This window comes from Stenotrophomonas sp. YJH_SMC_6, assembly GCF_059371335.1.
The window spans coordinates 171,076-228,746 of record NZ_JCAFUM010000008.1 but is presented as its reverse complement, the minus strand read 5'-3'; the positions used below and the strand labels follow the sequence as shown (position 1 = coordinate 228,746).

Sequence of the window (57,671 nt, the reverse complement as noted above, 5' to 3'; positions counted from 1 at the left end):
AGCAGGCCGGTGGCCTGGAATGCCGCCCGGTGCTGGGCGAGATCACCTACGGTCTCGAGCGCCTGTGCATGTACCTGCAGAACTGCGACAACGTCTACGACCTGATCTGGACCTACGGCCCGGACGGCCAGCCGGTGACCTACGGTGACGTCTACCACCAGAACGAGGTGGAGCAGAGCACCTACAACTTCGAATACGCCGACGTGGAAGAAATGTTCCACCGTTTCGACGCCTGCGAGCGTGAGGCGCAGAAGCTGGTGGAAGTGAACCTGCCGCTGCCGGCCTACGAGCAGGTGATGAAGGCCAGCCACACCTTCAACCTGCTGGATGCGCGCCGTGCGATCAGCGTGACCGAGCGCCAGCGCTACATCCTGCGCGTGCGCGCGCTGGCCCAGGCGGTGGCCAGGGCGTACTACGAGCAGCGCGAGAAGCTGGGCTTCCCGGGCGCGAAGAAAGCCTGACGGCCCTCCCGCACCGACCCGCTTTTCATCAACTACCCGGGGCGCCGGACGCGTTGCGCGCTGCGCCCCCACCACAGGATCGAACCGATGAGCCAACTGTCCCCCCTGCTGATCGAACTGGGCACCGAGGAACTGCCGGTCAAGGCGCTGCCGGGCTTGGCCCAGGCGTTCTTCGACGGTGTCGTCGAAGGCCTGCGCAAGCGCGGCGTCGCGCTGGAACTGGGCGATGCGCGCCCGCTGTCGACCCCGCGCCGACTGGCCGTGCTGCTGCCGGGCGTCGGCCTGGAACAGCCGGAGCAGCACAGCGAAGTGCTGGGCCCGTACCTGAACATTGCGCTGGACGCCGAAGGCCAGCCGACCAAGGCGTTGCAGGGCTTCGCCGCCAAGGCCGGGATCGACTGGACCGCGCTGGAGAAGACCACCGACAACAAGGGCGAGCGCTTCGTGCACCGCGCGGTGACCCCGGGCGCGAGCACCGCCAGCCTGCTGCCGGAGATCCTGCGCGAGGCGATCGCGGCGATGCCGATTCCCAAGCCGATGCGCTGGGGCGACCACGTCTGGGGCTTCGCGCGCCCGGCGCACTGGCTGGTGCTGCTGCACGGCGCCAATGTGGTCGAGGCCGAACTGTTCGGCCTGCAGGCCGGCCGCGTCAGCCGTGGCCATCGCTTCCACCATGATCAGGCGGTGTCGCTGGCGCAGCCGCAGGACTACGTTGAAGCGCTGCGCGCCGCGTTCGTGCTGGTCGACCCGAGCGAGCGCCGCGCGCGCATCGTCGCCGAGGTCGAGGCCGCTGCGGCCAAGGCCGGTGGCAGCGCCCGCATCACCGACGACAACCTGGAGCAGGTGGTGAACCTGGTCGAATGGCCGTCGGCGGTGCTGTGCAGCTTCGAGCCCGCGTTCCTGGCGGTGCCGCAGGAAGCGCTGATCGAGACGATGGAGATCAACCAGAAGTTCTTCCCGGTGCTGGATGCCGCAGGCACGCTGACCGAGAAGTTCATCGGCATCGCCAACATCGAATCGAAGAACGTGGCCGAAGTGGCCAAGGGCTACGAGCGGGTGATCCGTCCGCGTTTCGCCGATGCCAAGTTCTTCTTCGACGAGGACCTGAAGCAGGGCCTGGTGTCGATGGGTGAGGGGCTGAAGACGGTGACCTACCAGGCCAAGCTGGGCAGCGTGGCCGACAAGGTGGCGCGCGTGGCTGCATTGGCCGAAGTGATCGCACCCCAGGTTGGCGCCGATGCCGCGCAGGCCAGGCGGGCTGCCGAACTGGCCAAGAACGACCTGCAGTCGCGCATGGTCAACGAGTTCCCGGAGCTGCAGGGCATCGCCGGCCGCCACTACGCCGTGGCCGGTGGCGAATCGGCCGAGGTGGCGCTGGCCATCGACGAGGCCTACCAGCCGCGCTTCGGTGGTGATGACATCGCGCTGTCGCCGCTGGGCAAGGTGCTGGCGATTGCCGAGCGCGTCGACACGCTGGCCGGTGGCTTCGCCGCAGGCCTGAAGCCGACCGGCAACAAGGACCCGTTCGCGCTGCGCCGCAACGCGCTGGGCCTGGCCCGCACGATCATCGAAAGCGGCTTCGAGCTGGACCTGCGCGCGCTGCTGGCCAGCGCCAACGCCGGCCTGGCCGCACGCAACGTGCAGGCCGACGTTGGCGAGCTGTACGACTTCATCCTGGACCGCCTGAAGGGCTACTACAGCGACAAGGGCGTGCCGGTCACGCACTTCAACGCAGTGGCCGAGCTGAAGCCGGTTTCGCTGTACGACTTCGACCGCCGCCTGGATGCGATCGGCACCTTCGCCGCGCTGCCGGAAGCCGAGGCACTGGCAGCGGCCAACAAGCGCATCCGCAATATCCTGCGCAAGGCCGAGGGCGACATTCCGGCCCAGATCGACCCGGCACTGCTGCAGGAAGACGCCGAGCGCGCGCTGGCTGAAGCGGTCACCGCGGCCATCGACGACACCGGCGCCAGCCTGCATCAGAAGGATTACGTGGCGGTGCTGGCGCGCCTGGCCCGCCTGCGCCCGCAGGTCGACGCGTTCTTCGATGGCGTGATGGTCAATGCGGAAGATCCGGCGCTGCGTGGCAACCGCCTGGCGCTGCTGACGATGCTGGGCGAGCGCCTGGGCAAGGTGGCAGCGATCGAGCATCTGTCGAGCTGATGCCCGTATCGGTAGTGCCGGCCGCTGGCCGGCATTGCCACCGCGCATCGCATCGACCTGTGGATTGCCGGCCAGCGGCCGGCACTACCGGAACACCGTCGGCGGATGTCCATCGGGGTCATCGCCGGCATCGCGCACGATGCCGGCATCCTCGGCTGCGATCACGAGGATCGCCACAAAGGCGCGTATTTTGACCGCCACTTAACAACCGATCCCGAATGACGTGATGCATTTCGCATCGTCACCTTCGGTCGGTATGCTGTGCCGCATGCAGCCAAAGAAATACGCCCTGCCGCTGATGGTCCTGTCGCTGGCCGCCACCTCCGTGGCCAACGCGCGCGGCACCATCGACAAGGTGGACATCAAGGGATTGGACAAGGGCGACGACGCCGCGATCATCGAGAACATCCAGGAATCGCTGTCGCTGTACGACACGATCGGCAAGGAACAGGGCGAATCGCGCCTGGAGTACCTGCTGTCACAGGCCGAGCGGCAGACCCGCCAGGCACTGGAGCCCTTCGGGTACTACAACCCGGTGATCAAGGTCGAGGCGCCGCGCGAGGACGAGCATGTGCGGGTGCTGATCCATGTCGACAAGGGCACCCCGGTGACCGTGCGCCGTGAGCACATCGACATCACCGGGCCGGCGATGTATGACCAGTACCTGCAGGACGACCTGGCCGCATTCAAGCCCCGCAAGGGCCAGCGCTTCGAGCACACGCAGTACGAAGCCAGCAAGATCACCATCACCCGTCGCCTGGCCGAGCGTGGCTACTTCGATGCCGACTACACCCAGCGCCAGGTGCAGATCACCCGCGCCGACAACGCGGCCGACATCGACCTGACCTGGGACAGCGGCCGCCGCTACAACATGGGGCCGGTGCGTTTCGAGCAGGATTACTTCGTCGACAAGCTGTTCGACCCGCTGGTGTACTGGGAACAGGGCAGCTACTTCCACGAGGGCAAGCTGGATCGGCTGCGCGAGTCGCTGACCAAGCTGGACTACTTCAGCGTGATCGACATCCAGCCACGGCCCGACCAGGCCGATGCCAACGGCGAAGTGCCGGTGGATGTGAAGCTGACCCGCGCCAAGCGCACCATCTATACCGCGGGTCTGAGCTACGGCAGCGAGAGTGGCCCGGGTGTGCGCGGCGGCATCGAGCGGCGGTTCCTGAACAACCGCGGGCACAAGATGAACACGCAGCTGGACTATGCGCAGAAGCGCAAGAGCCTGGTGACCAGCTACCGCATCCCCGCCTTCAACTGGCTTGACGGCTGGTACACCTTCGCCGCCAGTGCGTATGACGAGCAGACCGATTACATCGACCTGCGCAACTTCAAGCTGATCGCCAGCCGCAGCGGCGAGATCAACGAGCACTGGACCGCGATCGCCTCGATCAACGCACTGCGCGAGCGTTGGCGCTATGCCTCCGGCACTGAATTCACCGATGCCGTCTACAACACCTCGACGCTGGTGTACCCGCAGATGGTTGCCGACTATGTCAACGTCGACGACGAGATGTTCCCGCGCAAGGGCATCAGCGGTACTGCGACGATGCGCGCCGGCGTTGAAGGTGCCGGCTCGGACACCAGCTTCGTGCAGGCCAACGCCGTGCTGCGCTGGTACATCCCGGTGGGTGAAAGCAACCGCCTGATCCTGCGCGGCGAGGGGGGTACCACCTGGACCAGCGATCTGGTGGCGATGCCGCCGAGCCTGCGCTACTTCGCGGGCGGTGACCGCAGCATCCGCGGTTACGCCTACCGCGAAGTCGGCCCGCGCACACCCAAACCCGACAAATACGCGCTGGGCGCCAAGAACCTGGTGATCGGCTCGGCCGAGTACGAGCACTACTTCAATGGCGGCCCGTGGGGCGCGGCGGTGTTCGTCGATACCGGCAGCGCATTCGACAACACCATTGATCTGCACACCGGCGTCGGCTTCGGCGTGCGCTGGAAATCGCCGGTGGGCCCGGTGCGCGTGGATATCGCGCATGGCCTGAACAACCCGGATTCGCAGTTCCAGCTTTACCTCAACATCGGAGCGGACCTGTGAGCACGCCCGCACCCACCCCGAACGCGCCGCCGCCGCGCGTGCGTTTCTACCGCCGCCGCCGCTTCTGGGCGTGGTCCGGCGTGGGCGTGATCGGCCTGGTGCTGCTGGCGTTGCTGGCGGTGTACTGGCTGCTGCAGACCGTGGCCGGCCGCGATGTGCTGCTGGCACAGGTGGTGGCGCGGCTGCCGGTGGGCGCCAGCTTCACCTGGGACAAGGTGGACGGCCCGGTGGCCGGTCCGCTGACCCTGTACAACGTCGACTTCCGCTACGACGACATCCATTTCCACGCCGAGCGCGCGCACCTGGAGCCGGACCTGCGTCCGCTGCTGGGCCGCAAGCTGCTGCTGGACAAGCTGGAGCTGACCAACGCCACGCTGAACCTGGCCAAGAGTGACGAGCCGTTCAAGCTGCCGTCGTGGCCCGATTCGCTGCCGCAGATCGAAATGCCGCTGGCGATCCAGGCCGATGCCATTGCCATCGACGGCTTCCGCATCAGCCAGGCCAACGAGCCGGTGATCGACATCAGCCGTGTGCGTGGTGGCATCGAGATCGCCAACGGCGAGTTCCAGGCGCACAAACTGGTCGTGGACAGCGACATGGGCAATTTCACCGCCCAGGGCCGCTACATCCCGGCCAAGGACTACGACACCGACGTGACCGTCACCGCAGTGTTGCCGGCCCCGCGTGGCCGTACCGCAGCGACGGTGGGGCTGGTGGCACGCGGTGACCTGTCGCACATGGAAGTGGCCGTAGCCGGGCGCGCGCCGAAGCCGCTGCATGCGATGCTGGTGTTCGATGGCCGCACCGATCCGAGCTGGAGCGCCAGCATCCGCAGCGACGAACTGGATCTGGCGCTGCTGTCGCCGGCACTGGCCAGCTCGGCGATCGCACCACTCGCACTGGACTTCACCGCGGCTGGCAAGGGCGGCAACGCCAACCTGCGTGGCAAGGTGAAGCAGGGTGATCAGGAGCTGGAGCTGGCACCGTCGGTGGTGTCGCTGCAGGACCAGGTGCTGAAGGTGTCGCCCCTGCTGGTGAAAGGGCTTGGCGGTGAGGCACGGCTGGAAGGCACCGCCGACTTCAGCCAGGAAGACCAGCAGAAACTCAATTTCTCGGTGGTCGCCCATGACCTGACCTACGTGCCGGCGCCCGATCCGAACACGGCCGGCAGCGCACCGGTGCCGGTCACCCTGAAGGAAGCGCGCTTCGGCCTGGCCGGTACCTTGAAGGCGTGGGCCGCGATCGGCCGTGCCGATGTCGAACGCGAAAAGCAGAAGGCACAGCTGCAGTTCGACGTACGCGGCAATGACCAGGCCGCGTCGATCCACCAGCTGCAGGCGCAGACGCCGGGTGGGCAGCTGCAGGTGGAAGGCCAGGTGGCGTGGGCACCGCAGCTGGACTGGGATGCCAAGGCCACGCTGAAGGACTTCGACCCCGGCTATTTCGTGCCGGGCTGGAACGGCCGCCTGTCCGGCAACCTGGCCTCCAAGGGCCGCCAGCTGCCGCCGCCGGCAAACGCGCCGCCGGGCACGGCCGGCACGCTGGAAGCCACCGTCGACCTGCCGTCGCTGAAGGGCATCCTGCGCCAGCGCAATCTCGACGCACAGGGCAAGTTCGCGTTGCAGGGCGCGCAGGGCCAGGGCGACCTGAAGCTGTCGCTGGGCAGCAGCCGGGTGACCGCGTCGGGCAAGGTGGGTGATCGCCTCGACATCGACGCGCGTTTCGAACCGCTGCAGCTGAGCGATCTGCTGCCCGGCGCCGATGGCGGCCTGCGTGGACAGGTACAGGTGAAGGGCCCGCGCGATGCGCCGGACATCACTGCCGACCTGGTCGGCAACAACCTCAACTGGGACGGCTACGGCGCCGAGAGCGTGAGCATCAAGGGCCACCTGCCATGGCGCGGCGACAGCGGCACGCTGGCGGTGCAGGGCCAGCAGGTCAACGCCGGCATGCTGCTGGAACGCTTGAACGTGGATGCGCAGGGCAGTGTCTCCAACCTGCGCCTGGCGGCGCAGACCCGCAACGAGATGGGCGCGATCGAGCTGCAGGGCAGCGTCCGCCAGCAGGGCGCGCAGTGGCGCGGCGAACTGGCGTCGCTGCGTATCGCACCGGTGAAGGGCGATGCCTGGTCGTTGCGTGCACCGGCGGCGTTCGCGATCAACGGCAGCACCTACACCCTGTCCGAAGCCTGCCTGGCCGCGGCCAGCAGCGGCGCGCTGTGCGCACAGGCCAACTGGCCGCGTGAGGGCCTGGTGGTGCGCAGTGATGCGCTGCCGCTGGCGCTGGTGCAGCCGTGGCTGCCGCCGCAGTCCGGCCGCCGCATCTACCTGCGTGGCGATGTCAGCCTGGATGCGCAGATCCGCCCGCGTGGCAATGCCTGGGAAGGCCATGTAGAGGTGCGCTCGAAGGAAGGCGGCGTGCGCCTGGGCGAGAACCGCAACACCGTGGGGGATACCACCCGCGGCGAGCTGGTGCGTTATGACCAGTTCTCGCTCAAGCTCGACATGACCCCGGCCAGCATCAAGGGCTACCTGGGCATGGGCTTCCAGGGCAACGGCTTCGTCGATGCCAGGATGCAGACCGGCTGGGAGGCCAGTGCGCCGCTGAACGGCGAGCTCTACCTCAACATGTCGCGGCTGTACTGGCTGGAGCTGTTCTCGCCGGACATCGTGCGCCCGACCGGCCTGATCGAAGGCCACGTCAGCCTGCGCGGTACGCGCGGGCAGCCGTCGCTGGGCGGCGACGCGCAGCTGAGCAACTTCAAGGGCGAATTCCCCGCGCTGGGCCTGACCTTCGACCAGGGCAAGGGCAGCTTCGTGGCCCAGCCTGACGGTTCGGCAAAGATCACCGCGCAGGCCAACTCGGGCCAGGGCACGCTGTACGTGGATGGTGGCCTGTCGTGGTTTGGTGATGCACAGCCGCTGCAGCTGAAGATCCACGGCGAGAACGTGCTGCTGTCCAACACCAGCGAGCTGCGCATCGTCGCCAACCCCAACCTCGGCTTCACCCTGGCCAAGGCGGCGATGGAGCTGCGCGGCACCGTGCACGTGCCCGAGGCCGACATCGATCTCGAACGCCTGGATCGTGGCACCTCGGTGTCCGAGGACGTGGTGGTGCTGGACCCGGCCGACCCGGAAGAGTCGCGCACCTCGCCGCTGGACATGGACCTGACCGTCAGCCTTGGCGACAAGGTCAAGATGACCGGCTTCGGCCTGAAGGGCGCGCTGACCGGCAAGATGCAGGTCTGGGCCAAGCCTGGCCGCGAAATGACCGCCAATGGTGGCCTGGAAGTGAGTGGTCGCTACAAGGCATACGGGCAGGACCTGACCATCACCCGTGGCAACCTCACCTGGAACTACAACGCGGTGTCCGACCCGCGCATCAACATCCGTGCCGAGCGCCGGATCGGTGATGTCACCGCCGGCATCGACGTGACCGGGCGTGCACAGCAGCCGCGCGCGGACGTGTGGTCCGAGCCGGCGATGTCGCAGTCCGAGGCACTGGCCTACCTGGTGCTGGGGCGCAGCCTGACCGGTGCCAGCAGCGACCAGGCCCAGCAGGTCAACGCGGCCTCGGCGGCGCTCTCGGCTGGCAGCGGCCTGCTGGCGTCGCAGCTGGGCGCCAAGCTGGGCCTGGACGATGCCGGCGTGAGCCAGTCGCGCGCGCTGGGTGGCTCGGTGATCGGGGTCGGCAAGTACATCTCGCCCAAGCTGTACGTCGGCTACGGCGTGTCGCTGGTCGGTGCCGGTTCGGTGATCACGCTGAAGTACCTGCTGCGTCGTGGCTTCGACGTGGAAGTGGAGTCGAGCACGGTGGAAAACCGTGGGTCGATCAACTGGCGGCGGGAGAAATAACCCGCCGCACATGGATGCATCATTGCGGCGATCTGCGCCGCAGCACCTGGGTGCGGGCCCAATAGCCCAGCACGATCACCAGCCCCAACCAGGGAAAAATCAGGCCGGGAATCATGCTGACGCGGTCCAGGGCGCCATGGTCGGCCATACCGAGCCGCTGGCGCTGCGTGGTGGTACCGATGAATGCCACCAACCAGAGCGCGAACACCAGTCCACGAGCCAACAGGATCCCAGACATATCCGGGAACGACTCATGCTGGAACAGCAGCAGAAGGCCGGCACCGACAACGACAGTAACTGGAAGCGAGGCGACCTGCCGCCAGCTTCCAGCCGCAACCGGGTTCACCTGCCAGCTGATCAGCATCCGTAATCCGCAGATCAGGTACCAGCCGAATGGAATCAGCAGCGTGCCGATCGCGAGGCTGAGCGCGGCCTTCGCACCGCCGGTCATGCCGCCCTCGGTGGAGGCCAGTGGCCAGCTGTTGATCACGCCGACCAGGCAGATCGTGCCGCACAGCAGGCCGGCCAACCAGGCCCGAAGGGCGGCCACCTGCGAACGCAGAGGATCCTGACGGCTGCCGAAGCGACTCCAGAACGCCACCTGCGTGGCGGACAGGCCTGGCGGCAGCTCACGATCGGGCCAGTAACGCAGTGCCGCCAACGTCAGCACCGTGATGTCGGGTCGCGACCACGGCAGCGACTCCAGCAGGTTGCGCCAGCGGCTGCGCGGGCGGCGCAACCGGTCCAGTACCGGGCGCATATCCGGGCGCACGATGGAGGTGTCCAGCCGCGAAACATGCCACGCCAGGCGCTGCCGGCCCGCATCCGTGAGCATCCAGGCCTGATCGCAGCGACGCACGATCCGCTGCAGATCCTCGGCATCGAGTCCGTTGCCGATATCATCCCAGCCGAAGCTGCTGGCCACGTGCTCGACCACCTCCCGCGGCAGAGGCGGGGACGCCTCGCGCAGTTGCTCCAGCAGGGACGCCGCGATGAGCGGCTTGTCATGCAGGGACCATAGCTCGGGTTGAGCCTGCAGCCAGGTTTCCAGCGCGGGCACGGTCGTGTCATCGTCGCTGCCCCGGGCAGCTGCAGCCAGTCGGATCAGGATGGCCGCGACCATCTGATCCACTGAACGCAGTGGCGATCGCTCGCCGTCGCCAGCAGGGGCGAGCGTGGGCTGCGGTGCCAGGGCGTGCGCCGTTGGTAACGCGTCAGGCCCGTGCGGATCGCTCTGCGACGGCTCTACCACCTTGTCCAACCCGGTGTCGGCTGGCGGCATCGGTGTGGTCTGCACGATCCGGACAGGGTCATGGCCGTATGGCCCGTGTTCCTGCTCCAGCTGGCGATCCAGCGCGATCGCTGCGTGTATCGCATCGATATGTGCACGCGACGCCGGTTCCAGCGATGGATCCTGCATCGGCGGCAAGGCGTGCTTGTCCTGATCGATGTCGAGGGGCTGAGCGCGTTGTTTCACCCATGACAACGCAGACTGGTAAGCCTCATGCAGGTGCTGGAACGCAACCGGATCATCGTCAGGCCGGGTTACCCGCAACAGCCTGGCGTAGGCTCGCTTGATCGCCCGCTCGTCAGCATCCTCGTCCAGTTCGAGGACGTCCAGCCCCCGCCTCATGCATCGATCTCCAGCGAATCCATGGCGTGGGTCAATTCCTCGCGGTGGCGTTCGATACGGGCCAGGTCCTGGCTCTCCAGCGCAGCATGGAACTGCGACAGCCATCTCTGCAGGGTATCGCGCTGGTCGAGGCACTCTTCGTAAAGCCGACCCAGTCGGGCCACTACGGCCAGGTTCGGTTGATCGTCGCGCGGATGCACTTTCAATGACTGCAGTGCCGCGAGCCGCTGCTGGATCTCGTCCGGTGACAGCAAGCCGGGGTTCTGTTCCAGGATCAGCTCATGCCGGGTCCCGCTGGCATGTTCGGTCACCTCCACCTGCAGCAATCCGTTGACGTCGTAGGTGAAGCGGGCAGTCACGCTTTTTGCCTGGGCCGGGCCCTTTCCCTTCAACGGAATGCGGATTTCACCCAGTTTGATGTTGAGGTCCACGGTGGGGCTTTCGCCCTGGTAGATGTCCAGTACCAGCTGTGTCTGTGCATCGTTGATTGGGCAGAAATCGTCCTCGCGGCTGACCGGCACCACGCTGTTGCGCTGGATGATCGGATGGAAGTAGCCGCCGCGCTCCTGGCCGGATGCATCGCGACGGCACACCTGTATGCCCAACGTATAGGGGCAGACATCGGTCAGCACGGTTTCGCGCAGTGACTGGTCGCGCGCTTTAAGGCCGGCCGCCACGGCCGCGCCCATGGCGATGGCTTGGTCCGGGTTGACATGCCGCAATGGCAGGCGACCGAACATGCGGGTTACCAGCCGGCTGATCATCGGCATGCGGACGGCACCGCCCACCAGCACGATGTCGTCCAGCGCCTCCGGCTTCAGGCGGGCATCACGGATGGCCCGTTCGATGGGCGCACGCATGCGCTGCAGCAGGGGGTCGCACAACTGCGCGTAGCGTGCCTCATCCAGCTGCCAGTCCAATTCGCGGCCTTCCAGGTTGAACTGCAGGTGGCCGCTGCCCTGTTGGCTCAGTTCGCGCTTGAACAGTTCCAGCCGGCGCAGCAGCTGTGCACGTTCGCCCGGGGCGATCATGGCCGCCCGCAGGCCCTGTTCGGCCAGCAACGCCTGCTCGAGCACCCGCAGGAAGTCTTCTCCGCCAAGGAAGTTGTCGCCGGCGCTGGCATGGACTTCCACCACACCTTCGAACAGCTCCAGGATGGAGACATCGAAGGTGCCACCGCCAAGGTCCAGTACCAGCACCCGAGCATCCTCCTCGCGCTGCTGCAGGCCATAGGACAGCGCGGCGGCGGTGGGTTCGTTGATCAGGCGCTCGACCCGGATGCCAGCCAGCTCGCCGGCGGCGCGGGTGGCCTTGCGCTGGGCGTCGGAAAAATACGCAGGCACGCTGATGACCGCTTCTTCCACTTTCTGCCCGAGCACGGCTTCCGCATCGGCCAGCAATGAACGCAGCACCAGCGCCGAAAGCTCCTCGGGACGGAATACGCGATCGCCCAGCCGGGTTTCACGGTTGCTGCCCATCCAGCGTTTGAAATGGGCCACGCTCTGATCAGGATGGCTGATCAGGCGATCGCGAGCGGGAGCACCCACCAGCACGATGTCGCCGTCGAGACTGACTACCGACGGGGTCAATAGCTCGCCATGGGCATTGGGGAACAGGCGCGGTCCATCCGACGAATGCACACCGATGAGCGAGTGCGTCGTGCCCAGGTCGATTCCAACAATCATCTGCTGACGTCCGTTGTGCAGGGAACCGCGATTGTAGGAGTGGCCCCGACCCCCTGACCATCGGGCGTTGCCCGACAGCGCCCCACGGGCTATGGTCCCGGGCTGTTCTGTCGTACCGGATTGCCTCATGTCATCACGCAAAGCCCTTCCCACCGCCCTGGCCCTGGGCCTGACCCTCGCCGCCGGTGCCCACGCCGATGAAGGCATGTGGATGCCGACGCAGCTGCCGGAACTGGCCAAGCCGCTGCAGGCCGCAGGTTTCAAGGGCAATCCGGCCGACCTGGCCAACGTCACTGCGCCGCCGCTGAGCGCCGTGGTGCGTGCCGGTGGCGGCACCGGTTCGTTCGTGTCCGCCGACGGCCTGCTGCTGACCAACCACCACGTGGCGATGGGCGTGATCCAGTACAACAGCTCGCCCGAGCACGACCTGATCACTGGTGGCTTCATCGCCAGGGACCGTGGCGACGAGCGCCCGGCCAACCCGGACTTCCGCGTGCTGGTCACCGTCGGCTTCGACAAGGTGACCGACCAGGTGCTGGCGCAGGCGCGTGGCAAGACCGGCCGCGCCTACTTCGATGCCGTCGATGCGGCCAGCAAGCAGATCGTGGCCGAGTGCGAGAAGGACGGCAGCGTGCGCTGCTCGGTGGCCAACATGTACTACGGCACCGACTTCTACCGCATCGCCCAGCTGGAACTGAGCGACGTGCGCCTGGTGTACGCGCCGCCGCGTGCGATCGGCAACTACGGCGATGAGATCGACAACTTCATGTGGCCGCGCCACACCGGCGACTTCACCCTGCTGCGCGCCTACGTGGGCAAGGACGGCAAGCCGGCCGCCTACAGCAAGGACAACGTGCCCTACCAGGCGCCGGCACACCTGCAGATGTCGGTGGAAGGCCCGAAGGAAGGCGACTACGCGATGCTGGCCGGTTACCCGGGCATCACCTACCGCCACCGTACCGCGGCCGAATTCGCCGGCCAGATCGATACCGTGCTGCCGCGCCGCGTATCGGTGTTCCAGCAGATGATCGACACCATCGAGGCCGCCAGCGCCAAGGATGCACAGGCGCGCACCCGCTATGCCTCGCAGCTGCAGTCGCTGAAGAACAACCGCAAGCGCGCTGCCGGTGAGCTGGAAGGCCTGCTGCGCAGCGACGCGAAGGCCCAGCGTGCCGCCGACGAGACGGCGATGCTGGCGGCCACCGACCGCAAGTACCAGGGCGACATCAAGGCACTGCTGGCCAACCTGTCGCAGGGTGCGGCGGTGGGCGAGCGTGACTTGCTGCTGGACCAGATGGCCGCGCAGAGCCAGCTGCTGCGTTCGGCGTTGCTGCTGGAGCGCCTGCGCGTCGAATCGGCCAAGCCGGACGCGCAGCGCGAGAGCGGTTTCCAGCAGCGCGACCAGGCGATGATCGAAGGCGTGCTCAAGCAGGTCCAGCGCCGTTACGCACCGGAGGTCGAGAAGGCGCTGCTGACCACCCTGCTGACCCGCTACCAGCAGCTGCCGGACGCGCAGCGCGTGGCCGAGTTCGACGCGGCCTTCGGCCGTACCCCGCAGCAGCTGGCCAAGGCGCTGGATACCCTGTATGCGGGCACCCAGCTGGGTGACGAGGCGCAGCGCCTGTCGCGCTTCGCTGCCGCACGCGAAGGCAAGGCGCTGGCCGCCGATCCGCTGATCGCCGTGGCCGGCCCGCTGGTGGCCGCGCAGCTGCGCATCGAGAACGAGAGCAAGACCCGCGAAGGCGAGCAGCTGCGCCTGCGCCCGGCGTACATGCAGGCGCTGTTCGCCTGGCGTGCCAAGCAGGGCCGCGCCGTGTACCCGGATGCCAACCGCACCCTGCGCATCAGCTACGGCAAGGTCGAGGCGCTGCACCCGCGCGATGGCGTGACCTACTCGCCGGTGACCACCGTGGCCGGCATCGTCGAGAAGAACACCAACGCCTATCCGTTCGATGCGCCCAAGCCGCTGCTGGCGGCGATTGCCAAGGGTGACTTCGGCAGCACCGCCGACCCGGCGCTGAAGACCCAGACGGTCAACTTCCTGACCAACCTGGATACCACCGGCGGCAACTCCGGCTCGCCGGTGCTCAACGCCAAGGGCGAACTGATCGGCCTGAACTTCGACAGCAACTGGGAATCGGTCAGCGCCAGCTGGTGGTTCGATCCGCGCTACAAGCGCGCCGTGCACGTGGACATGCGCTACCTGCGCTGGCTGCTGGCCAAGGTCTACCCGGCGCCCGAGCTGCTGAAGGAAATGGGCGTGCCGGCCCAATAACGCCGGTACCTGGCAGGTGCCCACCGCTTCCTGGTGGGTGCCCATTGATTCCCGGTAGGTGCCCACTGTCAGTGGGCGCGGATGTCCCCGTCACGACCAACGGTCGTGACCCACCAGACGGGCCAACGGTCGTGACCCACCGCCATGACCTACCCTCACGACCAACGGTCGTGATCTACTGGCCCCTGTTCCGACGGAAACGCACGCGTGGTCTCCAGCTGGATCCTGCTGCTGGTCTCGGTTGCCTATGCCGCGCTGCTGTTCGGCGTGGCGTGGTGGGGTGACCGCCGGCCGATGTATCCCGACCGGCCGTGGCTGCGGCCGGTGGTGTACAGCCTGGCGCTGGCCGTGTACTGCTCGTCGTGGACCTTCTACGGCGCGGTGGGTACCGCCGTGCGCAACGGCGTGGGCTACCTGCCGATCTATATCGGTCCGTTGCTGCTGCTGTTGTTCGGCTGGCGCATCATCGAGCGCCTGGCGCTGATCGCGCGCAGCCAGAACGTGGTCTCCATCGCCGATTTCATCTCCTCGCGCTTCGGCCGCTCGCGGCGGTTGGCGGCACTGGTGGCGATCATCGCCCTGATCGGCATCATTCCGTACCTTGCCCTGCAGTACAAAGCGGTGGCGATGAGCCTGCAGGTGCTGACCGGCAACAGCGGCCCGACCGGCTTCTTCACCGATCCGGCGCTGTACGTGGCGCTGCTGATGGCGCTGTTCGCCACCCTGTTCGGCACCCGCCAGGTCGACGCCACCGAGCACCACCACGGCATGATGCTGGCGATCGCCTTCGAATCGGTGATCAAGCTGCTGGCCATGCTGGCCGTGGGCGTGTTCGCCTACCTGTGGCTGAGCAACCGCACCGACGCGGTGGTCGAGTCGGTGCATACGCTGTTCACCGGCCTGCCGCCGGTGGGCTTCATCTCGCAGACCCTGCTCAGCTTCCTGGCCATCATCTGCCTGCCACGCCAGTTCCACGTGGCCGTGGTCGAGTGCGGTGACGTGCGCGACGTACGCCGCGCGCGCTGGATGTTCGGTGGCTACCTGGTAGTGATCTCGGGCATGGTGCTGCCGATCGCCACCGCCGGCGTGACCCTGTTCGGCACCGGCGGCAGCGTCGCCGACGACTCGATGGTGCTGGCCCTGCCGCTGGCCGAAGGCCGCAACGCGCTGGCGCTGATCGCCTATGTGGGCGGCTTCTCCGCCGCCACCGGCATGGTCATCGTCTCGTCCATCGCGCTGGCCACCATGGTCAGCAACGATCTGGTGATGCCGGTGCTGCTGCGTCGCAGCGGCGACCACCAGGAGGCGGCCGACGTCGCCTCGCGCGTGCTGTGGATCCGCCGCCTGGCGATCCTGCTGCTGGCGCTGATGGCCTACAGCTACTACCGCACCAGCAGCAACGACAGCACGCTGGCCTCGTACGGCCTGATGGCGTTCGCGGCGGTGGCGCAGTTCGCGCCCGGGCTGATCGGCGGCCTGTACTGGCGCGGCGCGAGCCGGCGTGGTGTCGAGGTGGGCATGCTGCTGGGCTTCGCCACCTGGCTGTACACACTGCTGCTGCCGGCGATGACCATGGCCGGCTGGGTCGATGCTGGCTGGGTGCAGCACGGCCCGTTCGGCATCGAGTGGCTGCGTCCGCAGCAGCTGTTCGGCATGACCGGCTGGGACCCCCTGACCCATGGGACGTTCTGGTCGCTGCTGGTCAATGCGGCGACGATGATGCTGGTGTCCGCACGCTGGCGGCCCGGTGTGGACGAGCGGCTGCGCGCCGCGCCGTTCCTCGACCCGTATGCCGAACGACCGTCGGTGGCGGGTGGTTGGCCGGGTCACGTGCATGTGGGCGATCTGCTGGCGCTGGCTTCGCGCGTGGTCGGCGAGCGCCACGCGCGGCGTTCGTTCTTCGAGCAGGCACAGTCACTGGGCCGCGAGCTGCAATCCTCGGCGCCGGCCGACCGGCCGTGGGTGCAGTTCACCGAACGCCTGCTGGCCGCGTCGATTGGTGCGGCCTCGGCGCGCCTGCTGCTGACCAGCCTGCTGCGTGGCTCGGGCATGGACCTGGGCGAAGTGGTGGCGGTGCTGGACGAAGCCGGGCAGGAACTGCGCTTCAACCGCGAGATCCTGTCGACCACGCTGGAGAACATCAGCGCCGGGGTCAGCGTGGTCGATCCGGACATGCGCCTGACCGCATGGAATCGTCGTTACCAGGACATGTTCGGCTACCCCGACGGCATGCTCTACGTAGGTCGCCCTGTGGCCGACCTGATCCGCTACAACGCCGAGCGCGGCGAGCTGGGCGAGGGTGATATCGAAGTGCAGATCAACCGACGCATCGGCTACATGCGCGCGGGGTCACCGCACGTGTTCGAGCGCACCCGCAGCGATGGCAAGGTGATCGAGATGCGTGGCCAGGCGCTGCCCGGCGGCGGTTACGTGACCAGCTACAACGACATCACCGACTACAAGCACGCGGAAAAGGCCCTGCTGGAAGCCAACGAAACGCTGGAACAGCGCGTCGCCGAGCGCTCGCACGAGGCCGAGGTCGCGCAGCAGTCGAAGACCCGCTTCCTGGCGGCGATCAGCCATGACGTGCTGCAGCCACTGAACGCCGCACGCCTGTTCGCTTCCGCGCTGCGCGACAGCGATCACGTGAGCGATGAGCAGAAGCACCTGGCCGAGCGTGTGGATGCGTCGTTGCGTGCGGCCGAAGAGCTGCTCGATGGTCTGCTGGATGTGTCGCGGCTGGATGCCGGTGGCCTGCACCCGGTGATCGGCGAGTTCGACGTGAGTGCGTTGATGCGCGAACTGGCCGCGCAGTACACCCCGGTCGCCGCCGGCCGTGGCCTGCGCCTGGACCTGTTCGCACGCCCGGCATGGGTGCGCAGTGACCGCCGCCTGCTGCGCCGCGTGCTTCAGAACTTCCTGGCCAACGCGCTGCGCTACACACGGCAGGGGCGCATCGTGCTGGCGGTACGCCAGCGCGGCGACGAAGTGGAGCTGCAGGTGTGGGATACCGGTCCCGGCATTCCCGAGCACCACATGCGGCAGATCTTCGACGAGTTCCACCGCTACCAGCAACCGTTCGATTGGGGTGAGCAGGGGTTGGGGCTGGGCCTGTCGATCTGCCAGCGCATCTCGCGTCTGCTTGACCATCGCCTCAATGCGCGCAGCCGGGTCGGCAAGGGATCGATGTTCTCGATCATCCTGCCGCGGGTCGCACCGCTGCCGGGCTACACCGAACTGGCCGCGCCGGTACAGGCCGTCGCCGCGCCGGTGCGCAGCGATTCGCTGGCGGGCCTGCGCGTGCTGTGCGTGGACAACGACGAGGAGATCCTCGACGGCATGCGTGCATTGCTTGGCCGTTGGCAGGTGCAGGTGATCACTGCCGCCACCGTCGACCAGGCGCTGGAGAAGATCGCCGAGCGCCCGCAGGTGATGCTGGTGGACTACCACCTGCACGACCGCATGGATGGCCTGGATGCGCTGGTGGCACTTCGCGAGGCTGCGGGCTACCCGTTGCCCGGCGCGCTGCTGACCGCCGATGGTCGCGACGAGTTGAAGCGGATGGCGCGCGAACGCGGCTACCGCGTGCTGACCAAGCCGATCAAGCCGGCCTCGCTGCGCGCCTTCCTGGGCGCGCTGCGCGACGCGCAGTAGTGCCGGCCGCTGGCCGGCAACCACGTAATCGCGGAAGCGTTACCCCACGCCGTGCAGGTGTTCGTACAGGATGGTCGCGCCGATGATCACCAGGATCACGCCACCGATGATCTCCGCACGCTTGCCGACCATGCTGCCCAGCACGCGGCCGAGCATGATGCCGGCGGTGACCATGGTCAGTGTGCACAGGCCGATGACCGCGGCCATCACGCCGATATGCACGTCCATGAAGGCCAGGCCGATACCCACCGCCATCGCATCGATGCTGGTGGCGAAACCGGTCAGCGCCAGCTTCCAGAAGCCGTGGTGCTGCGAAGGGTCTTCGTCTTCCTCGGCACTGTCCGGGCGCAGGCCGTTGTAGATCATGTGGATGCCCAGCGCGCCGAGCAGGCCGAAGGCGATCCAGTGGTCGAAAGCTTCCACGTACTGCAGCGCGGCGCGACCGAGCAGCCAGCCGATGATGGGCGTGATCGCCTCGATGACGCCGAAGATGATGCCGGCACGCAAGGCATCGCGGAACACCGGCCTGCGCATGGCCGCACCCTTGCCGATCGCGGCGGCAAAGGCATCGGTGGACATGGCAAAGCCGATCAGGAGGATCGAAATGGGGGACATGGACAGCGGCTGAGGTCGGGCCAGGACGGACGCACGGCCTGCGCTCGCGCCCAACCTGACGTTGCGCGCGCGGGCCGCTGGTCTCGCCAACCATCATGGTTGTCCACGCCACGGCGCACTGGCCGAGTATGTTGACGTGGACGATTCCTGCGAAGGAATCCGGCTACTCCCCAAGGGGACGCGAAGCTTAGCATCGCGATTCGCGCGTGGCGCATTTCCAGCGAAACGCGCAGGCAGGGCTGGTTTGTATAGCGATGGCTATATCGCGAGCGCAGCGGTGCCGGGTAGTGCCGGCCGCTGGCCGGCATGCGCAACGGCGAGAGCGTGCCAAGCAAGCTCGGCACCTACCGAAGCGGTTTCGGGTGATTTCAGGAGCTGAAGGCGATTGCCGGCCAGCGGCCGGCACTACCTCAATCTTCTTCCGGCGGCAGCACGATGGCGTCGTCGTCGATCGCCAGCTTGCCGGCCATCAGCACGGCCTGGGTGCGGTTGGTCACGCCCAGCTTGCGCAGGATGGCGGTGACGTGGGCCTTGATCGTCGCTTCGGAGACATTGAGGTCGTAGGCGATCTGCTTGTTCAAGCGGCCTGCGCCCAGCATCTGCAGCACGCGGAACTGCTGCGGGGTGAGCTCGCGCAGTCGCTGGCCGACTTCGCGTTCCTCGCGCTCGGTGGGCGGCACGTTGTGCGCTTCCGGCGGCGCCCAGGTCTCGCCATCGAGGATGGTGCCCAGTGCGTGGCCGATAGTGTCCGAATCCGCAGACTTCGGAATGAAGCCCAGCGCGCCGTGGTCGAGCGCGCGTCGCATCACCGTCGCCTCTTCGCGCGCGGACACCACGACCACCGGCAGGTGCGGATGCAGCGATCGCATGTGCACCAGCGCGTTGAAACCCTGCGCACCGGGCATGTTGAGGTCCATCAGGACCAGGTCGGCGTCGTTGTGCTGGTCGGCCAGCGCGTACAGCGCTTCCACGCTGTCGGCCTCGAACAGCTGCACGCCGGGGATGACCCGCTGCACGGCGCCGCGCAGGGCTTCGCGGAACAGCGGGTGGTCATCGGCAATCAGGAGGGTGGTCATGGTCGGGGGGAACCGTGGGGGAAAGCAGATGGGGTCAGAGCCCTTTCCTTGCGGAAAGGGATCCGACCCCGGTCGTACATCAGCGCACCTTGCGCTCGTCCACCAGTGACGCCACCACCGACGGATCGGCCAGGGTCGAAGTGTCGCCGAGCTGGTCCGGCGCGTTCTCGGCGATCTTGCGCAGGATGCGGCGCATGATCTTGCCCGAGCGGGTCTTCGGCAGGCCCGGCGCCCACTGCAGGTGGTCCGGCGTGGCGATCGGGCCGATCTCCTTGCGCACCCAGGCGATCAGCTCCTTGTGCAGTTCATCGCTCGGTGCCTCTTCGGCCACCAGGGTGACGTAGGCGTAGATGCCCTGGCCCTTCACGTCGTGCGGGAAGCCGACCACGGCCGCTTCGGCCACCTTCGGGTGCGAGACCAGCGCGCTTTCCACCTCGGCGGTGCCGATGCGGTGGCCGGACACGTTGATCACATCGTCGACGCGGCCGGTGATCCAGTAATAGCCGTCCTCGTCGCGTCGGCAACCGTCGCCGGTGAAGTAGCTGCCCGGGTAGGTGCGGAAATAGGTATCGATGAAACGCTGGTGGTCGCCGTACACCGTGCGCATCTGGCCCGGCCAGGAATCACGGATGATCAGGTTGCCCTCGGTCGGGCCGTCCTGGATCTCGCCATCGGCATTGACCAGCGCCGGCTGCACGCCGAAGAAGGGCAGGGTGGCCGAACCCGGCTTGAGGTCCATCGCGCCGGCCAGCGGCGAGATCAGGATGCCGCCGGTCTCGGTCTGCCACCAGGTATCGACGATCGGGCAGCGGCTGTCGCCGACCACCTCGTAGTACCAGCGCCAGGCTTCCGGGTTGATCGGCTCGCCGACGCTGCCGAGCAGGCGCAGCGAGGCGCGCGAGGTCTTCTTCACCGGCTCCTCGCCTTCGCGCATCAGCGCACGGATGGCGGTCGGGGCGGTGTAGAAGATGGTCACCTTGTGCTTGTCGATGACGTTCCAGAAACGCGAGGTGTCCGGGTAGTTCGGCACGCCTTCGAACATCAGCGAGGTCGCGCCGTTGGCCAGCGGCCCGTACACGATGTAGCTGTGGCCGGTGACCCAGCCGACGTCGGCGGTGCACCAGTAGATGTCGTCCTCGCGCAGGTCGAACACCGCTTCATGGGTGTAGGCCGCGTACAGCAGGTAACCGCCGGTGGTGTGCAGCACGCCCTTCGGCTTGCCGGTGGAACCGGAGGTGTAGAGGATGAACAGCGGGTCTTCCGCGTTCATGCGTTCCGGTTCGCAGGTGGCCGGCTGGCTGTCCACCACATCGTGGAACCAGCGGTCGCGTGGGGCCTGCATGTCCACGGCACCGCCGGTGTGGCGCACCACCAGCACGGTTTCCACGGTATTGGTGCCCGGCAGCTTCAGCGCGGCATCGACGTTGGCCTTCAGCGGAATCCTGCGACCACCGCGCAGGCCCTCGTCGGCGGTGATGATCAGCTTGCTCTGGCAGTCGCTGACACGGTCGGCGATCGAGTTCGGCGCGAAGCCACCGAACACCACCGAGTGGATCGCACCGATGCGCGCGCAGGCCAGCATGGCCACCGCGGCGTCGACGATCATCGGCAGGTAGATGGTGACCCGGTCGCCCTTCTTGACGCCGAGGTTGCGCAGTGCATTGCCGAGGCGGCAGGTGCGCTCGTACAGCTCGCGGTAGGTCACGTGCTGGGCCGGTGCATCCGGGCCATCGGGCTCGAACAGCAGGGCGGTCTTGTCGCCGCGTGTTTCCAGCTGGCGATCCAGGCAGTTCACGCTGGCATTGAGCTCGCCATCTTCGAACCACTTGATGTGGAAGTCGGAAAGGTCGTAGCTGACGTTCTTGATCCTGGTCGGCTTGCGCATCCACTGCAGGCGCTCGGCGGCCTTGCCCCAGAAACCATCCGGGTCGGTCACCGAAGCCTGGTACTGCTGTTCGTACGACGTCTTGTCGATGCGTGCCTTGGCGGCGAATTGCGGATCGACGGGGTAGATATCAGCCATGGCACCCTCACTTGCACGTTGACTTTGTATGTGCGGTCGCAGCATCGCAGCGACCGATCCCCCTCAGTTTGCCCCATCCACCCCCGGCCGCGTCACCACTCTGGTTAGACCATGGTCGAAAGTGAGCGCCCAGCAGGGCCGGGTTCGACCAATGGCGAATAGCCGCTATACATAATCGCCCCGCAGTCTCGGCTCGACCGTGCCCCACGCGCGGCATCACCTTGCCACTTGGGAGAGAGGGCAACATGAGCCACCGTACGTTGAAAGCCGTGCGCAAACCTTTGGCGGCCTGCCTGTTGGTCGCCCTGGTCGCACCGGGCATGGCGTTCGCTGAGACCGCCAAAGAGAAAGCGCTGGAAGCACGCGTTGCCGAACTGGAACGCCAGGTCCAGCTGCTGCTGTCTTCGCAGCAACAACAACAGACCCAGATCAGCCAGACCCAGCAGGCGGTGACCGAAGTCCGTACGGTGCAGGCCGGGCAGAAGCCGGTCGCCTCGGTGCCGGCCGGCAAGCAGCCGATCCAGGTCACCACCATCACCCCGGGCGCGGCGCCGGGCACCACGGTCAAGATCGGCGGCTTCATCAAGGCCGACTTCATGGCCACCCAGACCAGCGATGGCCAGCTGGCCGACGACGCCACCGGCCGCTCGCTGTACCTGCCGGGCCAGACCCCGGTGGAAGGCGCCGGCGGCAGCGGCAAGCGTTCGGGCACCGACTTCAATGCCCACGCCAAGTTCTCGCGCTTCAACCTGGGCATCGACAACGTGAGCGAGTCGGGCAACAAGGCCGGTGCGTTCTTCGAGATGGACTTCTTCGGCAACTCGCTGGGCAACCAGACCGCCACCAATACCTACGGCGTGACCCTGCGTCATGCCTACATGTACTGGAACAACTGGATGGCCGGCCAGACCTGGTCCAACTTCATGGACGCGGCGTCGCTGCCGGAAGCGGTCGACTTCGTCGGCCCCACCGACGGCGTGATCTTCGTGCGCCAGGCCCAGGTGCGCTACACCCAGGGCGGCTTCAGCGTCGCACTGGAAAACCCGGAAACCACCACCCTCACCGGAACCCGCAACCCGGTCACCGGCGCCTGGACCAACACCAGCGCCAACTCCGACCGTGGCAGCCTGCCTGACCTGACCCTGCGCTATGGCTGGAAGGGTGACTGGGGCACCTTCGGTGTCGGCGGCATCGTCCGTCAGCTGAAGGTCGACAACCAGGCCACCGGCGCCAAGGCCGACAAGGTGGCTGGCGGCCTGACCCTGGGCGGCAAATGGGTGATGGGTGACAGCGATTCGCTGCACTACCAGCTGACCGGCGGCGAAGGCATCGCTCGCTACATCGGCCTGGGCATCACCGCCGATAGCGCCTACGACGTGGCCCGCGACGAGCTCAACCCGACCGGCGTGCTGGCCGGCTACGTGGGCTGGCGGCATGCGTTCTCGCCGAAGCTGCGCACCAACCTGATCTATGCGCGCAGCGACTACGACAACGACAGCATCCTGGGCCCGCTGGTGACCAAGAGCGTGCAGAGCATCCGCGGCAACATCTTCTATTCGCCGCTGCCCAAGGTCGATATCGGCGCCGAACTGATGTACGGCCGTCGCGAAGTGGAGAACGGCAACAAGGGTGACATCACCCGATTGCAGTTCACCACGAAGTACAGCTTCTAAGAGCGTGCCGGCCAGCGGCCGGCACCTACCGAGATGGGGTGCCGGCCAAGGTCGGCATCTACCGAGATGGGGTGCCGGCCAAGGTCGGCATCTACCGAGATGGGGTGCCGGCCAAGGTCGGCATCTACCGAATTGAGTGCCGACCAACGGTCGGCACCCACCAACAACGATTGCTTCGGAGGGGAAGCGTCCCATGTCCAGTACACCCAGCACCGCACATAAAGCGGGCACCCTGACCAAGGGCCACAAGAAGGTCATCTTCGCCTCGAGCCTCGGCACGGTCTTCGAGTGGTATGACTTCTTCCTGTACGGCTCGCTCGCGGCCATCATCGCCAAGCAGTTCTTCAGCGGCGTCAATGAAACCACGGGCATGATCTTCGCCCTGCTGGCGTTTGCCGCCGGCTTCTTCGTGCGTCCGTTCGGCGCGGCCTTCTTCGGCAGCCTCGGCGACCGCATCGGCCGCAAGTACACCTTCCTGGTCACCATCCTGATCATGGGCATCTCGACCTTCCTGGTCGGCGTGCTGCCCAACTACGCCTCGATCGGTTTCGCCGCACCGGTGATCCTGATCATCCTGCGCCTGGCCCAGGGCCTGGCGATGGGCGGCGAGTACGGCGGTGCCGCCACCTACGTGGCCGAGCACGCGCCGGACGACAAGCGCGGCCTGTACACCAGCTTCATCCAGTGCACCGCCACGCTCGGCCTGTTCATGTCGCTGCTGATCATCCTGGCCTGCCGTTACTTCCTGGGCAATGAAGCCTTCGAAGCCTGGGGCTGGCGCATTCCGTTCCTGGTCTCGATCCTGCTGCTGGGCGTGTCGGTGTGGATCCGCCTGCAGCTGAGCGAGTCGCCGCTGTTCCAGCAGATGAAGTCGGAAGGCAAGGGCTCCAAGACGCCGTTCCGTGACAGCCTGAAGGGCGGCAACCTGAAGCTGATGCTGCTGGTCCTGCTCGGTGCGGCGGCCGGCCAGGCCGTGGTCTGGTACGGCGGCCAGTTCTACGCGCTGTTCTTCCTCAGCAGCATGCTGAAGGTCGATGCCACCACCTCCTACCTGCTGATCGCGGCCGCGCTGGCGCTGGGCGTGCCGTTCTTCATCTTCTTCGGCTGGCTGTCCGACCGCATTGGCCGCAAGAAGATCATCCTGGCCGGCTGCCTGCTGGCGGCCATCACCTACATCCCGATCTTCAAGGGCCTGACCCACTTCGCCAACCCGGCCATCGAAGAAGCGCGTGCATCCTCGCCGGCGCTGGTCGTCGCCGATCCGAACACCTGTTCATTCCAGTTCGATCCGGTGGGCCTGCGCAAGTTCACCAGCTCCTGCGACGTGGCTACCGCCGCGCTGACCAAGGCTGGTGTGCCGTACGACGTACAGCCCGCTGCCGCCGGTTCGCTGGCGATGGTGAACGTGGGCAGCGCCAGCGTCACCTCGTATGAGGCCGCCGGCCTGACCAAGGAAGAAGGCAAGGCCAAGGCTGACGCGTTCGGTGCGGAACTGAAGACCGCCCTGACCACCGCCGGCTACCCGGCCAAGGCCGATGGCGCCCGCATCAACATCGCCGGCACCATCTTCATGCTGTGGCTGCTGGTGCTGTACGTGACCATGGTCTACGGCCCGATCGCCGCTTACCTGGTCGAACTGTTCCCGACCCGCATCCGCTACACCTCGATGTCGCTGCCGTACCACATCGGCAACGGCTGGTTCGGTGGCTTCCTGCCGGCGATCTCGTTCGCGCTGGTGGCCGGTACCGGCAACCTCTACTACGGCCTGTGGTACCCCATCATCATCGCGCTGATGTCGGTGGTGATCGGCGGCCTGTTCCTGCGTGAGACCAAGGACGTGGATATCACCAAGTAACCGGTGTGCCGACCAACGGTCGGCACCCACCGGGTTTCAGGGGCCGCGGTGCAGACCGCGGCCTTTCTGTTTGTGGGGCGTGCCCACTCGGCTCGCAATCCGGTAGTGCCGGCCGCTGGCCGGCAACGGCTTTATGTCCGCGGAGATTCATGAGGTTGCCGGCCAGCGGCCGGCACTACCATTGGGTTGCGCAGCACCCCGTATAGTCGGCCCATGACCACCACTACGCCGGAAGACCTTCCCGCCCTCCTGCACACCCTGCGCAGCGCCTGGCAGTCGCAGCGCCCTTCGCCCGACCAGCGCGAAGCTGACCTGCGCCGCCTGCGCGAGGCGTTGAAGCCACGCCTGGACGAAATGGCGCAGGCCATCGCCGAGGACTTTGGCCATCGCGCCCACGTGGAATCGAAGCTGGCCGATGGCATGAGCGTGCTGTCGGCCATCGATCACCTGCGCCGCCACCTGCGGCGCTGGTCGAAGCCGCAGCGGGTCGGTGCAGGCTGGAAGCTGTGGCCGGCGCGTGCGCAGCTGCGGCCGACGCCGCTGGGCGTGGTCGGGGTGATCTCGCCCTGGAACTACCCGGTTACGCTGGCGCTGGTGCCGCTGGCCACCGCGATTGCCGCCGGCAACCATGTGTTGCTGAAGCCCTCGGAACACACACCACGCACCAGTGCATTCCTGGCCGATCTGCTGGCCAGTGTGTTCCCGCCCGATCGCGTGGCGGTGGTGCAGGGCGGGGCGGATGTGGCGGCGGCGGTGTCCTCGCTGCCGCTGGACCATCTGCTGTTCACCGGCTCGACGGCCGTCGGTCGCAAGGTGATGGCGGCCGCCGCCGAGCATCTGGTGCCGGTCACGCTGGAGCTGGGCGGCAAGTCGCCGGCGATTGTCTGCCGCGATTTCCCGCTGGACAAAGCCGCCGCGCGGTTCGCCACCGGGAAATGGTTCAACGCCGGGCAGACCTGCATCGCGCCGGATTACGTGCTGATCGACACCGTGCGCCAGCGCGAGTTCGTACAGGCGCTGCAGCAGCAGGTGCGCGAGCGCTATGGCGACTTCAGCGATGCCGACGACTACACCCGCATCATCAATGAAGGCCAGTACCGGCGCCTGCAGGGCTATCTGGCACAGGCGCGCGAACGCGGCGTGCCGGTGATTCCGCTGGCGCAGGTGGATGAGGCGCGCGCCGACCGCGAGCGCCTGCTGGTGCCGACCGTGGTGCTGGACCCGCCGGACGACCTGGACCTGATGCGCGAGGAGATCTTCGGGCCGATCCTGCCGGTGCGGGCCTATCCGGATCTGGATGCCGCGCTGGCCGACGTGCTGTCCCGCGACCGGCCGTTGGCGCTGTATCCCTTCAGCCATGACCGGGCCACGGTGGAGCGCATCCTCGGCCAGGTGGTGGCCGGTGGGGTGACGGTGAATGACACGCTGCTGCACTTCGCCGCCGATGGCCTGCCGTTTGGCGGGGTCGGGGCCAGCGGCATGGGCGCGTACCACGGCCGCGCCGGGTTCGATGCGATGAGCAAGCGGCTGCCGGTGCTGTGGCAGTCGCGCTGGGCGGCCAGCGACCGGCTGCGGCCGCCGTATTCGAAGATTGCGGGGTTGTTGAAGCTGCTGCTTCGGTAGTGCCGGCCGCTGGCCGGCAACCGCATGGACCGTCGGCAAGACCCTGCAGTTGCCGGCCAGCGCCCGGCACTACCGGTGGGTGCCCACCTGGGGTGGCACGCGTGCCAAGCGCACCCGGGTAGAATGCCTGCATGAAGATCGCCTCGTGGAACGTCAATTCGCTCAATGTCCGCCTGCCGCACCTGGAGCAGTGGCTCAGGGAGTTCGGCCCGGACATCGTCGGTATCCAGGAAACCAAGCTGGAGGACCACAAGTTCCCCGATTCTGCGCTGATCGCCGCCGGCTACCGCAGCGTGTTCGCCGGCCAGAAGACCTACAACGGCGTGGCGCTGCTGTCGCGTGAGCCGGCGCAGGACGTGCAGATCGGCATTCCCGGCTTCGAGGACGAACAGAAGCGCGTCATTGCCGGTACCTTCGGCGACCTGCGGGTGATCAACCTGTACGTGGTCAATGGCCAGGACATCGGCACCGACAAGTACGACTACAAGCTGCGCTGGCTGGAAGCGGTGCATGCCTGGATCGCCGAAGAACTGCAGCGGCATCCGAAGCTGATCGTGATGGGTGACTTCAACATCGCCCCGGACGCGCGCGATGTGCACGACCCGGAGGTGTGGAACGACAACCACATCCTGACCTCCACCGCCGAGCGCGGCGCGCTCAACAAGCTGCTGCAGCTGGGCCTGCACGATGGCTTCCGCCTGCACAACGACGAGGCGGGCACCTTCAGCTGGTGGGATTACCGTGCCGCCGGCTTCCGCCGCAACCTGGGCCTGCGCATCGACCTGACCCTGGTCTCCGATGCGCTGAAGGGCAGCGCGGTGGCCTCGGGCATCGACCGCGAGCCGCGCACCTGGGAACGCCCGAGCGACCATGCGCCGGCCTGGGTGCAGATCGGTTGAACGAACAGGGCCCGACGATTGCCGGGCCCGTTCTGGATCATCTGCCGGCCAGTGGCCGGCACTACCCTCAGATCACCGTATGCTCTTGCGGGTGAACAGGTTGACGATCGCCAGCAGGATCACCGCGCCGATCAGCGAGAACAGGAAGGTGCGGATGGTGATCGCTTCGTTGATGCCGCCGCCGAACAGCCAGCCGGAAATCAGCGCGCCGACGATGCCGACCACGATGTTGAGGATGATGCCCTGCTGGGCATCGCGCTTCATGATGATGCTGGCCAGCCAGCCTACGATGCCGCCGACGATCAGCCAGATGATGATGCCCATGATCGAACCTCCGGTGGGAAACTGTGACCAGTTGACGCGCACGGCCGTGAACCCGTCGTGCAATTGCGTGATGGGCGCGTGCGGATGAGCCTGCCAGCCACCCTCGACGGCCCGTGGCGCTTCGGTCCGGTAACGGTCTGGCGGCGTCCGCACGTGCCGGGCCAGCGCGGTGAACCGCAGGCGCGGCAGGTACTGGCGCAGGCGCTGGGCACCGATCCGCAGACGCTGCCACTGGTCCGTGACGACAAGGGCCGGCCGGAGCTGAGCGGCCCGTTGGCCCACTACGGGACCGGCTGGAGCCACAGCGGTGAGGTGCTGCTGGTGGCGCTGGGCGAAGGCGTGCGGCTGGGCGTGGACCTGGAACTGCTGCGGCCGCGGCCGCGTCTTCTGGAGATCGTGCGGCGCTTCTTCCACCCGCAGGAGGTGGCCTGGCTGGAACGCCTGGACGAGGCCGACCGCGAGCACTGGTTCTTCCGCGTGTGGTGCGTCAAGGAAGCCATCCTGAAGGCGCACGGCCAGGGCATCTCGTTCGGCCTGCACCGCCTGCAGCTGGCGCCGGGGGCCGATGGCGCCCTGCACCTGCGCTGGTGCGACCCGGAACTGGGCGAGGCCGCGCGCTGGCACCTGCACGAATGGCAGGCCACCGGCCAGTTCCGTGCGGCGTTGGCCTGGTATCCGCACTGAAGCGGGGAATCAGCGCGCAAAACCGGCGATAATGGCGGCATGAGCGAACACCCACTTCCCGCCAGCGTGGCTGCCACGCTGGAACAGGGCCTGGCCAGCATGGGCCTGGACGCCGCGCTGGCGCCGCCGCTGCTGCGCTACCTGGCCCTGCTGCACCGCTGGAACGGCACCTACAACCTCACCGCCATCCGCGACCCGCAGGAGATGGTTACCCGCCACCTGCTCGATTCGCTGGCGATGCAGCCGTTCGTGGCTGATGGCAGCCTGGCCGACCTCGGTACCGGCCCCGGGTTGCCCGGCATCCCGCTGGCGATCGCCTGCCCGGGCCTGCAGGTCACCCTGGTGGAGAGCAACGGCAAGAAGGCGCGCTTCATGCGCGAGGCCGTGCGCCAGCTCGGCCTGGGCAACGCCCGCGTGGCCGAATCGCGGGCCGAAGCGCTGGACGAGGCCGGTCGTTACGACCAGCTGACCGCGCGCGCAATGGATACCCTGGCTGGCATCGTCCGCGTCGGCGGCCATCTGCTGCGCCCCGGTGGCGTGCTGCTGGCCATGAAGGGCGTCTACCCGCATGAGGAGATCGCGGAACTGCCGGCTGGCTGGCAGGTGCGTGAGGTGACCCCGCTGAGCGTGCCCGGCCTGGCCGGCGAACGCCACCTGGTCACCGTTACAGGTCCCTGATTCCCGCCGCCAGCCCTTTGTGGAACAACGGGTTGGCGATCCACGATTTCCGCAAGGGGCCGGTTGTACGCATAATGACCGGTCCCAACCATCCGTCGACGAGGCACACCCGCATGGCCCGCATCATCGCCATCGCCAACCAGAAGGGTGGCGTCGGCAAGACCACGACCGCCGTCAACCTGGCCGCTTCTCTGGCCAACGCACCCAAGCGCGTGCTGTTGGTCGACCTGGACTCGCAGGGCAACGCGACCATGGGCAGCGGCGTGGACAAGCGTGAGCTGGCGGCCTCCACCTGCGATCTGCTGCTGGGCGAGAACAGCGCCGCCGATGTGCGCGTGCAGACCGCCGAAGGCTACGACCTGCTGCCGGGCAACATCGACCTGACCGCCGCCGAGATCCAGCTGATGGGCCAGAGCGAGCGCGAGCAGCGCCTGAAGCGCGCACTGGCGCCGATCCGCGACGAGTACGACTACATCCTGATCGATTGCCCGCCGGCGTTGTCGCTGCTGACGCTCAACGCGCTGGCCGCCGCCGATTCGGTGATCGTGCCGATGCAGTGCGAGTACTACGCACTGGAAGGCCTGAGCGCGCTGGTGGAAACCATCGAAGCGCTGCGCACCAGCCTGAACCCGGCGCTGGAGATCGAAGGCGTGCTGCGCACCATGTTCGACGTGCGCAACAACCTGGCCAACGCAGTGTCGGCCGAGCTCACCGAGCACTTCGGCGACCGCGTGTTCCGCACCATCGTGCCGCGCAACGTGCGCCTGGCCGAGGCGCCCAGCCATGGCCAGAGCATCGTCGGCTACGACCGCGCCTCGCGCGGTGGCGTGGCCTACCTGGGCCTGGCCGGCGAGATCATCCGCCGCAACAACGAACGCAACAAGGCCGCCAAGGCCGTGGAGACCGTCTGATGACCAGCAGCAAGCCGGCAGCCAAGAAGCGAGGCCTCGGCCGTGGCCTGGACGCGCTGCTGGGCCCGAAAGGCGCGGTCAGCCAGGTGCAGGCCACCACCGCGGTGATTGAGCCGCTGCCGGGTGAAGTGCTGCGCAAGTTGCCGGTCGGCCAGCTGCAGCCGGGCAAGTACCAGCCGCGCCGCGAGATGGACGAGGGCAAGCTCTCCGAGCTGGCCGACTCGATCAAGTCGCAGGGCGTGATCCAACCGATCCTGGTGCGCCAGCTGCCGGCAGGCAACTACGAAATCGTCGCCGGTGAGCGCCGCTGGCGCGCATCGCAGCTGGCCGGCCTGGACGAAGTGCCGGTGGTGGTGCGCGAGCTGGAAGACCGCACCGTCATCGCGATGGCGCTGATCGAGAACATCCAGCGCGAAGACCTCAACCCGCTGGAAGAAGCCGAGGCGCTGCAGCGCCTGATCAGCGAGTTCACCCTGACCCATGCCGAGGCCGCCGAGGCCGTCGGCCGCTCGCGCGCGGCGGTGTCCAACCTGCTGCGCCTGCTGGAGCTGCCGGTGGCGATCCGCTTGCTGCTGGAAACCCGCCGCCTGGAAATGGGCCACGCCCGCGCGCTGCTGACCCTGGCTCCCGAGCTGGCTGGCAAGCTGGCGCAGGAAGCGGCCGATGAAGGCTGGTCGGTGCGCGAGGTCGAGCGCCGTGCGCAGGCCTTCGCGGCCGGCAAGGTGCCGAGCAACCGCCCGGTGGCGACGCCGAAGGTGCAGCAGGCCGACATCGCCTCGCTGGAAACCGAACTGTCCGAAGCACTGGGTGCCAAGGTGGCGATCAACCACGGCCGGGGCGGCAAGGGCAAGCTGATCATCCACTACACCGATCTGGATACCCTGGACGGCGTGCTGGAAAAGCTGCGTACGCGCCAGGGCTGAGCCCGGCGCCGCGTCAGGGGGTGCGGCCTGTTCCCGCCGCGTCCTGCAGATGACAGGGAACGCACCGCCGCGCGTGCCGGGGATGCACTGCTCTCCGGTCCGTGGCCTCATCCAGGGAACAGGACATGAGCAACGAATACGAGGACGTCAGCCCGGACGGCACCCAGATACTGGTACATCGCCGCGAAAAGGACTTCGTGCCCGCCATCGGCGAAGAACAGCACATCGAGGCGATCAGCGCCCATCTCGAACGCCATCTGGGCCCGGTGTCCGGTGTCTTCCACGAGATCATCTCCGATCTGGTGCACATCGACGTGCACGTGGTGCCGGCCAATGACCACTGCCCATACCTGCGCCTGGTCACCTCCGGCATGAGCGACCTGCCGATGACCGTGCCCGCCGAGGTGGACGCGGACGTGCCGCGCTACATGGAACTGATGGTGACCCTGCCGGCCGACTGGCCGATCTCCCAGGACGCCTTCGAGGACGAGCGCAATTACTGGCCGGTGCGCCTGCTGAAGGGCATGGCACGGTTGCCGCACGAGTACGACACCTGGCTGGGCTTCGGCCACACCATTCCCAACGGCCATCCCAGCGAGCCCTACGCGCCGGGCGTGGGTTTCGACGGTGCCATCGTGCTGTCGCCGGTGACCGCCCCGGAGGACTTCGCCACGCTGGCGCTGGAGGACGGCAGGACCATCAGCTTCATGAGCCTGGTTCCGCTGTACCCGGAAGAGATGGACCTGAAGCTGAGGAAGGGCGCCGAGGCGCTGCTCGACCGCTTCGATGCGAAGAACATCCAGGACGTGATCGAACCCGGCCGCACCAACGTGGCGAAGAAGCGTTTCGGATTGTTCTGAGACCGGTAACATCAGGGGCCTGAATTTCGTTTCCAGGCCCCTGTCATGACCATCCTGCTCACCGGCGCTGCCGGCTTCATCGGTGCCTACACCGCCCGCGCGCTGCTGGAGGCCGGCCAGCCCGTGGTTGGCCTGGACAACTTCAACGACTACTACGACCCGCAGATCAAGCGCGACCGCGTGGCCGCGCTGTGCCCGGCGCTGGACCTGCGCACCCTGGACCTGACCGACCAGCAGGGTCTGGCGGCACTGTTCGACGAGGTGAAGCCGACTGCGGTGATCCACCTGGCCGCGCAGGCCGGCGTGCGCTATTCGCTGGAAAACCCGCACGCCTACGTCGACAGCAACCTGGTCGGCTTCGTCAACATGCTCGAACTGTGCCGCCACCGTGGCGTGCAGCACCTGGTGTATGCCTCCAGCAGCTCGGTCTACGGCGATTCGGCCACGCCGCCGTTCTCCGAGGACCAGCGCGTGGACCAGCCGCGCTCGCTGTACGCGGCGACCAAGGCGGCCAACGAGCTGATGGCCTACACCTACGCGCAGCTTTACGGCCTGCATGCCACCGGCCTGCGCTTCTTCACCGTGTATGGCCCGTGGGGCCGGCCGGACATGGCACCGCTGCTGTTCTCGCGTGCGGTGCTGGCCGGGCGGCCGATCGACGTGTTCAACGAGGGCCGCATGCAGCGTGATTTCACACATGTCTCCGACATCGTGTCGGGTATCCTCGGCGCGCTCGCGCATCCGGCCGATGGTCCGGTACCGCACCGGGTGTTCAACCTCGGCAACCATACGCCGGTCGAGCTGGAGCGCTTCATCAGCGTGATCGAGCAGGCCGCCGGTCGCCCCGCGCAGAAGGTCTACAAGCCGATGCAGCCGGGCGACATGGTGCGCACGATGGCCGATACCCGGCGCGCCCATGACGCATTCGGCTTCGACGCGGTGACCCCGATCGAAGAAGGGTTGCCCCCCGTCGTGCAGTGGTGCCGCGAGTATTTTGGCGACCGCGCCTGAGGACGGATCCTCACACAGCCGGATTCATCTTCGGATAACCTCGGCTTCGGAGAATGCGCGGTCTTTGTCCCCCTTTGGCCGAGTGCCTTATGAGCCAACCCGAGCTTTCCGTTGTCGTCCCGGTGTTCAACGAACGCGACAACGTCGCCCCGCTGGTTGCCGAAATCACCGCTGCACTGCGTGGCCGGCTGCCGTTCGAGATCGTCTACATCGATGATCACTCGCGCGATGACACCCTGGCGGTGCTGCAGGGCCTGAAGGCGACCACACCGGAACTGCGGGTGCTGCACCATGTGAACCAGAGCGGGCAGAGCACCGCCGTGCGCACCGGTGTCAAGCACGCACGTGCGCCGTGGATCGCGACCCTGGATGGCGATGGCCAGAACGATCCGGCCGACATTCCCAAGCTGCTGGCCGCGCGCGATGGCGCCGAGGCGCAGGTGAAGCTGTTCGCCGGCTGGCGGGTCAACCGCCAGGACAGCGGCAGCAAGCGCTGGGCCAGCAAGTGGGCCAACGCCATCCGCGCGCGCATGCTGCGCGACGATACGCCCGATACCGGCTGCGGCATCAAGCTGTTCGAGCGCAGCGCGTTCCTCGACCTGCCGTACTTCGACCACATGCACCGCTACCTGCCCGCGCTGATGCAGCGTGCCGGCTGGAAGACCACCAGCGTGCCGGTCAACCACCGCCACCGTACCGCCGGCGTGTCCAAGTACAACAACCTGGGCCGTGCACTGGTCGGCATCCGTGACCTGCGCGGCGTGGCGTGGCTGATCACCCGCAGCAAGCGCACCGCGGTGGAGGAGCGTTGATGGATCTGGAGCTGCACTGGCTCGACCAGCCGCTGACCTGGTTGTACTGGACCGGCCTGCATGTGACCGGCTGGAAGCTGATCGGCTATACCGGCGCGCTGATGTTCGGCGGCCGCTGGCTGGTCCAGTTCATCGCGTCCAAGCGTGCGGGCAAGCCGGTGATTCCGCGCCTGTTCTGGTACATGAGCGTGGTCGGCAGCCTGATGACGCTGAGCTACTTCCTGTTCTCGGCCAAGCAGGACTCGGTGGGCGTGCTGCAGAACCTGTTCCCGGCGTTCACCGCGCTGTACAGCCTGCAGCTGGACATCAAGCACCGGGGCTGGAAGCGGGACAAGGCCAGCCATTGAGACTGCGCCGGGATGCGGTCTGCCGTGGGTAGAGTCGACTGTCAGTCGACTTTCGCGCGGAGCGCGGGGTTTGCTGCATATGGCGGAAGAGCAGCCGACTGACAGTCGGCTCTACCACGCGCCTTCGGCGCTGGGCCCACGGCCTGCGGCCGGTTCCCGGTCCTGCCTGCTGCGCAGGCAGGACCTTCGTCCCATGCCACGGGCCGTGGGCGGTGCCATCATCGGGGTCTGCCTTCCCGGGAACCTGTGCTCGTGAAAACCCGTCTTGCCGTTGCCCTGCTGATTGCCCTGTCCGCGCCCGCCGTGGCCCTTGCCGTGCCGCCTGCCACCGCCGCACCGGCCAGCGTGGCCACCGAATCGCCCGCCGATGCCGCCTTCCGCGCGCTGTACGAGAAGGAATGGAAGTGGCGCCAGCAGGGCGGCGGCGAGGCCAGCGAAGACGAAGACGCGCCGGCCAATGCCACCCGCATGCCCGATGTCGGCCCGGCCGCGCAGCAGGCGCGCCTGAAGGTGTGGGACGAGACCCTCGCCGCGCTGAAGAAGATCGACCCGAAGACCCTGTCGCCCGACAACCAGGTCAACTACGCGATCTACCACGACCAGGTGTTCAACCTGGCCGAAGAGACGCGCCTGCGCGGCTACGAGATGCCGTTCAACGCCGACTCCTCGTTCTGGTCCAACCTGTCCTTCATGGCCCGGCGCGAGATGAAGACCGTGCAGGACTACCAGAACTACATCGCACGGCTGAACGATGTGCCGCGTTACTTCGGCCAGCAGACCGAGAACATGCGTGCCGGCCTGAAGCGTGGCTTCAGCGTGCCGCGTGCCGTGCTCGATGGCCGCGAAGTGTCCATCGCCACCGTCGCCGAGCTGAAGGACCCGACCGGATCGCCGTTGTACGCGCCGTTCAAGAAGCTGCCCACCACCATCCCGGCCGCCGAGCAGGCCAGGCTGCAGGCGCAGGCGCGTGAAGCGATCAGCGGCAAGGTGGTGCCGGCGTTCCAGCAGCTGCGCACCTTCTTCGTCAACGAGTACGTGCCGCAGGCGCGCACCACCCTGGCCGCCGAAGCGATGCCCGATGGCAAGGCGTACTACAAGCAGCAGATCCACGAATACACCACGCTGGACCTGTCGCCGGACGAGATCCATCGCATCGGCCTGGATGAAGTCGCACGCATCCAGAAGGAAATGAACGACATCATCAAGCAGGTGAAGTTCAAGGGCAGCTTCGCCGAGTTCCTGACCTTCCTGCGTACCGATCCGCAGTTCTATGCCAGGACGCCGGAAGAGCTGCTGTCGCGTGCCGCGTGGATTTCCAAGCGGGCGGACGGCCAGCTGGGCAAGTACATGACGTTGCCGCGCGCGCGCTTCACCATCGTGCCGGTGCCGCCGGATATCGCGCCGTTCTGGACCGCCGGCCGTGGTGGCATGGGCACCTACTGGCTCAATACCTACAACCTGCCGTCGCGCCCGCTGTACAACCTGCCGGCACTGACGCTGCATGAGTCCGATCCGGGCCACGCGCTGCAGGGCGCGATCGCCGCCGAACAGAAGAACCTGCCCGAGTTCCGCCGCAACGCCTACATCTCCGCCTATGGCGAAGGCTGGGCGCTGTACTGCGAGAAGCTGGGCGTGGAAATGGGCATCTACGAAACCCCGTACGAGGATTTCGGCCGCCTGACCTATGAGATGTGGCGCGCCGCGCGCCTGGTGATCGACACCGGCGTGCACAGCAAGGGCTGGACCCGCGAGCAGGCGCTGGCCTACCTGCGTGACCACACCGCGCTGAGCGAGCATGAAGTGACCACCGAAGTGGACCGCTACATCTCCTGGCCGGGCCAGGCACTGAGCTACAAGCTGGGCGAGATCGCCATCGTGCGCCTGCGCGCGCAGGCCGAGAAGGAACTGGGCGACAAGTTCGACATCAAGGGCTTCCACGACACCCTGCTCAAGCAGGGCTCGGTGCCGCTGCCGGTGCTGGAACAGCAGATCCAGGCCTACATCGCCGAGCGCAAGAAGGCCTGACCGCTACCGGGTAGTGCCGGCCGCTGGCCGGCAATCCGACCCGGTCACGGGGTCGGATCCCTTTCCCAGGGCTCCGACCCCCTCTCAGCTCACCCCACCGCCCGCGGCTTGGCCACCCGTGCAGCAAAGGTCGGCAGCACCAGCAGGGTCAGCACGGTGGCGGTGATCAGGCCACCGATCACCACCGTCGCCAGCGGCTTCTGCACTTCCGCACCGGAACCGCTGGCAATCGCCATCGGAATGAAGCCGACGATCGCCACCAGCGCCGTGGTCAGCACCGCACGGATACGGCTCGATGCACCGTTGATCGCTGCCTGCAGCGGCAGGTCACCGGCATCCAGGCGTTCGCGGATCGCCTGCATCAGCACCAGGCCGTTCAAGGTGGCCACGCCGGAGACGGCGATGAAGCCGACCGCCGCCGATACCGAGAACGGCATGCCACGCAGCAGCAGCGCGAGGATGCCGCCGACCAGCGCCAGCGGCACGCAGCTGAACACCAGAATGGCTTCCTTGCCGCTGCGCAGGGCCATGAACAGCAGGCTGCCGATCAGCAGGAACACCACCGGCACCACCGTTGCCAGTCGCTTCTCCGCGCGCTGCAGGTTCTCGAACTGACCGCCCCAGGTCAGGTACGCACCCGGCGGCAGCGCCACGTCTGCCACCGCCGCCTGTGCTTCCCCCACGAAGCCACCCAGATCACGGCCACGCACGTTGGCCTGCACTACCACGCGGCGGCTGCCGTTGTTGCGGCTGATCTGGTTCGGTCCTTCGCTCACCGTGATGCGCGCGACCGACGACAGCGGAATCACCAGCCCCGAAGGCGTGGCGATCGGCAGCGAGGCCAGCTGGTCCGGATCGTTGCGCGAGGCATCGTCCAGGCGCACCACCACGTTGAAGCGGCGATCACCTTCGAAGATCTTGCCGGCCGCCGTGCCGCCAATGCCGGTGGACAGTGCATCACTGACGTCTGCGGCAGTCAGGCCGTACTGCGCCGCCGTCACGTGGTCGATCGCCACGTTGAGCGTAGGCAGGCCGGAGATCTGTTCCACCCGCACGTCGGCCGCGCCGTTCACCGCACGCAGCTTCAGCGCCACCTGGTCGGCCACCTTCTGCAGCTGGCTGAAGTCATCGCCGAAGATCATCACCGCCAGGTCGGTACGCACGCCGGAGATCAGCTCGTTGAAGCGCAGTTCGATCGGCTGGCTGAACTCGAAGCTGTTGCCCAGCTGCTGCCCGGCCAGTTTCTCGAAGCGTGCCACCAGTGCTTCCTTGTCCAGCTTCGGATCAGGCCAGTCCTTGCGCGGCTTCAGCACGATCACGCTGTCGGAGATGTTGGTCGGCATCGGGTCGATGGCCGCCTCGGCGGTACCGGTACGCGAGAATACGGTTTCCACTTCCGGCTGCTTGGCGATCGCTTTCTCCAGCGCGAGCTGCATCGCCAGCGACTGCTCCAGTGAGGTCGACGGCACGCGCAGGGCCTGCATCGCCACGTTGCCTTCGTCCAGCGTCGGCATGAACTCGCGGCCCAGCAGCGAGAACGCGCCGATGCCCACCACCACCATCATCACCGCAGCTGCCAGCACCGTGCGCGGATGCGCCACGGCCTTGCGCACCACCGGTTCGATGCGTGCACGCAGCACGCGGATCAGCTTCGTCTCGTGCTCGCCATCTTCGGCATGCGTATCGCCGTCCTTCACCTTGGGCTCGCGCACCAGCAGCGCGGCCATCGCCGGCACGAAGGTGAAGGAGAAGATGAAGGCACCGACCAGGGCCAGCATGAAGGTCGCTGCCATCGGGTGGAACGTCTTGCCCTCCACACCTTCCAGCGTGAGGATCGGCGCGAACACCAGCAGGATGATCAACTGTCCGAACGCAGCTGGACGCGCCATCTTCATCGCCGAATCGGCAGCCACGCGCAGCCGCTCCATCGCGGTCAATGCACGGCCCAGCTCGGCGCGGCGCTGGCCCAGCATCAGCAGCGTCGACTCGACCACGATCACCGCACCGTCCACCAGGATGCCGAAGTCCAGCGCACCCAGGCTCATCAGGTTGCCGCTGATCCCGAAGCGGTTCATGCCGATTACTGCGAACAGGAACGACAGCGGAATCACCAGCGCCGTGATCGTTGCTGCACGCAGGTTGCCCAGCAGCAGGAACAGCACCACCACCACCAGCAGCGCGCCCTCGGTGAGGTTCCTGGCCACGGTCTTGATGGTGGAATTGACCAGCACGCTGCGGTCCAGCACCGGCGCGGCCACGATGTCGGCCGGCAGCGATTTGTTCACCTGTTCCAGGCGCGCCGCAGCGGCCTGCGCCACGGTGCGGCTGTTGCCGCCGGCAATCATCAGCGCGGTACCCAGCACGGCTTCATGGCCGTTGCGGCTGGCCGCACCCAGGCGCGGCGCGCGGCTCAGTTCGACTTCGGCCACATCGGCCACGCGCACCACCACGCCATTGCGGGTCGCCACCGGGGCCTGTGCCAGATCTTCGGTGGTCAGCGCCAGGCCATCGGCACGCACCACCAGTCCTTCGCCGGCACGCTGCACGAAACCGGCACCGGCCTGCACGTTGGAACGCTGCAGGGCGGTGACCAGATCGGCCAGGCCGAGGCCGTGCGCGGCCAGCCGTGCGCTGTCCGGATGCACGCCGTATTCCTTGACGTAGCCACCGACCGTATCGACGCCGGCCAGCCCCGGGCTGGAACGCATCTGCGGCGCGATGATCCAGTCCTGCACGGTACGCAGGTAGGTGGCACGTTCTTCCGGCGTGCGCAGCAGATTGCCTTCCGGCGTGCGGTAGACCTCGCCGGCCTGCCAGCCCGCTTCACCGGGCTTGGCCAGCCTGGCCGGATCGAACGCGGTGAAGTCCACCGTCCACATCAGCACCTCGCCGAGGCCGGTGGTGACCGGCGACAGCATTGGCGACGCACCATCGGGCAGGTCTTCCGATGCCTCGCGCATGCGTTCGGCCACCTGCTGGCGAGCGAAGTAGATGTCGGTCGCATCGGTGAAGATCGCAGTCACCTGCGAGAAGCCATTGCGCGACAACGAACGCGTGGTGGTCAGGCCGGGAATGCCGGCCAGCGCGGTTTCCAGCGGATAGGTCACCTGCCGCTCGATCTGCTCCGGCGTCAGCGCCGGTGCCACCGTGTTGATCTGCACCTGGCGGTTGGTGATGTCCGGCACCGCGTCGATCGGCAGCTTGCCCAGCTGGAACAGGCCCACCGCAGCGATCAGCGCCGCCAGGAACACCACCAGCCAGCGGTGGCGCACCGCTGTTTCAATGATCAGCTTGAACATGGTCGCCTCCTCAGTGGCCGTGCTCGGCTTCGCCCTTGGCCAGTTCGGCCTTGAGCAGGAAGGCGTTGGCACCGACGATGCGCTCGTTGCCGGTCAGCCCACCGAGGATCTCGATGCGGTCGCCGGCGCGACGCCCAGCCAGGACCGGCTGCGCCTTGAAGCCACCTTCGACGGCGACGAACACCGCACTGCTGCCATCGACGTTCTGCACCGCATCGGCCGGGACGCTGAGCGAGCCGTCCTGGCCTTCGGTGACCACGACGGCCGATACCGGCGAGCCGGCCGGTGGCAACGAGGCGTCCACCGGTGTGGCGCGGATCACCGCGACGCCGCCCTGCTGGCGGACATCGGCCGCCGAACCGGTGACGGTGGCGGTGAAGCTGCCACCCGGTACGCTCACTTCCAGCTTCATGCCCGGCGTGACCTGCGCGGCCAGCGCAGGCGGTGCGGTGAACACCAGCTCATTCATCGTCGGGTCGGCGACGTCGGCCACCGCGCTACCGGCGGCGACCACGCCGCCCGGGGTGACCTGCACGTTGCCGACGATGCCGGCCACCGGGCTGGTGATGCGCACGCGACCGCTGGCATCGGGCGCACCGTTGGCGGCGGCCTGGGCCTGCGCGGCAGCAGCCTGGGCCTGTGCCGCCAGCGAACGTGCACGCGAGGCTTCCATCTCCTGGCGGGCGACCACGCCCTGGTCGACCAGCGCCTTGTCGCGGCCATAGGCCAGCCGCGCGGCTTCGGCTTCGGCCGCTGCGGCCAGCGCATTGGCGCGGAACACCGCCGCTTCGCCGCTGACCACGATCGCCAGCGCCTGGTTCTGCTTCACCGCGGTGCCCGGCGCGACCAGCACGCGCTCGACGCGGCCGGTCACGGTCGACGCCACCGAGGCGCGTGCGCCGACCGACGGTTCGACCCGGCCGGACAGGCGCGTGGAACCACCGCCACCGCGACCGATCGCGACCACTTCAATACCGGAGGCCTTGATCTGCTCCGGGGTCAGCTGCACCACGCCTTCGTCGGCGTCAGCAGGCGCCTTCGCGGTTTCTGCCTTGGCTTCCTTGCTGCCGGCGGCATGGCCGTGGTCATCGTCGGTGCCGGCCTTGGCCGCAGCGGGGTTTTCATTGGCAGGCGTCTGCGCGTTGCCGGCGCAGCCAGCCAGCAGGACGGTCAGCAGCACGCCGCCGATCAGCGGGAAAGTACGGGAGAGAGTCATGGAGCCTCCACAAAGGGTGCGCGCCCTTCCAGGCGGGCAAGATCGATTTCCGCGGCGACGCGCGACAGGCGCGCATCCACGGCGGTGCCGCGGGCGGCGATGAGGGCGCTGCGCGTGCTGCGCAGTTCCAGCTGCGAGATGCGTCCGGCGTCGAAGCCAATGCGGGCCAGGCGATATGCCTCTTCGGCGGCGACCACGCTTTCATCAGCGGCGCGGGTACGGCTACTGGCGGCCTTCAACCCGGCCACCGCAGAGAGGCGCTCGGCCTCGCTGTCGCGGCGCTGCTGGTCCAGGCGTGCTTCGGCCGCGCGCTGGTCGGCATTGGCGGCGCGGATGCCACCGCGGTTGCGGTCGAACAACGGGATGCTGAGGCTGACCCCGAGGTTGTAGGCGCGCTCGCCGCCTTCGCGGAAGCGGGTCTGCGCCGCGGTGACACTGAGGTCGGGCAGGGCGCGCTTGCGTTCCACCTCGACCAGCTTGCCCGCCGCATCGGCTTCGGCTTCGGCAATGCGCACCGCCAGCGCCACGTCGGTGGCACCGCGCGGCAGCGGCGGCGCACGGTCGAGCAGGCTGTCGTTGATCGACTGCACCGGTGCATCCAGCAGTGCAGCACCGGCCAGGCGGGCCAGCGCGGCATCGCGGAACGCCTGCGCTTCATCCAGCGCTGCGCTGGCGTTGGCCACCTCGCTCTGCGCCTGCACCGCACGCAGCTGCGGTTCGCGGCCCTGCTTGACCAACGCGTTGACGGCGTTGGCGTCAGCGCGGGTGAGGGTCAGTGCTTCTTCGGCCAGGGTGTAGCGGCGCAGTGCACTTTCCGCCTGTGCGTAGACCACCGCCAGCTGGCTGGCCACGTCGCTGCGGCTTTGGGCACCACGCAGGTTGGCCGCCTGTGCTTCGGCCCGGGCGGCACGGACGCGCGCGCCACGCTGGCCCCAGACCTCCAGCGGCTGGGACAAAGTGAGCACGGTATCGGCCTTGCCCATGCCGCCATAGGAGCCGGTGCCCCAGGCATTTTCAGCGGAGTAGGAGAGGGAAGGGTTGGGCAATGCACGGGCCTGGTCGGCGCGCGCGTCGGCGGCCTCGGCCAGCGCCGCACCCACACGGGTGCCGGGCAGCTGGTCCAGGCGTTCAAGCAGGGCGTCGTAGGAAGGGGCGGCTTGCGCCATCACCGATGCCGCCGGGGCCAGGCCCAGCAACACAGCGACGACCAGCCCGGCCGCGCGCGGCGACCGAGGTGTCAGGATCGACATAGGGGGGATTCCGGTTGTGAGTGAAACGGGAGCCCGCAATCGCGGGACGCGCTCAACTCACGCCCGGGGGGGACGCGTCAATTCATCCTGGGCGACCGCATAGGTCGCCGCGTCGCCGGCATTCATCCAGCGCGCCGGCAGTGGCGCACCGAAGGCGGCGAGGGTACTGGCCGGCAGGCTCAGGTTGGAGTGGTGGCAGTGGTTGTGGCCACAGGCACCAACATGCTTGCCGTCGGTATCGCCATCGGCATCCGGTGCGGACTCCACGTGCACCGTGCTGGCGTGCGGTTCTACCGTGCAGGCCAGCGCGTCGGCCACCGGCACGACCACGAATGCCGCCATCAGCAGCATCATCAGGTACGTACGCAGTTGGCGGGTGATCCGGCGCATGGAAGGGAGGCTAGCAAGCGGTTTTCGCCGGATACAATATCAATGGCCGCTTCGGGAATACGTCGGAATCTCCCGTTCAGGTGGGCCGGGCGCGGGGTCGGATCCCTTTCCGCCGGAAAGGGCTCTGACCCCGACACCTTGCTGCCGGCCAGCGGCCGGCACTACCGGTCTGCAGGCAGCTTCGCGATCACCTTGATCTCGAACTGGAACCCATACAGCCAGGTCACGCCAATACCGGTCAGGGTCGGGTGCGGCGCCTCGCCCCAGTACTCGGGCACGATCGCCCAGGCCTTCTCAAAGTTCTTCTCTGGATCGACCAGGAACACGGTCACGTCGATCACGTCATCGAACGTGCAGCCCGCAGCAGCCAACACCGCGTTGAGATTCTCGAAGGCGCGGCGCACCTGCGTTTCGAAGTCCGGCTCGGGCGAGCCGTCCTCACGGCTGCCGACCTGGCCGGAGACGAACAGGAAGCCGTTGGAACGGATCGCAGGCGAGTAGCGGTTGCGCTCGTACAGGGCCTGGCGGCCGGTGGGGAAAACGACATCACGCTGTGACATGGGGAAGATCCCGTGGGAGAGAACGCCATCCTCCGCGCCAGTGCTGTCTGGATAAACCGCGATGATCGGCCTAGATTGATTGCCAATTCCAAACAATCATGGCCCGCAATGGACCGTTTCGAGGCGATGCGGGCCTTTGCCCGGGTAGTGGAAACCGGCAGCTTCACCCGCGCCGCGCAGACCCTGCAGATCAGCCGCACCACGGTCACCCAGCTGGTGCAGCAGCTGGAGGCACACCTGCGGCTGCGCCTGCTCAACCGCACCACGCGCCGGGTCAGCGTCACCGCCGATGGCGCGGCCTACTACCCGCGCATCGCCCGCCTGCTGGCCGAGCTGGAAGAAGTGGAGGGCGGGCTGGGCGACGCGGCCACCCAGCCACGCGGGCGGCTGCGCGTGGATGTGCCCGGGCCGTACGCGCGGTTGCGGCTGGTGCCGGCGTTGCCGGATTTCCAGGCGCGCTACCCGGAGATCCAGCTGGACATCGGCGTGAGTGACCGCGAAGTCGATGTCATCGCCGACAACGTCGATTGCGTGATCCGGGGTGGCACCCCGGCCGACCCGGCACTGGTGGCGCGACCGCTCGGCGCGCTGCCGATCGGTTTCCACGCCAGTCCGGGCTATGTGCAGCGTTTCGGCCTGCCGACCGATCCGCGCGCGCTGGAAGGCCCCGATCACCACATGGTCGGCTTCCTCAGCCCGCGCAGTGGCCGCGCACGCGTGTTCGTTGCACAGCGCGGCGATGAACGCGTTGAGGTGCAGGGCCGCTATACGGTCGGCTTCGATGATGGAAACGCCTATCTGGCCGCTGCGTTGGCGGGGTTGGGCGTGGTGGCGCTGCCCAGCTACATGGCCGAGCCGCACGTGGCGCGCGGCGAGCTGCTGCCGGTGTTGCAGGACTGGCAGCTGCCGCCGATGCCGATGCACGTGATGTTCCCGCCGAACCGGCACATGAGCCAGCGGCTGCGGGTGTTCATCGATTGGGTGGTGGAAGCGTTGGGGTGAGTGCATCGGCCGCGTGCGAGAATCGGCGTGCACGTACTGGAGAACGCACACCCTGATGAGCCGCATCGTTGCACTGGATACCGAAACCACCGACATCTCCCACCGCCTGGGGCACCGGGTGATCGAAATCGGTGCCGTCGAACTGATCGATGGCCAGCTCACCGGCCGCCAGTTCCACACCTACCTGCAGCCGCAGCGCAAGGTGGATTGGGGCGCACAGCGCGTGCACGGCATCAGCGATGCGATGCTGGTGGGCAAGCCGCTGTTCTCCAGCAAGGCGGTCGAACTGCTGGAGTTCCTGCGCGGCAGCGAGATGGTCGCGCACAACGCTACCTTCGATGTGGGCTTCCTGGACAACGAGCTGCGCCTGTCCGGCATCCCCGGCACGCTGGCCCAGCACTGCCGCATCACCTGCAGCCTGAAGCTTGCGCGGGGACGCTGGCCGGGTCAGGGCAACAAGCTGGATGATGTGCTGCAGCGCCTGCGCATTCCCAGCCAGCGCGGCCTGCATGGCGCGTTGAAGGATGCGCACCTGCTGGCGCAGGTGATTCCGCACCTGCGCTGAGGCCTGGCCGATGTCACACCGGCCGCAACCGGCGTTCGATCATTGCTACGCCACATGCCACCCCGTCCTCATGGCTCATCGCCGCGCCCAAGGCAACAGCGCGTGTACGCGTTGCGTCGGTTTCAACAAAGGTGATGGCTGCCGCCAGCGTCGCTGCATCCAGTCGCTTCGCTGACAGCGGCGCCGGTGCCACCCGCAACCGATACAGACGATCAGCCCAGAAGAACTGATCGGCGGCGAACGGCATCACCAGCGAAGGAACACCGGCGCGGCAGGCCGAATGCGTGGTGCCACTGCCACCGTGATGGATGGCGAATGCGCAACGCGGGAACAGCGCTTCGTGTGGAGTCGGCCCCAGTACGAAGACCGAATCGGGCAAGCGCATCGCAGGCAGTCCCACCCAGCCAGGAAACAGCAGCACCCGGCGTGGCGCCAGCGCCTGCAGCAGGGCCGGCAACACGCGCTCGCGATCAAAGCCGGTCATGCTGCCGAAGCCCAGATACACCGGCGCCGGGCCGGCATCGAGGAAGGCCTGCAGATCGGCCGGGGGTATCCAGGGCGCATCAGGAAGGCGCCATTGGCCACAGACGATGTGGTCGGCCGGCCAATCCGCCGGTGGCGGCAGCAGCTGCGGCGAGATGCCATAGAGCATCGGCAGGCCGGGCCACAGCGAGCGGCGCGGCGATTGCCCCAGCTGCTTGCGGGCTGCGTTGATCGGCCGACGGAACTGGCGCCAGATCAGGCCGTTGACCAGCCCATAGCTGGCGCGGTTCAACCAGCCCGGCGAGCGTCCCGGTGGCAGGAACGGAGAGCGGAAGGCCCGCGTCGGGGTCAGCGGGATCATGCCGGTGCCGATGACCGGCAGTCCGCGGCGTTCGCCCACGCTCATGCCGACAAAGGCCGCCAGGCCACCGGTCAGAATCGCATCGCAGCCTTCGGCAGCGGCATCGGCCTGGCGCATCCAGCCGCTGACATGCTGCAGCGCCATCCGTGCCAGCCCGCTACTGGCGGCGGCAACACCGTTGCCACGCGAGACCAGCGCGACCACTTCGTCATGGATGTCACCTTCAAGAGCTGCATGGGGCACATCCAGTGCCTGCGCGCTGCCCAGGGTGCCGCCATCGGCAAGCAGTGTCACCTCGTGGCCTGCGCCGATCAGCCCATGGCAGAGCATGGCCAGGGGACGCGTATCGCCTTCGGTTCCGTAGGTCAGGGCCAGCAGCCGCATGGAAAGCTCCGCAGTGAACCGGAGCAGTATGCCGGTTGGCGGGCTCCCGGCCCTGCCGGTTCAGCCGCAGCCTGTGGGTAACTTGCGCAAGTGCTTGAACCCGTGCATAATGCGCGGCTCGCTGTGTCCGGTTTTCTACCGGGCGGCGCCCCCGGGAGCACGTCCCCGGCCGCCCAACGCCAGCGTAACCCTTTGATTCTCTTGACGTGTGGTGGGCAACCATCGAGGCCGCCGTCTCCCGGGCTACGGGCTGACAACTACTACTATCGAGGTGCGCAATGTCCCGCGTATGCCAGGTTTCCGGCAAGCGAGTGCAGACGGGTAACAACGTCTCGCACGCCAACAACAAGACCCGTCGTCGTTTCCTGCCGAATCTGCACGAGCGCCGTTTCTGGGTGGCCAGCGAGAACCGCTGGGTCAAGCTTCGTGTTTCCGCGCATGCACTGCGCACCATCGACAAGAACGGCATTGATTCCGTTCTGGCTGAGCTGCGTGCGCGCGGCGAAAAGGTCTGAGGAGTAAAGCATCATGGCAGGCAAGCGCGATAAGGTCCGTATGATTTCCTCGGCCGGTACCGGCCACTTCTACACGACCGACAAGAACAAGAAGAACACCCCGGGGAAGATGGAATTCCTGAAGTACGATCCGGTCGTGCGCAAGCACGTCCTGTACAAGGAAGGCAAGATCAAGTAATCCGCAAGGATTGCTGGTCCCCGCGAAGAAACCCGCCCTTGTGGCGGGTTTTTTCATGCCCGATGTTCCCGTGGTGGGCGCCTGTGGGTGCCGACCGTTGGTCGGCACACTCCCTCCACCCCCCGGTAGGTGCCAACCTTGGTTGGCACGCTGCTTCAACGCAGTCGAGCGCGGCTCGACTCTACAAGGGCCGGTGGGCAGAATGGCTCATCACCTCCCGACGGGCGACACGATGCTGTTCGAGTGGTTGCTGGGTTCCTACCTGCTGCTGATCGACTGGCTGATCCGGCTGGTCGCGCTGTGCTGGATTCCCACCCGCACCACGCCCGGCGCGGCGCGCAGCTGGCTGTTGCTGGTCGGCTTCGTACCGCTGCTGGGCCTGCCGCTGTACCTGCTGTTCGGCCATCCGTGGCTGTCGCGCGAGCGCATCCGCCGCCAGGCCGAGGCCTCGCAGGTGATCCGTGAGGAGCAGGCGCTGCAGCATCGCCTGCGCTGGACCCCACAGCCCGACACCGCCAGCGCCGAGATCGTGCCGTTGGTGCAGCGCCAAGGCGATTTCATGCCGGTACACGGCAACGCCGTCGATCTGCTGACCGACTACGACGAGTCGCTGCACACGCTGATCGCCGACATCGACCAGGCCGAAGACCGCGTGCACCTGCTGTACTACCTGATGTTCGATGACGCGGTCGGCGAGGCCATTGTCGAGGCCTTGCAGCGTGCCGCCGCGCGTGGCGTGCAGTGCCGCGTGCTGCTCGATGCGGTGGGCGCCAAGCGTGGCCTGCGCGCCTATCGCAAGCGCCTGCAGGCGCGCGACATCGAAGTGCGCGCGATGCTGCCCGGTGGCCTGCGCTGGCGTCGCAGCGGACGCATGGACCTGCGCAACCACCGCAAGATCGCGGTGATCGACAACGAAGTGGCCTATGTCGGTTCGCAGAACCTGGCGGGCCCGCAGTTCGTGCCGGGCCACCCGAACCGCGAACTGGTGGCGCGCGTCCGCGGCCCGGCGGTGGCGCACCTGGAAGCCGTATTCGCCAGCGACTGGTACATGGAGACCGGCCAGCGCCTGGATGTGATCACCGATGTGCCCGAATGCGGCGACGACATCGCCACCCAGCTGCTGCCCAGCGGCCCGGCCTACCCGTACAGCAACGCGCGCGACGCGGTAGCCGCGCTGATCCACCTGGCGCGACGACGGCTGGTGATGGTCACCCCGTACTTCGTGCCGGACGAAGCCACGCTCAGCGCCTTGCGCATTGCGGCGTTGTCCGGCGTGCAGGTGCAGCTGATCCTGTCTGCCAGCAACAACCAGCGGCTGACGTCGTGGGCGCAGGAGGCCTACTACGATGAACTGCTGCGCTGTGGCGTGCGCATCGCGCTGTACGAGCCGCAGTTCCTGCACGCCAAGCACATGAGCGTGGATGAGGACATCGCCGTGCTCGGCTCGATCAACATGGATATCCGCTCGTTCGCGCTGAATGCCGAGATCGGCCTGATCTGCTACGACCGCGCGCTGGTGCAGCAGCTGTGCGCGATCGAGGATGGCTATCTGCGCGAGTCGCGGCAGCTGGACCTGCAGCAGTGGCGCAGCCGCCCTGCGTGGCGGCGCAGCCGCGAAGGTATTGCACGGCTGGCCGATGCGTTGATGTGAAGCAATGCCGGCCGCCCATTCCGGCAATCCGGCCCGTCATCGCCGATGGCCTACAATTGGCACATGACTGATTCACCGCGTAATGGCGAACTGGACCTGGCAATCATCGGTGGTGGTGCGGCCGGGGTGCTGGTGGCGATCCAGGTACTGCGCCAGGCCCGGGCGCCGCTGGCGCTGGCCATTTTCGAACCGGCCTCGCAGCTGGCCCAGGGCATCGCCTATGCCACGCCGTGGCCGGAGCACCTGCTGAACGTGCCGGCGGCGAAGATGAGTGCGTTTGCCGACCAGCCCGGCGATTTCCTCGATTACCTGATGGCCGCCAACGCCTATCCGGGCGAGGCGCGCGAGGTGCTGGGCGAACGCTACGTGTGCCGCCACTTCTTTGCCGCCTACCTGAAGCAGCGCCTGCAGGACGCCGTGGCCGCCAGCCCGGCGCAGCTGCAGGTGATCGCGCAGCCGGTGCTGGGCCTGCAGCCGGATGACCATGGCTACCAGCTGACACTGGGCGATGGCAGCACGCTGCACGCCGCGCAGGCGGTGCTGGCCACCGGCAACAGCATGCGGCCGCTGCCGGTGCCCGGCGCCGACGCGCTGCCCGCCGATGACGTGATCGAGGCCTGGGACTACGACGGTGTGCGTACCCTGGCCGGCGAACAGGCCGTGGCCATTGTCGGCTCCGGCCTGAGCATGGCCGACACCGTGCTGGCGCTGGTCGCCGCCGGTCACAGCGGGCCGCTGCATGTGATCTCGCGCCACGGCCTGCTGCCGCTGCCGCACGCACACGGCGGCCTGCCCAGCTTCGATCCGGCGGTGCTGCTGCCGATGAACCTGCGCCAGCGCCTGCACGCGCTGCGTGGCTTCGCCCGCCAGGCGCGGGCCGATGATCTGCCGTGGCAAGGCGTGATGGACCGTATCCGCCCGCACGGGCAGGCGCTGTGGTGCAGCCTCGATGCGGCCGACCAGCGCCGCTTCCTGCGCCACGTGGTGCGCTACTGGGATGTGCATCGCCACCGCATCGCCGAAGAGGTGGATGTTCAGCTGCAGGCGCTGATCGACAGCGGCCAGCTGCGCGTCCACCGTGCCCGCCTGCAACGCGTCTGGCGTGATGGCGATGCCGTGCAGCTGTGCGGCCGCGATGCCTCGGGCAATGAACAGCAGTGGACGATTGGCGGCGTGATCAACGCCACCGGCGTCGAAACCCGCGCCAGTGCGCTGCGCAATCCGTTGCTGCAGCAGCTGCAGGCCGATGGGCTGGCGCGCCCCGGCCCGCATGGGCTGGGCCTGGACAGCATGGTGCCGGGCGATCGCCTGCGCGCCGCCGGTGGCCAGCCGCAGGCGCGGCTGGGCGTGCTCGGCAGCCTGCGCATCGGCAGCCTGTGGGAAAGCCTGGCGGTGCCTGAACTGCGTCAGCAGGCGCAAGCACTGGCCACCCAGGTGGTCGCAGGAGCCGCGACGGCGATGCCGTAAAATGGGGGCATGGATGTCTCCCACCTGCTTGATGGCCTGAACCCGGCCCAGCGCGAAGCCGTCTCCGCTCCCCCCGGCCACCACCTGGTGCTGGCCGGTGCCGGTTCCGGCAAGACCCGCGTACTCACCCACCGCATCGCCTGGCTGCATGAAGTCGAAGGCGTGCCGACCCACGGCATTTTCGCGGTGACCTTCACCAACAAGGCGGCCGGTGAAATGCGCCACCGCATCGACGCGCAGCTGCCCAATGGCAGCCGCGGCATGTGGATCGGCACCTTCCACGGCCTGGCCAACCGCCTGCTGCGCCTGCATTGGCAGGACGCCAAGCTGCCCGAAGGCTTCCAGGTGATGGATTCAGATGATCAGCTGCGGCTGGTCAAGCGCGTGGTGCAGGCGCTGGAACTGGACGACGGCAAGTACCCGGCCAAGCAGATCGCCTGGTGGATCAACGAACAGAAGGATGAGGGTCGCCGCCCGCAGCACATCCAGCCCGAGCCGCATGATGCGTGGCTGGAAACCATGCGCCAGGCCTATATCGAATACCAGGCACGCTGCGACCGCGCCGGCCTGGTCGACTTCGCCGAGCTGCTGCTGCGCGCCCATGAACTGCTGCGCGACAACCCGGCGCTGCTGTCGCACTACCGTGCCCGCTTCCGCGAGATCCTGGTGGACGAGTTCCAGGATACCAATGCCATCCAGTACGCCTTCGTGCGCGTGCTGGCCGGCGATTCCGGCCACGTGTTCGTGGTCGGCGACGATGACCAGGCCATCTACGGCTGGCGCGGCGCCAAGGTCGAGAACGTGCAGGGCTTTCTGCGTGATTTCCCAGGTGCGCAGACCATCCGCCTGGAACAGAACTACCGCTCCACCGCCAACATCCTCGGCGCCGCCAACGCGGTGATCGCGCACAACCCGGATCGCATCGGCAAGCAGCTGTGGACCGACAGCGGCGACGGCGAGCCGATCGACCTGTATGCCGCGTACAACGAGATGGACGAGGCGCGCTACATCGTCGAGCGTGCCCGCCAGTGGGTACGCGATGGTGGCAGCTACACCGAAGTGGCCGTGCTCTACCGCAGCAACGCACAGTCGCGCGCGCTTGAAGAGGCGCTGCTGAGCGAACAGGTGCCCTATCGCGTGTACGGCGGCATGCGCTTCTTCGAACGTGCCGAAATCAAGGACGCGCTGGCTTACCTGCGCCTGCTGTCCAACCGCAACGATGACGCCGCCTTCGAGCGCGCGGTCAACACGCCTACCCGGGGCATCGGCGACCGCACGCTGGACGAAGTGCGCCGCGAGGCGCGCGCGCAGGGCATCTCGCTGTGGGAAGCAACGATGCTGGTCACCCAGGGCAACGCGCTGGCCGCACGCGCGCGCAATGCACTGGCCGGCTTCCTGGGGCTGGTCAACGAGCTGCAGGCGCAGACCGTGCACATGACCCTGGCCGAGCGCGTGGACCACGTGTTGGCCCGCTCGCAGCTGCGCGAGCACTGGAGCAAAGAAAGCCGCAATTCGCTGGATTCGGAATCGCGCACCGACAACCTCGACGAACTGGTCTCGGTCGCTTCGCGCTTCGTGCGCCGCGCCGACGACATCGAGGAAGTGGGCGAGGACATGGACGAGCTGGTCGCGTTCCTGGCCTACGCCGCGCTGGAGGCCGGTGAAGGCCAGGCGCAGGCCGGCGAGGACGGCGTGCAGCTGATGACCCTGCATTCGGCCAAGGGCCTGGAATTTCCGCTGGTGTTCCTGGCAGGCATGGAAGACGGCCTGTTCCCGAGTGCACGTTCGCTGGAGGAAAGCGGGCGGCTGGAAGAAGAGCGCCGCCTGGCCTACGTCGGCATCACCCGCGCGCGCCAGAAGCTGGTGCTGAGCTATGCCGAATCGCGCCGCATCCATGGTCAGGACAACTACAGCCTGCCGTCGCGCTTCCTGCGCGAGATTCCGCGCGAGCTGCTGCACGAAGTGCGCCCGAAGGTGCAGGTCTCGCGGCCGGCCTCGATGGGCGCCAGCCGGGTGATGGGCCATGCCTCGATCGAGGCGCCGCCAGTCAAGCTCGGCGCGCTGGTCACCCATCCCAAGTTCGGCGAAGGCATGGTGACCGACTACGAAGGCAGCGGCGCCCACGCCCGCGTGCAGGTCGAGTTTGCCGACGCCGGCAGCAAGTGGCTGGTGATGGCGTATGCCAACCTGACGGTGATCTGATCGCCGTCGAGGAGTGGCTGGAACACCTGTAGAGCCGAGCCCATGACCCGCAACGTGCTCTTCCTCTGTAGCCAGAACCGCCTGCGCAGCCCGACGGCCGAGCAGGTGTTCGCCGAGTGGCCGGGCATCGAAACCGCATCGGCCGGGTTGCTGGCCGACGCGGATGAAGTGCTCAGCCCGGAGCTGCTGCAGTGGGCGGACCTGGTGTTCGTGATGGAGAAGGCGCACCGCAACCGCCTGTCCAGCCGCTACAAGACATGGATGAACGGCAAGCGGGTGATCTGCCTGGATATTCCGGACGACTACGAGTACATGGACCCGGTGCTGGTGGAGCTGCTCAAGCGCAAGGTGACCCCGTTCCTGCGCTGACCGCCAGCTCTGAAGAGCCGAGCGTCAGTCCTGCGCCTTTGAACCGGCCGCCGCATCCTGTTCGGACATCGACTGCTGCAGGCTGCTGGTGAAACTCTTTACCGCGCGCTCCAGTGCGATCTCCCAGTTCTCCCGCGAGGCCACCTGGAAGATGTTTGCTCCGTGGCCGGAAGCCGTGAAGGTGCGCGTCTGCCCGTCCTTGCGCGCCGTCACCTGCACCGCGATGTCTGCAAGCATCTGCTGGGTGTACGTCGCTGCGCGCCAAACATTCACCGGAGAACTTACCGAAAGATCGGTCAGCGTAGCCTCCAGGCGCGTGCACGACGCTTCGCAGTTGTCTGCAGTCCGGTAACCCATGTTGCGCAGGGCCTGGATCATGATCTCGCGGGCCTTGTCCGAGGCCGTGGACGTCTCCAGTTCCACCAGCACACCATTGCCGGCACGGATGACACCGCCGATGTTCTTTGCGCGCGCTGCCGATTGCACCTGCGGGAAGTACTGGGGGCGGTTGTCGCGCACCGACGCAACCACTACCACCGGACCCTGTTCCGGGTTCACCCGGATGTCGGGCACGTTCACGCGCACCACTTCGGTGCGGATGCCGCAGCCGGTGAGCAACAACAGCAGTGCCGGTGCAATGATCGACTTCATGTATTCCCCCTGTTGGAATGGTGTCCTTGCGCCGCGCATTATCAGCTCGGCTGACAGACAGGGGGAGTGGCTTTGGTCAGGGAGACGCAGCCGGGCACGGCTCGGTCCTACAATAGGCGGCGACATCTTCCAGGAACGCCTCCATGACCGAACCCACGCTGCACGTCACCGTGAAGTTGAACGCCCGGCTGCAGCCGGAGCATCGCCACGAACTGTTCGAAGATCCGCTCGATGCGCTGCTGCAGGCGGCCCAGGTGGGCGAGCTGACTGGCGGCGGCACCGCGATGTCCGATCTCGGCGAGGTCGAATACGGTGATATCGAAGTTGCCCTGGTCGATGCGGCCGGCGTGCCGAAGCTGATCGATCTGCTGGAACAGCTGGGTGCACCGAAGGGTTCGCAGCTGCAGGGCGCGGGTGAAGCCGACCGCAGCTTCGGCGTGACCGAAGGCCTGGGCATCTACCTGGATGGCCTGAACCTGCCGGACGAAGTCTACGAGCAGTGCGATTCCAACCATGTGTTCGAACAGCTGTCGGAGAACATCGACGGCCTGGGCGAGATCTGCAGCTGGTGGCAGGGCCCGACCGAAACCGCGCTGTACATGTACGGCGAATCGTTCGAAGCGATGCGTGATGCGATTGCCGGATTCGTGGGCAGCTATCCGCTGTGCCAGAACGCACGCGTGGTGCAGATCGCCTGAAGGTAGGGGCGCTGTAGAGTCGAGCAAGCTCGACTCTACGGCAGCAGGTTATCGGCCGGCTGACTGCCGGGCGTTGTCGCGCAGCGCCATGTCCTTGCCGATCTGGTAGCCGCCGAACAGCACCGCCAAGGCGATGATCGCGGCGACCATGATGGACTTCTGGGAACTCCAAACGGGCGGCTTGTTGTCCTGCATGTCGGTCATCCTTGAGCGCGGCAGTGCGCCGCCCGCCGAGCATGCGCCGCCCGACCGGTGCGTGCAAGCGGGCGGTGCGCACGCCCCTGCACGGCGCCGGATTGATTCTGCTCAAGGCACGGCCTGCACATCCGGTGTGCAATGGTGTCGTTCCCATCTGGCAGATCGCTACGGAGCCCCACCATGTACAAGCGCATCCTGATTGCCACCGACGGATCCGAGCTGGCCGACAAGGGCCTGGCCAAGGGCCTGGAGCTGGCCAAGGACCTCAATGCCGAGGTCGATATCGTGACTGTTTCCGAGCCATGGGCCGTCGGCATGTACGATGCCATGGGCTGGAGCGTGGGCTACATGAACAGCCCGGAGTACAAGGCCGACCGCGAGGAAGGTGCGCAGAAGGTGCTGCAGCCGGCGCTGGCCAAGGCGGCCGAGCAGGGCATCACCGCCAATCCGGTGCACGTGCTGGACCGCTACGCGGCTGACGGCATCATCGAGACCGCCGGCGAGCGCAACAGCGATCTGATCGTGATGACCTCGCACGGCCGCCGTGGCGTGACCCGCGTGCTGCTGGGCAGCCAGACCGCCGAAGTGCTGGCACGCAGCACGCTGCCGGTGCTGGTCATCCGCTGATCCACACCACTGATTCAAGCGTTCCCGGGGAGGGGACCCGACGCCGGCCGCAGGATGCGCGCCGGCGTTGTTTTTTGTCGGGGATCGGGGGGCGGATCCACGCATGGCGTGGATCTACTGATAGGCGGTCACCCACGCATGGCGTGGATCCACGTTCGTTGTCCCGGTAGATCCACGCCATGCGTGGATGGGCCGTGCCGATGGCCTTGAGGGGTCAGAGCCCTTTCCTGTGGAGAGGGATCCGACCCCGGTCACATCACCAGCTGTACAGCTTCCAGTACACCGGCGACACACCGTCCTTGTCGTTGTCGAAACGGCCATCGCCGTTCTTGTCGTACATGTAGAACGGAGCACCGCGCGATGGCGTCACCTTGACCATGCGCAGCTGGCCGGACACACGGTATTCCTCGATGACATCGCCGTTGTCCATGGTGCGCTTGGAGACATCGGCGCCCTTGACGTCCACCGGGGGAGCACCTGCGCCACCCATGCTGGCGCAGCCAGCGAGCAGGAGCAGGGAAGCCAGCATCAGGGTCTTCATCGGCGGGGGCCTTTGCCTGGAGAGAGCCCTGATTATGCCCCATCGCCAGGTGCGTGCCGTGTCGTCGCGGTGCAGGCACGGGCGCGTAGAATCGGCCCATGAGCAGATTAGTCCTGATCGACGGGTCCAGTTACCTGTACCGCGCGTTCCACGCGCTGCCGCCCCTGTCCAATGCACAGGGTGAACCCACTGGCGCACTGTTCGGCGTGGTCAACATGCTGCGTTCGACGCTGAAGGAACGCCCGGCCTACGTCGCGTTCGTGGTCGATGCGCCCGGCAAGACCTTCCGCGATGACCTGTACGACCAGTACAAGGCCAACCGCCCGCCGATGCCCGATGAGCTGCGCAGCCAGGTCGAGCCGATGTGCCGCATCGTCGAGGCGCTGGGCATCAGCATCCTGCGCGTCCCCGGCGTGGAAGCCGACGATGTGATCGGCACGCTGGCCCTCCAGGGCCTGGCGCAGGACCTGAAGGTGACCATTTCCACCGGCGACAAGGACTTCGCCCAGCTGGTGCGCCCGGGCATCGAGCTGGTCAACACCATGACCGGAAGCCGCATGGATTCGGATGCGGCGGTGATGGAGAAATTCGGCGTGCGCGCCGACCAGATCATCGACCTGCTGGCGCTGATGGGCGACACCGTCGACAACGTGCCGGGCGTGGAGAAGTGCGGGCCGAAGACCGCCGCCAAGTGGCTGGCCGAGTACCAGCACCTGGATGGGGTGATGGCGGCCGCGCCGACCATGAAGGGCAAGATCGGCGAAAACCTGCGCGCGGCGCTGGAGCGCCTGCCGCTGAACCGCGAGCTGGTGACCATCCGCACCGACCTGGCGCTGGACGCCAGCCCGACCACGCTGGCCCTGCGCGAGCAGGACGTGCCGGAGCTGACCGAGCTGTATGCGCGCTACGGCTTCACCCAGGCGCTGAAGGAGCTGGGTGCGCCGGTGCCGGCACCGGTGGCCGCCAGCGAGGCGACCCCGAGCCTGCGCGGCACTGCGGCCGGCTTCGCGCGTGGCAGCGTCGAGGCGCCCGCCGCCGGCACGCTGGATCCGGCACTGTCCGCGCCGGGTGAATACGAGACCGTGCTGAGCGCCGAGCAGCTGCAGGCCTGGGTCGAACGCCTGCAGCAGGCCGACCTGATCAGCTTCGATACCGAAACCGATGCGCTGGACGCGATGCGTGCGCGGCTGGTGGGCATCAGCCTGGCCGTCGAGCCGGGCAGGGCGGCGTATATTCCGGTCGGCCACGATTACCCGGGTGCGCCGGCCCAGCTGCCGATGCAGCAGGTGCTGGACGCACTGCGCTCGGTGCTGCAGGACCCGGCGAAGAAGAAGCTGGGCCAGCACGGCAAGTACGACCTGCACGTGCTGCGACGCCACGGCGTGCAGGTGCAGGGCTACCACGACGACACCATGCTCGAGAGCTTCGTGCTCAATTCCACCGCCACCCGCCACGACATGGATTCGCTGGCGCTGCGCTACCTGGGCTACAGCACCATCAAGTTCGAGGACGTGGCCGGCAAGGGCGCCAAGCAGATTCCGTTCTCGCAGGTGGGCATCGACGAGGCCAGCCGCTACGCCGCCGAGGACGCCGACATCACCCTGCGCCTGCACCACGCGCTGCAGCCGCAGCTGCTGGCCGAGCCGGCGCTGGACAGCGTTTACCGCGGCATCGAGATGCCGCTGGTGCCGGTGCTGGCCAGCATCGAAGCCAACGGCGTGCGGGTCGACACCGACGAACTGCGCCGGCAGAGCCAGGACCTGTCTTCGCGCATGCTGGCCGCGCAGCAGAAAGCCACCGAGCTGGCCGGGCGCAGCTTCAACCTGGATTCGCCCAAGCAGCTGCAGGCGGTGCTGTTCGACGAGTTGAAGCTGCCGGCGGTGGTGAAGACCCCCAAGGGCCAGCCCAGCACCAATGAAGAGGCGCTGGAGGCGATTGCCGACCAGCACGAGCTGCCGCGCGTGATCCTGGAGTACCGCGGGCTGGCCAAGCTGCGCAGCACCTACACCGACAAGCTGCCGGAGATGGTCAACCCGGATACCGGCCGCGTGCATACCAGCTATCACCAGTCCGGAGCCGCCACCGGCCGCCTGTCCTCGTCGGACCCGAACCTGCAGAACATCCCGATCCGCACCGAGGACGGCCGTCGCATCCGCCGCGCGTTCGTGGCGCCGGAGGGCTTCCAGCTGCTGGCGGCCGACTATTCGCAGATCGAACTGCGGATCATGGCCCACCTGTCCGAGGACCCGGGCCTGGTGCGTGCCTTCGAGCAGGGCGCCGACGTGCACCGTGCCACCGCCGCCGAGGTGTTCGGGCGCACGCTGGAGGAAGTGACCCCGAACGAGCGCCGCGCCGCCAAGGCGATCAACTTCGGGCTGATGTACGGCATGAGCGCCTTCGGCCTGGCCCGCAACCTGGGCATCGACCGTGGCCAGGCGCAGGACTACGTGGCGCTGTACTTCAGCCGCTACCCGGGCGTGCGCGATTTCATGGAGCGGATGCGCCAGCAGGCCCGCGACCAGGGCTATGTGGAAACCCTGTTTGGTCGTCGCCTGTACCTGAACGACATTCATGCACGTAACCAGGGCCTGCGCGCCGGTGCCGAACGCGCGGCGATCAACGCGCCGATGCAGGGCACCGCCGCCGACATCATCAAACGCGCGATGGTGGACGTGGACCAGTGGCTGCGTGACAGCGGCGCACCGGCACGGATGATCCTGCAGGTGCACGATGAACTGGTGTTCGAAACCGAAAGCAGTTTCGTTGAAGACTTGCGTTTGCAGGTGGTCGAGCGCATGTCGCAAGCGGCCAAACTGCGGGTGCCGCTGGTGGTCGATACCGGCGTCGGCAACAACTGGGACGAAGCGCACTGAGGGCATTTCAGGCCGAAAACGACGTGAATTCGTTCATTCGTCAGAGGTTTCTGACTCGATCATGAATGTTGTCC

General features: G+C 67.2%; 45 protein-coding genes and 1 riboswitch (1 of these 46 running past the window's edge). Of the genes, 30 read left to right on the top strand and 15 right to left on the bottom strand.

Going from position 1 to position 57,671, the window contains the following annotated elements; translation table 11 throughout:
• The 4 genes from glyQ to AC5P9N_RS11395 all read left to right on the top strand — a co-directional run.
• Window positions 1–461, top strand: partial view of a glycine--tRNA ligase subunit alpha gene (gene glyQ / locus AC5P9N_RS11410; protein ID WP_012481649.1) — the 3' portion only. The gene continues 451 nt to the left of window position 1, outside the view; only the last 461 of its 912 coding nucleotides appear in the window; the start codon falls outside the window, past its left edge; the stop codon is at window positions 459–461.
• Between the two features lie 87 nt (window positions 462–548).
• Window positions 549–2,624, top strand: coding sequence for a glycine--tRNA ligase subunit beta (gene glyS, locus AC5P9N_RS11405; protein ID WP_099485165.1), 2,076 nt, complete (start codon window positions 549–551; stop codon window positions 2,622–2,624).
• A gap of 256 nt (window positions 2,625–2,880) precedes the next feature.
• On the top strand, window positions 2,881–4,677 hold the full coding sequence (locus AC5P9N_RS11400; protein WP_080356711.1) for an autotransporter assembly complex protein TamA: 1,797 nt from the start codon (window positions 2,881–2,883) through the stop codon (window positions 4,675–4,677).
• Complete coding sequence (locus tag AC5P9N_RS11395) at window positions 4,674–8,531, top strand: translocation/assembly module TamB domain-containing protein (protein ID WP_049460643.1); 3,858 nt, start codon at window positions 4,674–4,676, stop codon at window positions 8,529–8,531. The genes AC5P9N_RS11400 and AC5P9N_RS11395 overlap by 4 nt, the downstream gene beginning before the upstream one ends.
• Before the next feature lie 19 nt (window positions 8,532–8,550).
• Here AC5P9N_RS11395 and AC5P9N_RS11390 read toward each other — a convergent pair whose 3' ends face one another.
• Both AC5P9N_RS11390 and AC5P9N_RS11385 read right to left on the bottom strand, forming a co-directional pair.
• Window positions 8,551–10,164 (bottom strand): J domain-containing protein, encoded by a 1,614-nt coding sequence (locus AC5P9N_RS11390; RefSeq protein ID WP_049418085.1) that lies wholly within the window; start codon window positions 10,162–10,164, stop codon window positions 8,551–8,553.
• Window positions 10,161–11,849, bottom strand: a complete 1,689-nt coding sequence (locus AC5P9N_RS11385) for a molecular chaperone HscC (RefSeq protein WP_099485164.1) — start codon at window positions 11,847–11,849, stop codon at window positions 10,161–10,163. Before AC5P9N_RS11385 ends, AC5P9N_RS11390 begins: the two co-directional genes overlap by 4 nt.
• A gap of 127 nt (window positions 11,850–11,976) precedes the next feature.
• Here AC5P9N_RS11385 and AC5P9N_RS11380 point away from each other — a divergent pair, with 127 nt between their 5' ends.
• Entirely contained in the window at window positions 11,977–14,124 is a 2,148-nt protein-coding gene (locus AC5P9N_RS11380) for a S46 family peptidase (RefSeq protein WP_099485163.1), read from the top strand.
• Window positions 14,125–14,331: 207 nt separating this feature from the next.
• Window positions 14,332–17,778: a hybrid sensor histidine kinase/response regulator gene (locus tag AC5P9N_RS11375; protein WP_099485162.1), complete on the top strand. Its 3,447-nt coding sequence runs from the start codon at window positions 14,332–14,334 to the stop codon at window positions 17,776–17,778.
• Between the two features lie 39 nt (window positions 17,779–17,817).
• Here the strand turns inward: AC5P9N_RS11375 and AC5P9N_RS11370 are convergent, their stop codons facing one another.
• From AC5P9N_RS11370 to acs, 3 genes are all read right to left on the bottom strand, one after another.
• Window positions 17,818–18,393 carry a manganese efflux pump MntP gene (locus tag AC5P9N_RS11370; protein WP_049397048.1) on the bottom strand — a complete coding sequence of 192 codons (576 nt, stop codon included), beginning with the start codon at window positions 18,391–18,393 and terminating at the stop codon, window positions 17,818–17,820.
• An 88-nt stretch (window positions 18,394–18,481) separates the two neighbouring features.
• Window positions 18,482–18,571: riboswitch (yybP-ykoY riboswitch) on the bottom strand.
• Window positions 18,572–18,803: 232 nt separating this feature from the next.
• The gene (locus AC5P9N_RS11365) at window positions 18,804–19,469 is read right to left on the bottom strand and encodes a response regulator transcription factor (RefSeq protein ID WP_005411662.1); all 666 of its coding nucleotides are present in this window, start codon (window positions 19,467–19,469) and stop codon (window positions 18,804–18,806) included.
• 79 nt (window positions 19,470–19,548) lie between these two features.
• Entirely contained in the window at window positions 19,549–21,492 is a 1,944-nt protein-coding gene (gene acs / locus AC5P9N_RS11360) for an acetate--CoA ligase (protein ID WP_005411661.1), read from the bottom strand.
• Between the two features lie 245 nt (window positions 21,493–21,737).
• On the opposite strand from acs, the gene AC5P9N_RS11355 reads away from it, so the two are divergent.
• From AC5P9N_RS11355 to xth, 4 genes are all read left to right on the top strand, one after another.
• On the top strand, window positions 21,738–23,165 hold the full coding sequence (locus tag AC5P9N_RS11355) for a DcaP family trimeric outer membrane transporter (RefSeq protein WP_099485161.1): 1,428 nt from the start codon (window positions 21,738–21,740) through the stop codon (window positions 23,163–23,165).
• Between the two features lie 193 nt (window positions 23,166–23,358).
• Window positions 23,359–25,020: an MFS transporter gene (locus AC5P9N_RS11350; protein ID WP_005411659.1), complete on the top strand. Its 1,662-nt coding sequence runs from the start codon at window positions 23,359–23,361 to the stop codon at window positions 25,018–25,020.
• 213 nt (window positions 25,021–25,233) lie between these two features.
• Window positions 25,234–26,643, top strand: coding sequence for a coniferyl aldehyde dehydrogenase (locus AC5P9N_RS11345; RefSeq protein WP_099485160.1), 1,410 nt, complete (start codon window positions 25,234–25,236; stop codon window positions 26,641–26,643).
• Between the two features lie 131 nt (window positions 26,644–26,774).
• Window positions 26,775–27,542 (top strand): exodeoxyribonuclease III, encoded by a 768-nt coding sequence (xth, locus tag AC5P9N_RS11340; RefSeq protein ID WP_033835352.1) that lies wholly within the window; start codon window positions 26,775–26,777, stop codon window positions 27,540–27,542.
• Between the two features lie 72 nt (window positions 27,543–27,614).
• On the opposite strand, the gene AC5P9N_RS11335 is transcribed toward xth, so the two are convergent.
• On the bottom strand, window positions 27,615–27,866 hold the full coding sequence (locus AC5P9N_RS11335; RefSeq protein ID WP_005411656.1) for a GlsB/YeaQ/YmgE family stress response membrane protein: 252 nt from the start codon (window positions 27,864–27,866) through the stop codon (window positions 27,615–27,617).
• A gap of 84 nt (window positions 27,867–27,950) precedes the next feature.
• Here AC5P9N_RS11335 and AC5P9N_RS11330 point away from each other — a divergent pair, with 84 nt between their 5' ends.
• The 9 genes from AC5P9N_RS11330 to AC5P9N_RS11290 all read left to right on the top strand — a co-directional run bounded on the left by AC5P9N_RS11330 (window position 27,951) and on the right by AC5P9N_RS11290 (window position 36,117).
• The gene (locus tag AC5P9N_RS11330; protein WP_033835351.1) at window positions 27,951–28,550 is read left to right on the top strand and encodes a 4'-phosphopantetheinyl transferase family protein; all 600 of its coding nucleotides are present in this window, start codon (window positions 27,951–27,953) and stop codon (window positions 28,548–28,550) included.
• 39 nt (window positions 28,551–28,589) lie between these two features.
• Complete coding sequence (gene rsmG / locus AC5P9N_RS11325) at window positions 28,590–29,228, top strand: 16S rRNA (guanine(527)-N(7))-methyltransferase RsmG (protein ID WP_012481632.1); 639 nt, start codon at window positions 28,590–28,592, stop codon at window positions 29,226–29,228.
• A gap of 113 nt (window positions 29,229–29,341) precedes the next feature.
• On the top strand, window positions 29,342–30,139 hold the full coding sequence (locus AC5P9N_RS11320) for a ParA family protein (protein WP_005411653.1): 798 nt from the start codon (window positions 29,342–29,344) through the stop codon (window positions 30,137–30,139).
• A complete protein-coding gene (locus tag AC5P9N_RS11315) occupies window positions 30,139–31,062 on the top strand; it encodes a ParB/RepB/Spo0J family partition protein (RefSeq protein WP_005411652.1) in 924 nt (307 codons plus the stop codon). The genes AC5P9N_RS11320 and AC5P9N_RS11315 overlap by 1 nt, the downstream gene beginning before the upstream one ends.
• A 125-nt stretch (window positions 31,063–31,187) precedes the next feature.
• Window positions 31,188–31,922: a suppressor of fused domain protein gene (locus tag AC5P9N_RS11310; protein ID WP_099473895.1), complete on the top strand. Its 735-nt coding sequence runs from the start codon at window positions 31,188–31,190 to the stop codon at window positions 31,920–31,922.
• A 45-nt stretch (window positions 31,923–31,967) separates the two neighbouring features.
• On the top strand, window positions 31,968–32,933 hold the full coding sequence (locus AC5P9N_RS11305) for an NAD-dependent epimerase/dehydratase family protein (RefSeq protein WP_005411650.1): 966 nt from the start codon (window positions 31,968–31,970) through the stop codon (window positions 32,931–32,933).
• Window positions 32,934–33,022: 89 nt separating this feature from the next.
• Window positions 33,023–33,745, top strand: coding sequence for a glycosyltransferase family 2 protein (locus AC5P9N_RS11300; protein WP_005414909.1), 723 nt, complete (start codon window positions 33,023–33,025; stop codon window positions 33,743–33,745).
• A complete protein-coding gene (locus AC5P9N_RS11295) occupies window positions 33,745–34,092 on the top strand; it encodes a lipid-A-disaccharide synthase N-terminal domain-containing protein (protein ID WP_005414908.1) in 348 nt (115 codons plus the stop codon). Before AC5P9N_RS11300 ends, AC5P9N_RS11295 begins: the two co-directional genes overlap by 1 nt.
• 252 nt (window positions 34,093–34,344) lie before the next feature.
• On the top strand, window positions 34,345–36,117 hold the full coding sequence (locus AC5P9N_RS11290) for a DUF885 domain-containing protein (protein ID WP_099485159.1): 1,773 nt from the start codon (window positions 34,345–34,347) through the stop codon (window positions 36,115–36,117).
• 89 nt (window positions 36,118–36,206) lie between these two features.
• Here the strand turns inward: AC5P9N_RS11290 and AC5P9N_RS11285 are convergent, their stop codons facing one another.
• The 5 genes from AC5P9N_RS11285 to AC5P9N_RS11265 all read right to left on the bottom strand — a co-directional run bounded on the left by AC5P9N_RS11285 (window position 36,207) and on the right by AC5P9N_RS11265 (window position 42,832).
• Window positions 36,207–39,416: an efflux RND transporter permease subunit gene (locus AC5P9N_RS11285; RefSeq protein WP_099485158.1), complete on the bottom strand. Its 3,210-nt coding sequence runs from the start codon at window positions 39,414–39,416 to the stop codon at window positions 36,207–36,209.
• A gap of 10 nt (window positions 39,417–39,426) precedes the next feature.
• Window positions 39,427–40,632 (bottom strand): efflux RND transporter periplasmic adaptor subunit, encoded by a 1,206-nt coding sequence (locus tag AC5P9N_RS11280; RefSeq protein ID WP_099485157.1) that lies wholly within the window; start codon window positions 40,630–40,632, stop codon window positions 39,427–39,429.
• On the bottom strand, window positions 40,629–41,882 hold the full coding sequence (locus AC5P9N_RS11275; protein ID WP_043034425.1) for a TolC family protein: 1,254 nt from the start codon (window positions 41,880–41,882) through the stop codon (window positions 40,629–40,631). Before AC5P9N_RS11275 ends, AC5P9N_RS11280 begins: the two co-directional genes overlap by 4 nt.
• A gap of 57 nt (window positions 41,883–41,939) precedes the next feature.
• Window positions 41,940–42,272 (bottom strand): hypothetical protein, encoded by a 333-nt coding sequence (locus AC5P9N_RS11270; RefSeq protein ID WP_005414902.1) that lies wholly within the window; start codon window positions 42,270–42,272, stop codon window positions 41,940–41,942.
• A 161-nt stretch (window positions 42,273–42,433) separates the two neighbouring features.
• On the bottom strand, window positions 42,434–42,832 hold the full coding sequence (locus AC5P9N_RS11265) for a RidA family protein (RefSeq protein WP_005414901.1): 399 nt from the start codon (window positions 42,830–42,832) through the stop codon (window positions 42,434–42,436).
• A gap of 108 nt (window positions 42,833–42,940) precedes the next feature.
• Between AC5P9N_RS11265 and AC5P9N_RS11260 the strand changes: the two genes are divergently transcribed.
• Window positions 42,941–43,834 (top strand): LysR family transcriptional regulator, encoded by an 894-nt coding sequence (locus AC5P9N_RS11260; protein ID WP_062605320.1) that lies wholly within the window; start codon window positions 42,941–42,943, stop codon window positions 43,832–43,834.
• Between the two features lie 55 nt (window positions 43,835–43,889).
• Window positions 43,890–44,399 carry a DNA polymerase III subunit epsilon gene (locus AC5P9N_RS11255; RefSeq protein WP_099485156.1) on the top strand — a complete coding sequence of 170 codons (510 nt, stop codon included), beginning with the start codon at window positions 43,890–43,892 and terminating at the stop codon, window positions 44,397–44,399.
• Window positions 44,400–44,412: 13 nt separating this feature from the next.
• Here the strand turns inward: AC5P9N_RS11255 and AC5P9N_RS11250 are convergent, their stop codons facing one another.
• Window positions 44,413–45,627 (bottom strand): glycosyltransferase, encoded by a 1,215-nt coding sequence (locus tag AC5P9N_RS11250; protein ID WP_062605324.1) that lies wholly within the window; start codon window positions 45,625–45,627, stop codon window positions 44,413–44,415.
• Between the two features lie 278 nt (window positions 45,628–45,905).
• On the opposite strand from AC5P9N_RS11250, the gene rpmB reads away from it, so the two are divergent.
• From rpmB to AC5P9N_RS11220, 6 genes are all read left to right on the top strand, one after another.
• Complete coding sequence (gene rpmB, locus AC5P9N_RS11245; RefSeq protein ID WP_005411638.1) at window positions 45,906–46,142, top strand: 50S ribosomal protein L28; 237 nt, start codon at window positions 45,906–45,908, stop codon at window positions 46,140–46,142.
• A 10-nt stretch (window positions 46,143–46,152) separates the two neighbouring features.
• Window positions 46,153–46,320, top strand: coding sequence for a 50S ribosomal protein L33 (gene rpmG, locus AC5P9N_RS11240; RefSeq protein WP_169411268.1), 168 nt, complete (start codon window positions 46,153–46,155; stop codon window positions 46,318–46,320).
• Window positions 46,321–46,552: 232 nt separating this feature from the next.
• The gene (gene cls / locus AC5P9N_RS11235) at window positions 46,553–47,971 is read left to right on the top strand and encodes a cardiolipin synthase (RefSeq protein ID WP_049403632.1); all 1,419 of its coding nucleotides are present in this window, start codon (window positions 46,553–46,555) and stop codon (window positions 47,969–47,971) included.
• A gap of 45 nt (window positions 47,972–48,016) precedes the next feature.
• Complete coding sequence (locus AC5P9N_RS11230) at window positions 48,017–49,438, top strand: FAD/NAD(P)-binding protein (RefSeq protein WP_099485155.1); 1,422 nt, start codon at window positions 48,017–48,019, stop codon at window positions 49,436–49,438.
• 9 nt (window positions 49,439–49,447) lie between these two features.
• Window positions 49,448–51,640, top strand: coding sequence for a DNA helicase II (uvrD, locus tag AC5P9N_RS11225; RefSeq protein ID WP_049396046.1), 2,193 nt, complete (start codon window positions 49,448–49,450; stop codon window positions 51,638–51,640).
• 42 nt (window positions 51,641–51,682) lie between these two features.
• A complete protein-coding gene (locus AC5P9N_RS11220; RefSeq protein WP_062605330.1) occupies window positions 51,683–52,009 on the top strand; it encodes a low molecular weight protein tyrosine phosphatase family protein in 327 nt (108 codons plus the stop codon).
• 24 nt (window positions 52,010–52,033) lie between these two features.
• Here the strand turns inward: AC5P9N_RS11220 and AC5P9N_RS11215 are convergent, their stop codons facing one another.
• The gene (locus AC5P9N_RS11215) at window positions 52,034–52,660 is read right to left on the bottom strand and encodes a YajG family lipoprotein (protein WP_060380864.1); all 627 of its coding nucleotides are present in this window, start codon (window positions 52,658–52,660) and stop codon (window positions 52,034–52,036) included.
• A 143-nt stretch (window positions 52,661–52,803) separates the two neighbouring features.
• Here AC5P9N_RS11215 and AC5P9N_RS11210 point away from each other — a divergent pair, with 143 nt between their 5' ends.
• On the top strand, window positions 52,804–53,358 hold the full coding sequence (locus tag AC5P9N_RS11210) for a hypothetical protein (RefSeq protein ID WP_049417909.1): 555 nt from the start codon (window positions 52,804–52,806) through the stop codon (window positions 53,356–53,358).
• 48 nt (window positions 53,359–53,406) lie between these two features.
• Here the strand turns inward: AC5P9N_RS11210 and AC5P9N_RS11205 are convergent, their stop codons facing one another.
• Window positions 53,407–53,553: a hypothetical protein gene (locus tag AC5P9N_RS11205; RefSeq protein ID WP_005411630.1), complete on the bottom strand. Its 147-nt coding sequence runs from the start codon at window positions 53,551–53,553 to the stop codon at window positions 53,407–53,409.
• 183 nt (window positions 53,554–53,736) lie between these two features.
• On the opposite strand from AC5P9N_RS11205, the gene AC5P9N_RS11200 reads away from it, so the two are divergent.
• Entirely contained in the window at window positions 53,737–54,183 is a 447-nt protein-coding gene (locus AC5P9N_RS11200) for a universal stress protein (RefSeq protein WP_005411629.1), read from the top strand.
• Window positions 54,184–54,439: 256 nt separating this feature from the next.
• On the opposite strand, the gene AC5P9N_RS11195 is transcribed toward AC5P9N_RS11200, so the two are convergent.
• On the bottom strand, window positions 54,440–54,724 hold the full coding sequence (locus tag AC5P9N_RS11195) for a DUF2782 domain-containing protein (protein ID WP_005411628.1): 285 nt from the start codon (window positions 54,722–54,724) through the stop codon (window positions 54,440–54,442).
• A 98-nt stretch (window positions 54,725–54,822) separates the two neighbouring features.
• Here AC5P9N_RS11195 and polA point away from each other — a divergent pair, with 98 nt between their 5' ends.
• The gene (gene polA, locus AC5P9N_RS11190; protein ID WP_012481616.1) at window positions 54,823–57,597 is read left to right on the top strand and encodes a DNA polymerase I; all 2,775 of its coding nucleotides are present in this window, start codon (window positions 54,823–54,825) and stop codon (window positions 57,595–57,597) included.
• Window positions 57,598–57,671 lie beyond the last annotated feature (74 nt).

What these genes read in the sequence shown, in the direction of transcription:
- AC5P9N_RS11370 (WP_049397048.1), bottom strand. Translation starts at nt 18,393, where the DNA reads ATGTCCCCCATTTCGATCCTCCTGATCGGCTTTGCCATGTCCACCGAT.
- AC5P9N_RS11195 (WP_005411628.1), bottom strand. Translation starts at nt 54,724, where the DNA reads ATGAAGACCCTGATGCTGGCTTCCCTGCTCCTGCTCGCTGGCTGCGCC.
- AC5P9N_RS11295 (WP_005414908.1), top strand. Translation starts at nt 33,745, where the DNA reads ATGGATCTGGAGCTGCACTGGCTCGACCAGCCGCTGACCTGGTTGTAC.
- rpmB (WP_005411638.1), top strand. Translation starts at nt 45,906, where the DNA reads ATGTCCCGCGTATGCCAGGTTTCCGGCAAGCGAGTGCAGACGGGTAAC.
- AC5P9N_RS11210 (WP_049417909.1), top strand. Translation starts at nt 52,804, where the DNA reads ATGACCGAACCCACGCTGCACGTCACCGTGAAGTTGAACGCCCGGCTG.
- uvrD (WP_049396046.1), top strand. Translation starts at nt 49,448, where the DNA reads ATGGATGTCTCCCACCTGCTTGATGGCCTGAACCCGGCCCAGCGCGAA.
- AC5P9N_RS11275 (WP_043034425.1), bottom strand. Translation starts at nt 41,882, where the DNA reads ATGTCGATCCTGACACCTCGGTCGCCGCGCGCGGCCGGGCTGGTCGTC.
- cls (WP_049403632.1), top strand. Translation starts at nt 46,553, where the DNA reads ATGCTGTTCGAGTGGTTGCTGGGTTCCTACCTGCTGCTGATCGACTGG.
- AC5P9N_RS11270 (WP_005414902.1), bottom strand. Translation starts at nt 42,272, where the DNA reads ATGCGCCGGATCACCCGCCAACTGCGTACGTACCTGATGATGCTGCTG.
- AC5P9N_RS11400 (WP_080356711.1), top strand. Translation starts at nt 2,881, where the DNA reads ATGCTGTGCCGCATGCAGCCAAAGAAATACGCCCTGCCGCTGATGGTC.
- AC5P9N_RS11215 (WP_060380864.1), bottom strand. Translation starts at nt 52,660, where the DNA reads ATGAAGTCGATCATTGCACCGGCACTGCTGTTGTTGCTCACCGGCTGC.
- xth (WP_033835352.1), top strand. Translation starts at nt 26,775, where the DNA reads ATGAAGATCGCCTCGTGGAACGTCAATTCGCTCAATGTCCGCCTGCCG.
- AC5P9N_RS11385 (WP_099485164.1), bottom strand. Translation starts at nt 11,849, where the DNA reads ATGATTGTTGGAATCGACCTGGGCACGACGCACTCGCTCATCGGTGTG.
- polA (WP_012481616.1), top strand. Translation starts at nt 54,823, where the DNA reads ATGAGCAGATTAGTCCTGATCGACGGGTCCAGTTACCTGTACCGCGCG.
- AC5P9N_RS11365 (WP_005411662.1), bottom strand. Translation starts at nt 19,469, where the DNA reads ATGACCACCCTCCTGATTGCCGATGACCACCCGCTGTTCCGCGAAGCC.
- AC5P9N_RS11310 (WP_099473895.1), top strand. Translation starts at nt 31,188, where the DNA reads ATGAGCAACGAATACGAGGACGTCAGCCCGGACGGCACCCAGATACTG.
- acs (WP_005411661.1), bottom strand. Translation starts at nt 21,492, where the DNA reads ATGGCTGATATCTACCCCGTCGATCCGCAATTCGCCGCCAAGGCACGC.
- AC5P9N_RS11280 (WP_099485157.1), bottom strand. Translation starts at nt 40,632, where the DNA reads ATGACTCTCTCCCGTACTTTCCCGCTGATCGGCGGCGTGCTGCTGACC.
- AC5P9N_RS11350 (WP_005411659.1), top strand. Translation starts at nt 23,359, where the DNA reads ATGTCCAGTACACCCAGCACCGCACATAAAGCGGGCACCCTGACCAAG.
- AC5P9N_RS11390 (WP_049418085.1), bottom strand. Translation starts at nt 10,164, where the DNA reads ATGAGGCGGGGGCTGGACGTCCTCGAACTGGACGAGGATGCTGACGAG.
- glyS (WP_099485165.1), top strand. Translation starts at nt 549, where the DNA reads ATGAGCCAACTGTCCCCCCTGCTGATCGAACTGGGCACCGAGGAACTG.
- AC5P9N_RS11250 (WP_062605324.1), bottom strand. Translation starts at nt 45,627, where the DNA reads ATGCGGCTGCTGGCCCTGACCTACGGAACCGAAGGCGATACGCGTCCC.
- AC5P9N_RS11205 (WP_005411630.1), bottom strand. Translation starts at nt 53,553, where the DNA reads ATGCAGGACAACAAGCCGCCCGTTTGGAGTTCCCAGAAGTCCATCATG.
- AC5P9N_RS11265 (WP_005414901.1), bottom strand. Translation starts at nt 42,832, where the DNA reads ATGTCACAGCGTGATGTCGTTTTCCCCACCGGCCGCCAGGCCCTGTAC.
- AC5P9N_RS11320 (WP_005411653.1), top strand. Translation starts at nt 29,342, where the DNA reads ATGGCCCGCATCATCGCCATCGCCAACCAGAAGGGTGGCGTCGGCAAG.
- AC5P9N_RS11355 (WP_099485161.1), top strand. Translation starts at nt 21,738, where the DNA reads ATGAGCCACCGTACGTTGAAAGCCGTGCGCAAACCTTTGGCGGCCTGC.
- AC5P9N_RS11230 (WP_099485155.1), top strand. Translation starts at nt 48,017, where the DNA reads ATGGCCTACAATTGGCACATGACTGATTCACCGCGTAATGGCGAACTG.
- AC5P9N_RS11260 (WP_062605320.1), top strand. Translation starts at nt 42,941, where the DNA reads ATGGACCGTTTCGAGGCGATGCGGGCCTTTGCCCGGGTAGTGGAAACC.
- AC5P9N_RS11300 (WP_005414909.1), top strand. Translation starts at nt 33,023, where the DNA reads ATGAGCCAACCCGAGCTTTCCGTTGTCGTCCCGGTGTTCAACGAACGC.
- AC5P9N_RS11345 (WP_099485160.1), top strand. Translation starts at nt 25,234, where the DNA reads ATGACCACCACTACGCCGGAAGACCTTCCCGCCCTCCTGCACACCCTG.
- AC5P9N_RS11220 (WP_062605330.1), top strand. Translation starts at nt 51,683, where the DNA reads ATGACCCGCAACGTGCTCTTCCTCTGTAGCCAGAACCGCCTGCGCAGC.
- AC5P9N_RS11335 (WP_005411656.1), bottom strand. Translation starts at nt 27,866, where the DNA reads ATGGGCATCATCATCTGGCTGATCGTCGGCGGCATCGTAGGCTGGCTG.
- AC5P9N_RS11380 (WP_099485163.1), top strand. Translation starts at nt 11,977, where the DNA reads ATGTCATCACGCAAAGCCCTTCCCACCGCCCTGGCCCTGGGCCTGACC.
- AC5P9N_RS11330 (WP_033835351.1), top strand. Translation starts at nt 27,951, where the DNA reads ATGAGCCTGCCAGCCACCCTCGACGGCCCGTGGCGCTTCGGTCCGGTA.
- AC5P9N_RS11305 (WP_005411650.1), top strand. Translation starts at nt 31,968, where the DNA reads ATGACCATCCTGCTCACCGGCGCTGCCGGCTTCATCGGTGCCTACACC.
- AC5P9N_RS11255 (WP_099485156.1), top strand. Translation starts at nt 43,890, where the DNA reads ATGAGCCGCATCGTTGCACTGGATACCGAAACCACCGACATCTCCCAC.
- AC5P9N_RS11200 (WP_005411629.1), top strand. Translation starts at nt 53,737, where the DNA reads ATGTACAAGCGCATCCTGATTGCCACCGACGGATCCGAGCTGGCCGAC.
- rsmG (WP_012481632.1), top strand. Translation starts at nt 28,590, where the DNA reads ATGAGCGAACACCCACTTCCCGCCAGCGTGGCTGCCACGCTGGAACAG.
- AC5P9N_RS11315 (WP_005411652.1), top strand. Translation starts at nt 30,139, where the DNA reads ATGACCAGCAGCAAGCCGGCAGCCAAGAAGCGAGGCCTCGGCCGTGGC.
- AC5P9N_RS11285 (WP_099485158.1), bottom strand. Translation starts at nt 39,416, where the DNA reads ATGTTCAAGCTGATCATTGAAACAGCGGTGCGCCACCGCTGGCTGGTG.